Source organism: Streptomyces pseudoechinosporeus (assembly GCF_054783935.1).
In genome coordinates, this window is sequence record NZ_BAAGPS010000005.1 from 239,209 (window position 1) to 295,236 (window position 56,028).

The window sequence follows — 56,028 nt, forward strand, 5'->3', positions numbered from 1 at the left end:
CCCTCGGCGACGGGCCGCAGCAGCGACGCATCGACGGTCAGACAGCCGCCCGCGACACCCATAAGGGTCGTGACGAGCTGCGGCAGCCGGGCGTTCTTGGGTATGACACCCAGGGCACCGGCGGCCACGGCCCGGTCGACGACGGACGACGTGGCCGCTCCGACCATCAGCGCGATTCCGCACTTGGGGTGCGAGCTGCGCACCTCCGTGGCCACGCGCAGGGCCTTGCCGCCCATGGTGGGCTCGCTGAGCAGCAGCACCGTGGGCCGGTGCCGCTCGACAGCCGGCACAACGGCTTCGTACGAGGTGGCAAGGCCGATCACCTCAAGGCCGTCGACGCCGTTGAGCGTCTCGGCGAAGGCTTCCAGGACGAGTTGGTGGTCGCCTGCGACGACCAAGCGTATGGACATCTCACAACCCCCGAACGATCAGGCGAGAAGGGCTCTCAGCCCGTCGGCGAATTACAGTTGGACTGACGGTTTGTCAGCGTGTGTGCGGGGCGGGCGCTCCGATTGACGAGCTCGTTCACGACCGCCTGGGCCGTCCTCTCCTGGTCCTCCGCGTCGTCGGCCGTGTCGACCTCGATGTGCTCGGCACCGGCCGGCAGGGACTCGGCGACGACATCCGACATCGCGCGCATCACCCGGGCCAGTGGCTCGCTGCCGGGGTCCGACGGGATCACCACGACACAGGCGGCGAGTGGGCCGAGATCGCCCGCGATCTGGCCGGGCAGCGCGCGGAAGGTCTCCGGACGTTCGACGTCGGCCTGGTAGGGCAAGGCGACCAGACCGATTCCGGCCAGCTCCTTGCACAGGAACGCCGCGTTGGTCGCGGCGTCGTCACCACGTCCCGGATGTCCCGCGCCGACCACCGCCACCGCCCCGCCCGCCGCACACAACCGGGTGGCTATGCGGCGGCCGACACCGGCGGTGGCGTCGACGACCAGGACGACACAACCGGAAAGTGGCGGACGTACGTAAGCGGTTGAGTGGGACACCGGAACTCCCAAACAGGTAATGTGCCGAATATGTGAACGATGAGCGGGGTGCCTCGCCCGTGGCGGCCGCCCCGTGCCTGACGTTCGCGCCAAGCAATGGTGCGGGTGCGAATGTTGAGACCCGTACGTGTGGTTCAGGGGGAAGACCACGTGGCCGAGGCATCACCGCTTGATCAGGAAGCGCTCAGCGTGTACCGCGCGATCCTGTTTCACAAGGAACACGATCCGGACAAGCTCGCCCAGCACCTTGACCTCGACAAGGACTGCGTGGAGGCGGCCCTGACCCGGCTGTCCGACCTGTCACTGCTGGCCCCGTCCCGGGACTCGCCCGGTGCGCTGCGCGCGGTGAACCCGTCGCTCGGCCTGAAGGTTCTTCTCCAGCGCGAGCAGGACGAGCTGGCCTGGCGACAGCAGCGCATCGAGCAGAACCGGGCAGCCCTCGCGGCGCTCGCGGCCGAATACACGACATCCGGCCGGTCCGGCACGGACGGCACGGAGGAACTCGACAACGTCGACGACATCCGCATCCGCCTCGAAGCGCTCGCGGAATCGTGCCAGCACGAGTCCCTGGCCTTCCATCCCGTGGGTGGGCTGACCGAGGAGTCGATCGAAGCGGGGCGCCCCCTGAACGAACGGGCGCTCGCCCGGGGTGTCCGGTTCCGCTCGATCTACCTCGACAGCGCCACCAACGACCGGGTGACCAAGGCGCACGCCCAGTGGATGGCGGAGCGCAACAGCGAGGTCCGTACCTCCCCGACCCTGCCGATGCGTCTGCTCATCGTCGACACGACGGCCGCGGTCGTGGCCGGACTGCCCGGCCAGACGGGCCCTTCGGCACTGCTGTTCAGCAGCCGACCGGTGGTGCTCGCCATGCGGGCGCTGTTCGAGGCGTACTGGGAGCACGCTACCCCGTTCCATCAGGCACTCTCCCGCGGCGACGACCCGGACAGCGGGCTCACCCCACAGGAGCGCAAGCTGCTCCAGCTCCTGGCCACCGGACTCACCGACGAGGCGGTGGCACGGGCGCTCGGCATCGGGGTGCGCACGGAGCGGCGGATCATGGCCGAGCTGATGGAACGGCTCGGCGCGTCCAGCCGGTTCGAGGCGGGAGTGCAGGCGACCCGCCGGCAGTGGATCTGACGGCGGCCGCCCGGCGTCCTCGGGGCGGGCGTCACGGCTGGACCGGCGGCTGCGGCCGCACGAAGTCGTCGGCCCCGTCCACCACGGCGGAGGGCCAGATGAAGTCGTCGGGGTTGTCGGGCAGGTTGCCGACGATCCGGTCGACCGGAGGGGCCGGCCAGACGAAGTCGTCGGGGTTGTCGGGCAGGTCGCCGACGATCCCGTCGACCGGAGGGGCCGGCCAGACGAAGTCGTCGGGGTTGTCGGGCAGGTCGCCGACGATCCCGTCGACCGGAGGGGTCGGCCAGACGAAGTCCTGCGTGGTGGCCGACGGCTCCCCGTTCCCGTCGGCGGCCTGGGCGGGCACGGCCCAGGCGAGTGAGGCGGCGAGCACGCCGGCGGCGAGAGTGGCGACAGCGGCACAACGGTTGGTGCGGATCACGGCAGATCTCCATCCATGCGTGGGTCAGTCTTCTTCGCGACAGTGCGCACGGAGCCGGCGGTGCTTCAGCTCCCCCTGGCCGGTCCACGTTCCCCGCGCTTTCCGGCCGCTGATGAAAGACAACCATCGGTTCCCCCCGCCTGTCCGCATCCAGCCAGGCCAGGAAGCTGCCTGGCAGGGAACTGCCGGACGAGCGGCACACGGGTGGGTGGCATGGCCAGGGGGACGCCACTCGGGGCCGAAGGGCCGGAGGTCGAGATTCCGCCACATGAGGTCCGAGGATCTGATCCGCAGTGCGGGTCGGGCTTCCGCGGAGTCGGTCTCCGACGGCACGCTGTGTGCAATCGGGTGTCCTCGTCTCGCTCTTCGCCAGCACGGGCAGCACCCTCAGTACGGTCGGGCAGGTGGATGCGCTCTGCCAGGCAGTGCCGTCGTAAGCGACGGCAAGCACAGTGCCTCTGCTGAGGTCGGTCGGTCTTGCGAGCCACACCCGCAGCGTCAGGTACGAAGCCCGCTGACCCAGGCTTACGCCGGAGCGTGTCTGGGAGCCGTTTGGGAGCCGGCCCGCTCCCGAAGCCCCTTCCACACCACGCGAGACCAACCCGGACCATGCCCCTGACGAGCGCAAACGCAATCCACGCTGGCAAGATCGGCAACCGAACCTCATTCGGGACGAAGAGGTCGTGGGTTCAAATCCCGCCACCCCGACAGTGAAATGCCAGATCAGGACCACCGCGGAACATTCCGGGGTGGTCCTGATTCGTTGTGCGTGACTATCTGCGTGACTACCGCTCCGGGCCCCGCTTGAAGATGCCGTCCATGACTACGGCCCCGGTCTGGATCACGGGCCGGATCTGCTTCCGGTACGCCTCCTCGGTCACGGCCGTGCCGGAGTGGCCGACGAGCCGGGAGATCTCTTCCAGTGGGACGCCACGGTCCGAGAGCAGGGACACGAAGCTGTGGCGGAGCTCCCGGGGTGTCCAGCCTGAGAGACGCCGAAGCCGTACCGGATTTCCGCCGTGCCCGCTCCCGCGGCCCGCACAGCGCTAGCGTTGGGTCCCATGATCGTATGGCTCAACGGCACCCACGGCGCAGGCAAGACGACGACCAGTCCACTCGTGCAGCAACTGATCCCGGATTCACGGGTGCTCGACGCCGAGAAGGTCGGCGAGACACTCATGGACATCACGCCGGGGTTGCCCGGGACGGACAACTTCCAGCACTGGCCGCCGTGGCGGCCGCTCGTCGTCGAGACCGCCCGCCGCGTACTCGACTACACCGGCGGCACTCTGGTGATGCCCATGACCGTCCTGGTCGAGCAGTACTGGCGCGAGATCAGCACGGGCCTTGCCCACCATGCCATCCCGGTACGGCACTTCGTCCTCCACGCCGACCAGGACACCCTCCGCGGGCGCATCGCGGGCGACACTGTTCTTGGCCCAAACTCCCCGTTCCGTCTCAAATACCTCGAGCCCTACGCCGAGGCGGCCCGCACGTGGCTGCACGGCGAGGCCGAGGTCATCGACACCACGCACCTCACGCCCGCCCAGGCCGCCCTGCAGATCGCAGAGGCCGTCAAGAGCTGAGGTCCGCCCGCCACGCGAAAACAGCCGCAGGCGGCAACAAAGAACGACCTTCCGGTGTCAAGCAGTGCGAACAGCCCCAACCAGGGGCCCAGCTCAGCCCAGCCCAGCACCGCGGTGTCATCCACCCCAAATACCCCGAAGGAGTGGGTAGCTTCCTTTCCGGCGTCGCGGGCGCGGCATCTGCCGCACACCACGACACCGTTACAGCAGGGTTGGGATGATCCGCTGAGACCGCCCCGCGCAGCGGCTTACCTGGCGAGTTCGGCCGGTTCGTCCAGCCGCGTCAGCTTCCGTGGGTTTCTCATCACGAAGATCCGGGCGACCTGCCCGTTCTCCACCACGAGACTCACCGCGGCCGGCTCGCCGTCGATCTCGATCCGGCCCGCAGGCGCACCGTTGAGCCATACGGTCGTCGTCTCGAACGCGGCCACCACCTGGTTCGCACGCGCGAGCAGCTTCGCCACTACTTCGGCCCCGTGGATCGGAGCTCGAGCGGCGGCCACGACCCCGCCACCATCGGCGATCAGGACCACGTCCGGCGCCATGACCTCCAGCAGCTCCTGCAACTGCCCGGTTCGCAAAGCGGCCAGGAACCGCTCCACCACGGCCTGCTGCTCCGACCGGCTCACCCGCACCCGCGGCCGCCGAGCCGCCACATGCTCGCGGGCCCGCCGCGCGATCTGCCGCACCGTGGCCGCGGACTTCCCGATGGCCTCGGCGATCTCGCCGTACGGCATCTCGAAGACCTCGCGGAGCACGAACACCGCCCGCTCCGCCGGCCCGAGCGTTTCAAGCACGGTCAGCATCGCGATCGAGACGCTCTCCGCGAGTTCGACGTCCTCGGCGACATCAGGGCTGGTCAGCAGCGGTTCCGGCAGCCACTCGCCGACGTATTCCTCGCGGCGGCGCGACACCGTCCGCAGGCGGTTGAGCGCCTGCCGCGTGACGGTTCGGATGAGGTACGCCCGTGGGTCACCCACCTGCGACTGATCGACGCCGGCCCATCGCAGCCAGGACTCCTGCACCACGTCCTCCGCGTCGGCCGCCGACCCGAGCATCTCGTAGGCGACCGTGAACAGCAGGCTGCGATGGGCGACGAACAGGTCCTCGGTCATGCGGTCGACGCCACGCCGGAAGCCTCAGGACGCGCGGCCAGCGGAATCTCGCACGCGGCGGAGAAGCCCTGCGACTCGATCCCGAGCGCCGTGTTGCTCCTGGTCGCGAAGTTGGAAAAGGCGATGTACACGGTGAGCTCGATCATCGCCGCCGGGCCGAGCCGGTCGAGCAGACGCGCGGACAGCTCGTCGGTGACGGTCGGCGGCGTGTTCGTCATGGCCTCGGCGTACTCGAGGACGTCCCGCTCCAGCGGGGTGAACACCTCCGACTCCCGCCAGCGCGGCACCTGGCTCGCCTTGGCCAGGTCCAGGTTCTGGTTCTGCGCCTGGAAGTAGCCCATGTCGAGGCACCAGCTGCAGCCGACCTGTGCCGCGACGGCCATGTGCGCGAACGACTTGAGGCTCTCGTCGGCCACATCCCACTCGCTCGCCCTGCCCCCGATCTCCAGGGAGGCCGCGGCGACCTTGGGGTGGTGCCCCAGCACCTCGGCGGCTTCGGGTACGGCACCGAGGTGCTTGATCATGCCTTCCCTGAGCTCGGTGGTCAGCTCCGCCTTCGGAACGCGTAGCGCCATGGTGTTCTCCCTCTACGTTTGCCTGTTTGACATGAAGACACCGCCGGGCCCGCGAATGTGACAACCACCGCCACCGCACACAGCCAATCCCTGTCCCTCGGCCTGTTCCCGATCATCGCGGTGTCACTGTTCTCGGCTCTGGCCGGATGGGCTCTGCTGGCCGCACTGGAGCGCTTCGCCCGGCGAGCGCGTCTCATCTGGACCATCGCGGCGCTCGGCGCCCTCCTCCTCTCGTTCCTCCCCCTGACCGGCTCGGGAATGACGGGCGGGACCCGCACCTCGCTGGCTCTGATGCACCTGGCCGTGGCGGCCGTACTCGTTCCGGGCCTGGCCCGTGCCGGAACTCGGGCCGGGCCATGAGCCGGTGCGTACGAGGAGTGTCGTGGCTGCCACCAGGGCCGTGACCAGGAATACGGCATTGCTCAACCGCCCGCATTCCATTAACGTCTTCTCCGTGACTGCCGGGTCGGCCATGGGCCAAGAGCGAGTTGGGTTCCCGGCCTCTGCGTGAGGCCGGGGTGGGCCAGGGGCCCGCCATTTTCTGAGTCCGCGTATTGAGTACGGCGGCTGCGTCGCCACGCGTGTTTCCTTCCGTGATCCGCGTGCCCGTACGCCCCTTTGCCGACGCTCACGCGACGTCTTCACCTGGTACCGGATGCATCTCAGATGCGTCCCGGACGCCTGCATTCCGGATCCCTCCGTCGGAAATCCGCGCGCCCTTCCCCCTTTCCTTCACCACGGCCGCGCCCCATTCGCCGCCCCGTGGCAATTCGCCCTGCCCTCATGCAGAAATTCGCAGAACCCCGAGAAGAAAGAAGAGAATGCCCAACGACTTCAACCAGCAAGTCATCGAAGAGTTCCGCAGCAACGCCGGCCAGGTGGGCGGCTATTTCGAAGGAGCCCGGCTGCTCCTGCTGACCACCGCAGGAGCCCGTACCGGCACCCGGCACACCACCCCCGTCGGCTACCTCCCCGACGGCGGCGACAGGGTCCTGGTCATCGCCTCGGCGGGCGGTGCGCCGAAGCACCCGGACTGGTTCCGCAACCTCCTCGTCCACCCTCAAGTCACCGTGGAAACAGGGGTGTTCACGTACGAGGCACGGGCCGTCGTCCTGGCGGGCGAAGAGCGCGACCAGGCCTTCGCGCGGGCGGTCGAGGCCGACCCGGGCTGGGCGGAGTACCAGGCGAAGACCGACCGCGTGATCCCCGTGGTCGCCCTGCACGAGGTCCCGAGCGACGGCCCGCCGAACGTGGCCGCCTCCTCGATGGGTGAGTACCTCAAGGTCATCCACGACGCGTTCCGACGCGAACTCGCCCTGATCCGCAAGGAATTCGCCGACGCAGGGCCGGGCACCACCGCCCTCGGCGCCCAGCTCCGCGTCAACTGCCTGACCTTCTGTCAGGGCCTGCACAACCACCACACCGGCGAGGATGTCGCCATGTTCCCGGCCCTCGCCGACCGCCATCCCGAACTCGCCCCGGTCATCGACCGCCTGAGCCGGGAGCACGAGCAGATCGCCGCGCTCACAACGGAGTTGAAGACGGTCATCGACACCGCGGATCAAGGGAGCGAGGGCGGCATCACCGTCGTACGCAAGGAAGTCGAACGCCTCACGGACGCGCTCGAAGCCCATCTGACGTATGAGGAGGAGCAGTTGATCCCCATACTCGACGCACCAGCGTGACGATTCCGCCGTCCGGCGAACTCGCTGGATGCGAACTCACTGGATCGGGGAGTCGGGCGGGGGCAGTTGGATGGTGATGTCCCGGTCTACGGATTCGACGCCGTCGACCGCCTCCAGGGCCGGGATCCGGTCCTCCGCGACGGTGCCGGAGAGCGTGCCGAGGATCGGCTGCTCTCCGGTGACCGTCAGCCCGGCCTGCCGCAGGGCCTCGACCACCTCCGCGAACCGGTCGGGGTCGACCGCGAGGATGACCCCGACCGGCGCGGACCGGTTCGACTCGCTCACGGCGCCTGGAGCAGGCCGGAGCCGACGTCCCTGACGGGCTGCGTCAGCGGGAACGCGCCCGCCTTCAGACGGGCCACGAGATCGGCCGCGGACCCGTTGGGGTTCGCCTCGGCGAGCAGGGCGAGGACACCCGCGACGTGCGGTGTGGCCATGCTCGTACCGTTCAGGTTCTGGTACCTGCCGCCAGGGGCGGCCGAGCGCACGTCCCTGCCGGGCGCGGCGATGTTGATCTCGCCGCCTTGGCCGTTGATGCCGCCGTTGGAGAAGAACGACGGTGTGAGTGCCCTGTCGAGGGCGGCCACCGCGAGGATGGAGGGGCAGTTGGCGGGCCGGCCGACAGGTTGAATGATCGGGGGCCGCTCGCTCTCGTTGCCCGCGGCGGCGACGATCACCGTCCCGCGCTCGAGCGCGCGCTTGGCCAGGATCTCGTACGTCTGCGGGAAGAGCTCTCCCGGTCGGACCAGCGCGCCGAGCGACATGGAGATCACCCGCGCGCCGCGGGCGACGGCCCAGGCCATGCCCGCCAGGATCTGGCCGTCCATGCCGCTGCCCCTGTTGTTGAGGACCTTTCCGGCGAGGATCCGGGCGTCGCAGGCAACGCCGTACCGGGGTCCCTGCTGGGGTTTGGCCGGGCCGGCAACGGTGCCGATGCAGTGGGTGCCGTGGCCGTTGCCGTCCTCGACCGCCTCGCCGGCCACGAAGGACATGGTGTCCTCGATGCACCCGACCAGGTCCGGGTGGGTGATGTCCACGCCGGTGTCGAGGACGGCGACCTTCACACCGCGTCCGGTCAGATGGGACAGGTTGGCCCGGATTGCCTGCAGGCCCCAGGTGAAGCTCTGTTCGTCCGGGGCCGGGCCCTGGGCGGCGGCGATTTCGGCCCTGGTGTGGCGGTCGACAACCTCCTCGTCACTGCGGTAGGCCGGGAAGAACTCTGTCGGCGCCTGCGTCGGGGCGGTGATCGGCATGGCGTACACCATGCGCTCCGGCTCCGCCGCGATGATCGTCGGTTCGGCCTCGGCCGTGGTCACCAGCGCGTGGCGCTGGTCGGGCCGCACCTCGACGACGGCGGCGGCGAGTTCCTCGAAGTGCACCGAGACGTCGGGGCGCTCCAGCAGTTCGGAGACGTTCCCCACGTCGGCTCCGCGGACACGTTCGACGGACGCGATGTCGGCGGATGAACGCAGTGCGTTCAGTCCGCTTTCCTGGTTGCTCGGGTCGAGCATGACCACGTACCGACCGGTGTACTCCGCATCCTGGCCGGTGGCGGATGCGCTGGGTCGATTGGGCTGCCTGTCGAAGGCGCGCCTGTCCATGGGTCCGTTCGCCATGTGGTTTTCCCGCTTTCTGTGCGCTCCCCCCTGTTTCGTGGACGCGCGCCGACGCACGGGCTGTCAGACGCCACGGATCGCGGGGCACGGCTCAGCCGTGTGTCGACGCGTACTGCCGTGACCTGCAAGGTTGTCCATGGCCAGGTCGCCTGCGTTGCCCCTCGTCCACGGTGGCACCGGGCACGGAGGCCCGCAACTCAGGACCGCCGACGGGGTCTCAGGCCCCGATCGCAGGGGCCGAGCGGCCTCAGCCGAACGGCAGCGCCCGACCGTGCACCACATCGAGCCGGGACACGGCCCGGGTCAGCACGACATACAACCGGCGCAGCCCCCGCGCACTCGCCCCCGCCTCTCCCCCGTCCTCTGTCTCCGCCTCCGCGATCGCCGCCGGCTCCACCGCGACGACATGGTCGTACTCGAGCCCCTTGGCGACCCCGGCCCCCAACACCGCGACCCGCGCGCCCAGTTCGTCGGGCCTCGCCGACTCGATCCCCGCGGCCCCGAGCGCCTCCCGCACCCGTACGACATCGCAGTCGGCCGTGATGACCCCGATGGACCCTTCGCAGGCGAGCGCGTCCCGCACGGCCGCGACGGTCTCCCCGACGACGTCCGCGGCCTGCCGAATCCTCAACTCACCGTCCCTCCGCAGTGACCGAGCCGCAGGCACCCGCACATCCAGCCGCGCCAGCAGCCGGTTCGTCAGCTCGACCACCGCCCCCGGCACCCGGAACCCGGTTGTCAACGGCACCAACGCGGCCTCCGGTTTCCCGAGATGCCCGAGCAGTTCGGCCCAGTCGCGGGCGGCCCACGGCGTGGTCCCCTGCGCAAGATCACCGAGCACCGTCACCGAGCCGAAGGCCGCCCGCCGCCCGATCGCCCGGCACTCCATCGGCGACAGATCCTGCGCCTCGTCGATCACCAAGTGCCCGTAACCCTCCGGGTGTTCGACCAGCCCCGCCACCTCGTCGAGCAGGACGAGATCGGCCGCCGACCACCGCGCCGACTTGTACGAGCGAGGCGGCCGGGCCCACAGAATCGCCTTCTGCTCGTCCGCGTCCAGCACCCCGTCCGCCGCCGCGGCCAGCGCGTCCGGATCGGCGAGCAGCTCCGCGACGACCTCCTCGGGCCGCACCGCGGGCCAGGCGCCGTCGACGTACGCGCTGACGGCCCGCGCCCGCTCGATCCTCCGCACCCATGCGTTCGGCACCGGCCCCGCCCGCCGCTCGGCCTGCCGCTGAATGTGCCGCACGACCCGCGTCCGTACGCGCTCACGCCCGACGGCGTACGGCGGCTCCTCGTCCCGTACGCCCACCACGATCCGCGCCAGCTCCTCACCGGACACCCGCCAGCGGTACGAACCGTCCGGCACCGCAAGGTCGCCCGGACCTCCGGCCGCCACGCGGGCGTACAGCGCCCGGCGCAGCACCTCGGCCATCCGCGCGTCGTGCTTCACGACGGCCGCCGCTTCCGCATCCGTGGCCGTCACGGGATGGCGGGCGATCTCGTCCGCGAGGGTCGACTGCCGCACACCCGTCTCGCCGAGGGCGGGCAGCACCGCCGAGATGTACGAGAGAAAGGTGCGGTTGGGTCCGAGGATCAGCAGGCCGGAGCGCTGGATGCGCTGCGGGTACGTATAGAGGAGGTACGCGGCGCGGTGCAGCCCCACCGCGGTCTTACCGGTGCCAGGGGCGCCCTGCACGCAGACGGAGGTCGCCAGGTCGCCGCGTACGAGATCGTCCTGTTCGGGCTGGATGGTCGCGGCGATGTCGCGCATGGGGCCGACGCGGGGGCGCTCGATCTCGCCCGCGAGGATACGGCTCTGGGTACGGCTCTGCTGCCGGGTTTCCCCCGCCCCGAGGTGCTCGTCCTCCAGACCGGTGAGGTCGGCGGACTCGCCCCGGCTGCCCGGCGCCCAGCCGAACCGCCGGCGCACGCGGACGCCCTGCGGTTCGTGGGCACTCGCCTGGTAGAAGGCGCGTGAGACGGGGGCGCGCCAGTCGACGACGAGGGGCGGGGCGGCGGGATGTTCGCTGATCCTCAGCCGGCCGACGTGGTAGCTCTGCCCGGCGTGTTCGCCCCCGTCGAAGTCCAACCGCCCGAAGAACAAGGGCCCTTCGGGTAGTTCCTTCAACTCCTTTGCCTTGCTGCGGAGTTGATAGCCGAGCACTTCGGCGTCTGCTCCGGAGGCGGAGACGTCCTCGCCGGTGACTACGTGCTCCTGGGCGCCGTCGATCATCGCAGTGAGGGCGGCTCGGCAGGTTTCGTGGTGGGCGCGTTCCTGGGTGAGGGCTTGCGGGAGGGAGGGCTCGGGGGACGTCATTCCAGCAAGGATAACGGCAAAATGTTACTCGGTTAAATTTCTTATCGAGTCTCAGGTGTGGAGTCGGCGATGCTACGACCCCGCTGTGCCTCACGCGAACCGCTTCAACCCCGCCTCCAACTGCCGAAAGGCCAGCCCGGCCGCGGCGACGGCATCCGCCCGGACCTCCTCCGCGCGCTCCCCCGCCGCCATCCGCCGCACGTTCTCCATCGCGAGAATCCGCCGCACGGCGACAATCTGCCCGGCGGCGAGCCGGGCCTCCAGGTCCCCGCCGAGGACGCGGGCCAGCGCCTCCTCGGACCGCTCCAGAAACCCGGACAGCCGGGCCACGAGCGAGGGGGTCCCGTAAAGCAGCCGGTGATAGGCGAGCACGGGCTCCGCGTCATTGAGCCCGGTGACGGGATCACACCGCTCCAGCCCGTCGAGGAAGTGCACCCGCAGCGCATCGAGCGGCGACTGCCCCTCGCTCCGCTCGTCGACGACCCGCGCGGCCTCGTCCTCGTGGTCGGCGAACCGGTGCAGGACCAGGTCCTCCTTGGCCGGAAAGTACCGGAAGAGGGTCGGCTTGGAGATCTCGGCGGCGGCGGCGATCTCGGCGACGGAGACGGCATCGAACCCCCGCTCCAGGAACAGCCCGATCGCGACCTCGGAGACGTCCTGGTACATCCGCTGCTTCTTGCGCTCGCGCAGACCTGTGTCGCCCATACGGACGAGCGTACGCACCACGGACCGCATGCGAGCGGAGCGGCTGGGCCGCCGTGTGACGTCCTTCGGGGACGCCTCACGTCACGGTCCCTGCCTCCACTCGGGGATTGCCGCAAGATGCCACAGATCGTCGAAGTGCTTGTTCCACGTGGAAATGGCTGCGTCTGCGGCAGCCGTGCCCTCTCGGGACCAGACATTGAGGTCCGTGCTGTAGCCCTTGGGGTCGTAGAACTCCGGATCCAGGTGGTTCAGCCGCATACGGGCGGCCACGTTGTAGAGGCCGTGCAGGACTTGTTTCCGGTTGAAGATGCAGATCTTGTCCCGTGGAATGCCGGGATAAAGACGGTACTCGCACTCGACGGCGACTGTGCCGCCGGCCGTGAGCTGCTCCGCGAGGCCCGACAGTATCCCGTCGTACTCCTTGCACTTCCGCTCAATGCGCTTGCGGAATTCGGGGTCGTCCACGGGCGCCCCGTCGTGCCCGACACGGGAGGGCACGGTCATCGGCAGGCGGAAGTCGGGCACCAGGATCCTGACGGAGACTCGCTTGGTCGGACCGGGATCGACAGGCAGGTCCTCCAGCCGGTGGTAGAGCTCGTTGTAAAGCGTCTCCCCGGTGTAACCGAGGAAGCTGATTTCCACCTTCCGGGCCCGGAAGGCCTCACTGACGAAGCTGCCGAGCTGGCGCGAGTTCACCAGAGCGCGACTCGGCGTTCTGACCGACGAGGAGAGCTCCCTCACCGCGTCGTACAGCACATAGCCCACCAGGCTGAGCAGCGCACCCCCGAGAAATGCCTTGTCCTCCAGGGCGTCTCCGACCGGCTTGACGAACTGGGCGGTCAGCCCGCTGACAAAGATCCCGATGAGCAGGACCCGCGTCACCACGGGCTCCAACCGCTCCTGATACCGCCTCAGCCGTAAGCCCCACCCGCCGTCGGCTCCACCACTCCCCGCCCCGGACATCAGCGACCCCCTCGCCTCAGGCCGCCCGGCGACGTGTCATGCGCTCACAGAAAGCCCGGCCCGACCGATGCTGCCATGGTCTCCGTACGGCAACGCGCGGGCAAGATAGGGGTTCGCGGTAGCGCGAACGGGCAGTCCGAGTGACCCCTTGGCCACCGCGAGGGTCACTGCGTACGAGTCCACCGCCCTGCGGACGTTCGGGGCGTCGAGGCTGGCGCCAGTTACCAGGCGGTCGAGATCCACGTAGGCGGAGCGGACGCCCTCGATCCACCGGTAGACGCGCCAGTCCTGCTGCCAGTCCTTCGTGTGCGTGCTGGGAAGCCTGCGCGCCCAGCGGCGGAACATGCGCTCGCGGATCTCGGGCTGGGTCGGGGTGAGATGCATGTGCCGGACCAGGTCGTACAGCGGGTCGCCGACCATCGCCATCTCCCAGTCGATGATGGTGAGGGCAAGTGCGTCGTCGCAGCGCACGAGGTTCCAGGGGTTCAGATCACCGTGCAGCAGCGCTGGCAAGCGCGGTGTCACGCGATGACGGGACAGGATCTGGCTGAGCCGGGTCGCGTCAGGGAGGCCGAGGTGGCGGGCCACCTGCTTCGACTCCTTGGGCAGTTCCCGGACCAGCGCCACCAGTTGCCCGCTCAGCCAGTCGTAGAACTCCCACGCATCCCCGAACTCACTGATCGGATCCAGAGGGCCGTAATCGACCTCGGTCAGCGCCCGGAGCTGGTCAACGAGCCCGTCCGCCTCATGAGGCAGCAGTCCGTGCACCGGATGGCTGGGGGGCTGGTCACTGTCGGGCGGACCGACATAGGTGTGGATGGCGAACGGCTCGTTCTGATAGCTCCTGCCCAGGGCGAGCACCCGCGGCGCTCTCACCGCGACCTGAGATCGTTCGATGGCCCGGAGCACGGCGTGCTCGCTGAGGAAGCTGGGCTCTCGGCGGCTGACCGATGCCACCTTGCGGCGTACGACGACCGGAAAGTCGACACCCGGCACCCGGACCACCGAGTTGAGGTGTGCGGTGCCCTTGAACACCCGGCTCGCGGGTGCGGCCCCCTCCGCGATCAACGCGTCGAATACCGCGGACTTCGGAAAGTCGGGATGCTCCGGCACCCTCGGGTCCGGATCCCAGCTGATGATGTTGACCGACCGGGCCCCCAGGTGCCGTTCACGCCGGGACGCCTGCCACCGGTAGAGAACCCTCTCGATCTCCGTCTCGCTCGCCACACTGGCGAGTCGGAGAGGTTTCGCGGCGGACTCCAGAGCACGGTGCACCGATGCCGTCGCCTCGTCCAGGCTCTTCTGGTCGAACGATTCCTCCAGGGACTTCGCCGCACGCATCACATCGGGATAGACGGACTGGGCCCGCTCGAAGTCGATGTAGTGGCGCAGGTCCTTGGCGAGGCCGTTCACGGCGAGAGGGCGCGTTGCCTGTACCGCCTCGGCCCACGCGTCGATGACCTCGTCCCACTGAAACTCGGGATACCGCATGCGGACGAGATGCGTGGCGAGGTCGTGCAAAGGGTCACCGTAGGACGCGAGTTCCCAGTCGACGCAGATCAGGGGCGGATCACCGCTGTAGGTCACGATCACGTTGTCCCGGTGGAGATCCGCGTGCAGCAGGCTGTACGGGCGGCGCGCCATATCGGGCACCCGGTCGGCCAGACGGGTCAGGGCGTCCTCGGGGATGCCCAAAGCCGCGAACAGCCCGCCGAAAGCAGGCCAATTGGGCTGGCGGATCTGTCGGTCCGCGAGGCGCGCCAGCGTACGCAGGAACCCCTGACTGTCCTTGTCGTTACGCGGCCAGGCATCGGGCAGCGCCGGCAGCGCCTCCCTGCGCACCTGGGACATATGTGCCAGCAGCTCGGCCAACGCCTTGATCAGCAGTCTGTCGACCGGCTTGCCGTTCGGGCACACATTGGAGAGGGGGACACCCTCCACATAGCTGTGGACCGCAGAACCTCCGCGCGCGGCCAGGCACTCCGGCACGTGGCGCAGGACGCCTTTGATGGCGTTCAGAATCTCCGACTCGTGCTGCCACGTCCTGATCACGACCGGCAGTGCCTCGGGCTTGCGGATCCGCACCGTTACGGACGTGCCAGCATCGCGTCGCACGCGACGGGCCATACCCTCGGTCAGAGGCAACACATAGTTGCGGTTGTGATGGCCACCGCTCATCGCCCCGTGCTTTTTCGCCAGGTCCACGAACTCCTCGTAGGCCTGATCGGCGACCATTCGCTCCCAGGGGATGCGGCTGGGATCAGGCAATGTGCGCACTGGCCGCTCCTGGCTGACGTTCGAAGGTGAGCACACCCTAGCGTCGGCGGAGATCCCTCACGACCGGAGTCCGTTAACTGTTGGTCTCAATGAGGTATACGAGCCCCGCGGGATGGGCATGCTTGAGGGATTCGGCCGGATTACGCTCACTCCGCGAGCAGGTTCCAGACGGAGTCGAACCAGGACTGCATGCTGGCGACGAAGACCGACCCCTGTGAATTCGGGTCGTCGTCCTTGACGTAGTGCGTGAGGGTGGCGCCGAGGCCAAGCACGTCGAGCGCCTCGATCTCCTCGCCGGTGTCCAACTCGATACGGCGCTGCTCCACCTCGTACGGACCGTGCAGCGCTTCGGCACCGTTGAACAGGTAGAGCTTGAACGCGGGGGTCAGCGGCGCATGCCGGATCTCGATGTCAACGGTGGGAACCAGGCCCTGGCCCTCGATCCGCAGATCCCGTAGGGCGCGTCGCAGCGACGCCGTATGGACGCGGGTAATGCTGAGTAGGCGTTGTCGCACGGCCTTGTTGTAGGCGGGGTCCTTGGCTCGCGGATAGGGCAGTTCAAGTGTCTCGGACGGCAGCAGCATGCGCAGGGCGATGCGCTCCGGCGCTATGGCTCTCGCGCGGATCCGTTCGGTTTGCACCCTGACGTGGGCATTGAGGGACTCAGACGTCAGCGTGTAGACATCCAGGGTGACCTCGGGCTGCTCGAATGCCTTACTGATGAGGCTGGCCAGCGTCACTGCATGGCCAGGCTGCGCGGCATCCGCCGTCGTGGTCTGTATCCGCTGGGTCTTGATCACCCGGGTTCCACTGCCCTGGCGGGACTCGATCCACCCCTCTCCGGCCAACGCCTTGAGGACGCGCTGCACGGTGTCCCGGGAAACGCTGAAGTTCTCGGCGAGCTCACGCTGCGGCGGCAGACGGTTGCCGACCTCATACGTGCCGTCGGTCAGGCGAGTCCGCAGCGCGTCCAGCACGCGCTCGAACTCTCTGCCGCCCCCATCGCCGACCCAACCCTCAGCCACACACCGACCGTACCTCTTCCAGTCGAGAAACAAACCACTTCCAGTCAACTCAACAGCCCAACAGGCCTGCCGGTTAAGGGATCAGATAAGACGGGAAGACCAATCCTAGTCAACCAGTCCAATTGGCCGACTAGTTGATCGCTTCGCTGGAAGTGTCAGAGACAAAGGGGTGGGGCCATGGTTTTCTTCCAAGTGCTGTCAGTCGTACTGAGCCTCGGCCTAGAGCAGTTGATCCAATGGCGGTACGGGGCTATGGGCATCGTCTGCGTGCTGCTGATCACCTGTGGGGTCCGGGCCCGCAACTCGACGTGTCTCACCGCCGGTGCCGTGCTGTTCGTGCTGCTGATGGCTCAGGCCTGAGAACGGGCCTACTCGGAAAGCAGGTTCCACACCGAGTTGAACCAGTCCTGCATGCTATTCACGAAGAAGGTTCCCGGGGAGTCCGGGTCATCGTCCTTGACGTAGTGCGTGAGGCTGGCGCCGACCCCGATGACGTCGATCGCCTCGATCTCCTTGTCCTGCCCCAGAAAGATGGGGCGCTCGGTCACCTCGTACGGTCCGAACAGCGCCCCGGTGCCATTGAGCAGGTAGAGCTTGAAGGCCGGTGTCAGTGGTGCCTGACGGATCTCCAGGCTGACGTCCGGCACGAGGTTCTCGACGCGTAGAGTCTCGAAAACGTCCCGCATCGAAGCCGTGGACCGGCGCGCAATGGAGCACAGACGCTCCCGCGGGCGCATATCGGCCCGGTCGTCCTTGGCGCGCGGATAGGGCAGCTCCAGTTCCTCGGCAGGCAGGAGCATGCGTACAGCTATGCGCCGCGGGGCGATCTCCTTCGTACGGATTCGCTCCGCCTGCAGCCGGATATGCGTGTCCAAGGACTGGGACGTCAACGTGTAGACGTCCAGGGCGACTTCGGGCTCGTCGAATGCCACGCCGATCATCGGGCCCAGCTTCATAGGTCCCGACTTCGCGCTCCGCGCCGTCGTGCTCTGGATCCGCTGAGTCTTGATCACGCGGGAGCCGCTGCCCTGACGCGATTCGATCCAGCCTTCGGCGGTCAGCGCCCTCAGGACCCGCTGCACGGTGTCCCGGGAGACATCGAAATGTGCGGCAAGTTCTCGCTGCGGCGACAGCCGGTTGCCGACCTGGTACGTGCCGTCGGTCAGGCGAGTCCGCAGCGCGTCCAGCACGCGCTCGAACTCCCTGCCACCCCCATCGCCGCTCCAGCCCTCAGCCACACACCGACCGTACCTCCGCCAATCACCAAGCAAACCAGCCCAATTGGATGCACGATCGTTCGCCTCACCGCCTCCGGTCGCGGCTCGGGCCCGATTCCCGGAGTATCCCCAGTACAGGCTCGAAGGACCCCACGACCACCTCAGCTCCGGCGTTCCGCAGCACCTTCTCCTTACGTTCGTTACGCGCGTAGCCCATGAAGCGGACTCCAGCGCTGTTGGCCGCCTCGAAGTCCGTTGGCTGGTCGCCGATCATGAGCGTTTCGGAGGGCTCGGCGCCCAGGGCGCTCAAGGCGCGGTTCAGACAGTGGGGGTGCGGCTTCAAGAGCGAGAGATCCTGCGTACGGCCGTAGATGTGCGGGGCGAAGCACTCTGCCAGACCTCTCTTGGTCAGATAACGGGCTGCCGCCAGTGGGGAGTTGTTGGTCGCGACGGCCAGTCGTGCCCCTACCGCGTGCCAGGTCCGGATCAGCGGATCCACGTGAGCCGTGGGATACGCCGACTCCACGGCCCTCAGCTCCTGCAGGGTGAGACGTTTCTCCAGCTCGAACACCAGGTCACTGTCGGGATGCCGGCGATCGACCATCCGCAGCACGATGTGGGGATCGGGTTCGGCCTGTTCCTCCTCCGTGAGGAGCCCACGCAGGCCTCTCTCCTCGAGCCACCGCACCTGGTCCTTGGCCACCTGCTCTGCCGTGTGCCCCGCGAACAAGCGGCATATCGGGCCATCGAAGTCGAAGAGCACAAAGCGTGCTCCAGTGACCAGTCCCCTCAGTTTCTCTGTCTCTGCTGTCACCAGCTCAGTCTGCTGCTTCGTATCAGGAGTCACTAGGAGAGTGTCAGGTCAGTGGTGATGGTTTCCCAGAGGGCGTCGAACCACTTCTGGGATTGGTCGACGAAGGCCGCGTCCCGTTCGCCGGCGGTTTTCTCGAAGGAGAAGAGGAGGGACTTGGAGCCCAGGGCGTCGTACATGTCCAGCATTCCGCTGTCCCACTCCTCCTCACGGCGCGCCAGCATGTAGTACGCGATCAGGGCCTCGACGCCGTTGAGCAGGTACAGCTTCACCGGCGGCGTGAACGGCAGCGCGCGGAACGTCACATGGACGTCGATGCCGTGGGAGGCGCGCAGGGCCAGGAGGTTGTAGCGCAGGACTTGGCCCTGGGCGTTGCGCTGCTCCAGCCAGCGGCGGTGGACCGGGTCGTCGTCGCCGCGGCCCTCCACCGGCACGGGGAAGGCCAGGTTGATGTCCCGGGACGGCAGCAGGATGCGTACATCGATGGATTCCGGGCGGAGGTCGCCCGCGTGGATGCGGCGCACCGGTTCCCCCAGGGCCGTCAGCAGGGTCTCGGCGGTGAGGCAGGCCGCGTCGATGCGTACGTGTTTGGCCTTGAAGGCGTCCTCCAGCCGCGGGGCCAGGCCCACCATCGTCGGCTGGGGTTTGTCGGTGGGCGGCGACACCTCGGCGATACGCGGCGGGCTGCCCTTGCTGACGTTGCTGAGCAGGCCGTCTTCCTGGAGGGCGCGGAGGGCCTGGCGGACCGTGCCGCGTTCCACGCCGAACTCCTCGGCGAGTTCGGCCTGCGTGGGCAGGCGGTCGCCGGCCTTCAGTTCGCCGCCGCGGATGCGGTCCCTGAGGATGTCGGCGATCTCCTGAGGCGAGAGCCTTCTGCTGCCGTTCATTGCAACGTTCTCCTGGGTCACGACCAAACGCTACAACTTTGCTCCATCTTAGGCGAGTTGTTCGGTAGTTGTTGATTAGCTCCAACCAACTCAGGGTAAGTTATTCAATGTTGGCAACCAACTAGGCCAAGATGGCGGAACACTCCCCTCCTTTCGCGACCACTTGGCAGATACGCAGTACGCGCCCGGAAGTACCCGCCCTGCCCCTGGAAGCCCGCCACCGCCCGAAGGAGGATCCACCATGCCCGCCATCGCCCTCATCTCCGCAGTCTTCGTCGTCGGCTTCGAAGAGCTCGTCGAGTGGCACTACGGTCCCGTCGGCATCTTCGGACTGCTTCTGCTCAGCATCGGGGTCAAGACGAAGAGCCCCGCCTGCAGCTCGATCGGGGCGGTCCTGCTCGCCGTACTCGTCGCGGGCCCGTCCCTGTGAGCTGGGAAAACCCCGCCCCGACCGACCTGCCGACCGACCCTCCGAAAGACCCACCACCCGAAGATCCTCCGCTCGAAGACCCACCCGTGGGAGACCTCAGTTCGTGAGCTCCAGCTCCGAGCTGATGGTCTCCCACAGTGCGTTGAACCACAGATGCGACTGCTCCACGAAGGTGGTGTCCCGAAGTGCGGGCCCCTGCTCGAAGGGGAACAGCATGGACTGCGTACCTTCGGCGTCGTACATCTCCAGGTACTCGTGGTCGATCTCCTCGCCGCGCCGCGTGAGCGTGTAGTACGCGAACAGCGCCTCCGCCCCGTTGAGCAGGTACAACTTCACCGGCGGCGTGAACGGCAGCGCGCGGAACGTCACATGGACGTCGATGCCGTGTGTGGCCCGTAGGGCCAGCAGGTTGTGGCGGAGCACCTGGCCCTGGGCGTTGCGCTGGGCCAGCCAGCGCTCGTGCACCAGGTCGTCATCACTGCCGCCGTCCACCGGGACGGGGAAGGCGAGGTCGATGTCGCGGCTCGGCAGCAGGACCCGGACGTCGACCTTGGCCGGTTTTATACGGCCCTCGTGGATGAGGCGGAGGGGCTCGCCCATGGCGAGCGTGAGGGAGACCGCCGTCAGGCACAGGGCGTCGATCTCCACATGCGGGGCCGCGAAGGCGTCCGCTATCCGCGGCGCCAGCGCCACCATCGTGGGCTGCGGCGTTTCCGGTCCGGGCAGGGCCTTGCCCACGTCCGGGGCGACGGTCGCCGGGCTGCCCTTGGAAACGTTGGAGAGCAGGTGCTCCGACTGCAGGATGCGCAGCGCCTGGCGTACGGCCCCCCGCTCGACGCCGAACTCGTCGGCCAGCTTGGCCTGTGTGGGCATGCGCTGTCCCGGCTGCAGCTCTCCGGACCTGATCCGGCTGCGCAGCGCGTCAGCGACCTCTCGGTGTGACCGCTGTGGCCGTTGAGACCGATTCCGCCCATTGACGGCGGCGTGTTCCGCGTCCACAACCAAACACTACAACTTCACGCCATCTTTGGGCAGTTACCGGGAAGGTGGTTATGAGCCGCTTCCAAACGGAGATAAGTCCAGTGGAGTTGGTCACCAACTTCAGCAACATGGCCAGACTTTCGGAGAAGTTGGTCACCACCGGTGACTGGATCGACCAGTTGGTCACCGCCGGTTACCGCGTCCCCATCCCGGAGGAGGGACCGAAATGCCGCTCATCGCCACCCTCGTCATCGCCGCCCTCATCATCGGTTTCGAGCAGTTCATCCAGCTGAAGTTCGGGGTGATGGGCCTCATCGCGTTCGTCGCCCTCTCCATCGGCATCAAGGCCAAGAACACGTACATCGGTGGCATCGGAGCATTCATTCTCGTCGTGCTGCTCACCCAGACCGGCTGACCGGGCGCCACCGTCCGTCAGTCCGGCTGGCCGGGCTCCCTTCCGGAGGGGAGCCGGGAGCTCGGTCAGTCCGTTCCCAAGACGCTACGGAGGGAGGAGGTGACAGGGACTTCAGAAGACGTCCGGGCACCAAGGCCGCCTGGACGTACGCAACAGGGCGTCGGCGGCGGTTGCGGCGCCCGTCCGCGACTCGGCCACCCGGCCGAGCGCGGCGAGCCGCACCGCCGACTCGTCCCCGAGCCAGAGCGCCGCCAACTCACCTACGCCCAGCGTGAGTTCGGCGGCGTCCGTGGTTCGTACGCAGCTCGCCCCGTCCGGTGACGCCTCCAGCCGGTACCGCCCGGCCGACAGGCTGTCCGAGTCGGTGACCTCCAGCACGAGCGTCCCCGTACCCGCGTACGTACGCGCCTCAAGAGCCCGTACGACATCCAGGATCCGCACCCACAGCCAGTCGGCCTGTGTGGTGAGCCGCGCGGCCCGCGGGTCCGGCAGCAGGTGCGGCAGCAGGTCGTCCGGAGCGCGATAGCCCGTCTTCACCGCCGTGACCCAGTCCACCGAGCAGACGTGCCGCCACAGCGCGCGCTCGGCGGCCGGCGACACCGCGATCATGCCCCTCACCTTCGCCGTGTTCAGCGGCTGCTTGGCGTCGTCGTCCCACTCGCCGTCCGAGATGTAGGGGAGCAGGCCCTCGGCCTCGCCCTGCGCATTGCGGTACACGGCGTAGAAGGGCTCGGTCCACGCGGACCGGTCCAGCGTCAGCACACCGGTGGCGACCTGCCACCACCGCTCGTCCCGGTCGACCGCCCCCGGCTGCACCCGCCTGAGCCGCTCGTGCAGCTCCGGACCGATCTTGCGTACGTCCTCGCCGTCCACGAGGTCGATCCGCCCGCCGTCGTCCGGGCCCGCCCACCGGGGATCCAGCCCCGCCCGCGGCACCTCGATCGTCCACTCGGTGGCGGTGGTGGCAGGGCCGAAGCCGTACCGGCCGTAGATCGGATACTCGGCCGCGATCAACGTCGCCACCACGTCGCCCCGTTCCTTCGCGGCGGCCAGGTCCCGCGCCATCATCCGCGTGAGCAGCCCACGCCGCCGATGGGTCGACGTGACGGTCACATTCGAAATGGCATCGGCCGGTACGAAGCCCCCGCCCACCACCGTGAGCTCCTGCGCGAACGACCGGAACGTCGCCACGCACCGCCCGCCGTCGAAGGCCCCCAGCGTGCGCTCCGGCACGAGGTACGAACTCCGGTCCGCGATCTCCGCCTCCGAGATGGCGGGCGATCGCAGAAAACCGGTGTTCAGCGCGCGGATCCAGTCCGGGATCTCGGTCCCGGTGATCGGGCGTACGTCTATGTCCTGGCGGCGGCTCATGGCTGTCAGCCTAGGCAGGTGGGCACGGGCTGCCCCAGGGGTTTTTCCCTGGCAGGATCACGGCGGACGTGTGCATCAACCGCTGACCTGCTCAACCCGCGGTAGCGGTCCTGCACGAACTGGGGCCCCCAACTCCCGAGCGGCGAGCCGGAGATACGTCAAGGGGCCGCGGTGGAACCACCCGTGCTGGTGAGGCACTCTGTGCAGTTGTGGGGAGCCTTCCGTATCAGAGCGGGTCCAGGGACGATGCCGCGCACATGGTGGTGTGCGGGGACGATGCCCTGGCGCACCGGCTGGCGGCCGAGTTGCGCGGGGTGTACGGGGAGCAGGTGACGCTGGTCGTACCGTCCGCCGTGCGGACCGTACGGCCACCGGTCGTCGGGCGGGCGTCCACGCTGCTCGACCGGGTGTCGGCGCGGGTGACCCGGGCGGCGGGCAACAGCGGCGGTAGCGGTGGCGGGGCTTCCCCGGGCCGAACCGCCGGTGAAGGGGCGCACCCCGAGCCATTGGAGGCCGGCGAGCTGACCGAGGCCGTGCTCGCCGAAGCGGGCGTCGAGCGGGCGGACGCGCTGGCGCTCGTGTACGACGACGATGAGACGAACATCCGCGCCGCCCTCACCGCCCGCCGCCTCAACCCTCGGCTGCGCCTGGTCATCCGGCTCTACAACCGCCGCCTGGGCCAGCACCTCGAGGCTCTGCTGGACCAGGCCTCGGCCCTGGCCATGGCGGGAGCGGGGACCGGGACCAGGGGCGGAGACGGTGCCGGTGATTCCGGGGAGCCCGGTCTCGTCGACGCCTCCACCACCGTCCTCTCCGACGCCGACACCGCCGCTCCCGCCCTGGCGGCGACCGCGGTGGCCGGGACCTCCAAGGTCGTGCAGACGGAGGGGCTGCTGCTGCGGGCCATGGAACGACCGCCGCCGGGCCCCGGCCAGGTCGCCGACCCCGGTCTGTGCACCCTGGCCCTGCTCTCGGCGACGACCAACGACCCGGCCGGCGCGGACGGTTCCGACAGCAGCGGTGAGCAGGGCCCTCAACTCCTGCCCGACGAACGCTCCGTGGCCGCCGCGACCGGCCGCGGCACCGTCGTCCTGGAAACGGTGTCGTACTCCGGTCCCACTGCCCCCACGGGCCGTGGCGTCGTGCCCGCACTGCCCTTCGCCGCCCTGTTCTCCCGGCGCCTGCGCTGGTCGCTCGCAGGCCTGGTGGGCTGTGTGTTCGCGCTCGTGATCGCGTCGTTGGTGATGACGGACGACCATCCGCTGCACGCCACATATCTGACGCTGCTCGATCTCTTCGCCATCAACGAGCCCGCGCTCAACCAGTCGCAAGGCCGCCAAATCCTCCAACTCCTCACCAGTCTTGTCGGGTTGCTGCTTCTTCCCGTGCTGCTCGCCGCGGTCCTGGAGGCCCTCGGCACCTTCCGCAGCGGATCCGCGCTACGCCGGCCACCCCGCGGGCTCTCCGGCCATGTCGTCCTGCTCGGGCTCGGCAAGATCGGTACGCGCGTGCTCACGCGGCTGCGCGAACTCGACACCCCGGTCGTGTGTGTGGAGGCCGACCCCGAGGCCCGCGGGATCGCGACCGCGCGCCGCCTGCGCGTGCCCGTCGTCCTCGGCGACGTCACCCAGGAAGGCGTCCTGGAAGCAGCCAAGATCCACCGGGCACACACACTGCTCGCCCTGACCAGCGCGGACACCACCAACCTCGAAGCCGCCCTGTACGCCAGAACGGTGCGTCCCGATCTGCGCGTCGTCCTGCGGCTGTACGACGACGACTTCGCCACCGCCGTGTACCGCACCCTGCGCTCGGCCCACCCCTACGCACTCACCCGCAGCCGCAGCGTCACCTACCTCGCCGCACCCGCCTTCGCCGGAGCGATGATGGGCCGCCAGATCCTGGGCGCCATCCCCGTCGAACGCCGCGTGCTGCTCTTCGCGGCCCTGGACGTCGCCGGGCACCCGCAGTTGGAGGGCCGGACAGTCGCCGAGGCGTTCCGCCCCGGGGCGTGGCGGGTCGTCGCCCTGGACACGGCGGCCCCGGACGAGCGCAGCCCCGACCTGGCCAACGCCCCAGCCTCGGACGCCCCCGCACGGCCACCGGGCCTGGTGTGGGACCTGCCGCCCGGCTACGTCATGGGCGCCGGCGACCGCGTGGTCCTGGCCGCCACCCGCCGCGGCCTCGCGGAACTGCTGGGGCGTCGACGCCGGGAACGTACGAACAGGTAGTGGCCAACCGCGCCTAAAAAGCCCGCACCCCCGACGCACCCGCACCTGCCCACCGGCGGGAGGGGCCGTGGGCCGGTGCGTCGTATGCCCGTCGCGTAGGTTCGGTCTCAGGCCACCCGCACCGTGTACCAGCAAAGGGCCGTACGCCCGGCCTGCGACGGGCTGACGCACCGGCCCACGGCCCCGACCCACCCACCGGACCTAAGGGGCGCGGGGAACGGCGCGACCAGCCACACTCAACCCGCAGCCGCCAGGTGCACCCTGACCCCCACCCCCGTAGGCGCCCCGCCCAACCGCCGGAGGCACCCCGCGGAGCGCCCAGTCGCGAGCCTCGGCCGTGGCCCAGAAGGTCTCAACTGTCTTGCGCAGATCGGTCAGTTCGCTCGGATCGGTCGATGAGGTCATATCGCGATAGTGCACGACGCCACTGACAATCGCCCTGACCTGCGAAAGTCCAGAAAGGCCACGAGTTGTCCACAGGCTGAGGGCCTCGGCAGCGGATTGTCGGTGGGAGCGGGCAGTATGGGGCCATGACTGAGAGCAACGGGGCCAACCCGGACGAGGGGACCATCTCGCACCACGCGGCGATGCCGCACGACGAGGCCATGCCGGACTGGGAGAAGCGCTTCCGGGCGCCGCGGGTGTCCTTGCCCGACTGGGCGCAGGACGCACCGCACCGGTCGCTGTTCGTGTCGAACGCGACGGGGACGTACGAGTTGTACGCATGGGATCGCGCGACGGGCGCCCAGCACCAGGTCACGGACCGGCCGAACGGCACGACGGACGGGATGCTGTCGCCCGACGGCGAGTGGATCTGGTGGTTCGACGACAAGGACGGGGACGAGTTCGGGATCTGGCGGCGCCAGCCGTTCGCCAGAGACGCGGGCGCCCCGTCCGGCCCCGACGAGGCGGCGGCTCCCGGCCTCGACCCGTCGTATCCCGCCGGGCTCGCGCTCGCGCGCGACGGACGTACGGCGGTCGTGGGCAGGTCCACCGATGAGGACGGTTCGACGATCTACGTCACACGGACCGGTGAAGACCCGGTGGAGATCTACCGGCACCGGGAGTCGGCGGGCGTCGGCGATCTCTCGTACGACGGCTCGCTGATCGCGATCGAGCACACCGAGCACGGCGACGCGATGCACTCGGCGCTGCGGGTGCTGCGGCTGGACGGTTCGACGGTCGCAGAGCTGGACGACACCAAGGGCGGCACGGTCGAGCTGGGCCTGGAGGTGCTGGGCTTCGCCCCGGTCGACGGGGACACCCGGCTGCTCGTCGGGCATCAGCGGCGCGGGCGCTGGGAGCCGATGCTGTGGGACGTGGCGTCCGGCGAAGAGACCGACCTGGCGCTGACCGAGCGGCTGGACGGTGACCTGAGTGCCGAGTGGTATCCGGACGGTTCCGCGCTGCTGGTCGTGCACAGCTACGAGGCGCGCAGCGAGCTGTGGCGGTACGACCTGGCGTCCCGCCGGCTCGAGCGGATCCGGACTCCGAAGGGCACGGTGTCGGGGGCGACGGCCCGCCCGGACGGCAGCGTGGAGTATCTGTGGTCGTCGGCGGCCGAGCCTCCGGTGGTCCGCTCGACGTCCGGCGAGGTCGTCCTGGACCCTCCCGGGATGAAGTCGCCGGGATCGGTACCCGTTCAGGACGTATGGGTGACCGGTCCGGGCGGCCGCATCCACGCCCTCGTCCAGCGGCCCGCGGGAGTGACGGGCCCGCTGCCCACCGTCTTCGACATCCACGGCGGCCCGACCTGGCACGACAGCGACTCCTTCGCGGCGAGTCCGGCGGCGTGGGTGGACCACGGTTACATGGTGGTCCGGATCAACTACCGCGGCTCGACCGGATACGGGCGGGAGTGGACGGACGCGCTCAAGCACCGGGTCGGCCTGATCGAGCTGGAGGACGTCGCGGCCGTCCGGGAATGGGCGGTGACTTCCGGTCTCGCCGACCCCGAGCGGCTGATCCTCACCGGCGGTTCCTGGGGCGGGTACCTCACACTCCTGGGCCTCGGCACCCAGCCGGACGCCTGGGCCCTCGGGATCGCGGCGGTACCGGTCGCGGACTACGTCACGGCGTACCACGACGAGATGGAGGCCCTGAAGGCGATGGACCGCACCCTTCTCGGCGGCACACCGGAGGAGGTCCCCGAGCGCTTCGAGGCCTCGTCCCCTCTGACGTACGTCGACGCGGTCAAGGCTCCCGTCTACATCTCCGCCGGCGTCAACGACCCCCGCTGCCCCATCCGCCAGGTGGAGAACTACGTCACCCGCCTCACCGCCCGCGACGCCGTCCACGAGGTGTACCGCTATGACGCGGGCCACGGCTCCCTGGTCGTGGACGAACGCATCAAGCAGGTCCGCCTGGAACTGGACTTCGCGGAGCGGCACCTGGGGAGGTGAGAGCAACGGGCGCCATTCCCGGGAGACCCGGCGACAGTCGACCCCTCGCCCGAGCCGCGGGCAAGGGCACCGTAACGTGGAGGGCGTGTACCGGTTCCTGCTGACCACCCCCCGCTGGTGGGCGATCAACGTCTTCGTGCTGCTGGCCATCCCCTTCTGCGTCTTCATGGGGTCATGGCAGTTGGGGCGGTTCGAGGACCGCGTCGAGAGCCACCGCGCGGCCGAGGAGAAGGCGTCCGAGGACCAGCGGGAAGCGGCCCGGCCCCTGGCCGAGCTGCTGCCCGTGGACAAGGAGACATCGGGCGAGCAGGCCACGGCGACGGGCCGGTACGGGAAGCAGTTGCTCGTGCCGGACCGGGAGCTGGACGGCAAGCGCGGCACTTACGTCCTGACGATGTTGCGTACCGACGACGGCAAGGCCCTGCCCGTGGTCCGGGGCTGGCTGCCCGGTGACGCCGACACCGCGAAGGCCCCGGCCGCCCCGACCGGCGAGGTCACCGTGACCGGCGCGCTCCAGGCGTCCGAGAGCCCCGGCTCGGACGGTGTGAGCGCGGCCGGTGGTCTGCCCGCCGGCCAGACGGGCGCGATCAGCGCGGCGTCGCTGGTGAACCTCGTGCCGTACGAGGTGTACGACGCCTGGGTCACGCTCGCCGAGGCCGACGCGGGGATGACGGCGGTGCCCGCGAAGGCGCCGCAGGACACGGGCCTGGACCTCAAGGCGTTCCAGAACCTCGGCTACACCGGCGAGTGGTTCGTCTTCGCGGGCTTCGTGGTCTTCATGTGGTACCGGCTGCTGCGCAGGGAGGTCGAGTTCGCACAGGACGCGGAGCTGGGCCTCACCGAGGAGCCGACGAGCGAGCCCATCGAGCCCGCCGACGCGGCGCACGACGAACAGAAGGCATCAGAACCGAAGGCGTCAGCCTCGCCCACGGCCTGACCTCAGGACCCCGGCCGGCACCCGGGTCCGATGCGCCGTGAGCCGAAGGCATCAGCCTCGCCCACGGCCTGACACCATAAAGCATCAAGCCTCGTCCACAGCCCGGCATCAGGCAGTACACGGCCTCACGTTCAGGACGCGGCCAGCATCCCGGTCCGGTACACCGTTCCCGCGCAGGCGTTGGGCACGGTCGCCGAAGTCGTCGGGGCGCCGTCCACCGCCGTGTTCGACACCACGACGCTGCCGTCCTGGACGCCCTCCTCCGGGGCGAGCTGCGTGGTCGTGCCGTCGCCGGTGCCGCCCTCCAACCCCGTGGTCGTACCGCCGCTGTCGCCGCCGGTGGTGGTGCCGTCCGTGGGCGTCGGCTCATCGGGCGGCGTGGGGTCGTCGTCGGGAACGGTCGGGCAGGTCTCCGAGGGCACCCAGGCGAACTGCACCTCGTACGCCGACCCCGGTTGCAGTACCAGCGTGCTGACCTCGGTCGACGGCTCGGGCAGCCCGGTCGCCGCGTCGCCCGAGGTGTGGGAGACGACCTGGATCTTGGCCCCGTCCGCCGCGCCCTGCGGGAGAGCGGACACGGTGCCGGAGCCGGTGACCGTGCAGGTCGCGGCCGAGACGTTGGCGATCTGGAAGCTGCCGTAGACGGCGCCGCCGGCGTCCGGGGAGCCGACGTTCGAGGTGGCGTTGCCGAGCTGCGTGGACGTACAGACGGGGGCGTTCGCGGCCGAGACCGTCGGCTCCGCACCGCCGGTGGCCCCGGTGCTGCTCTCATCCTTGTCCTCGCCCGGCGTCTCCTTCTTGTCTTCCTTGTCCTTCTCCTTGTCCTTGCCCGGAGAGCTGCCGGGGCCGCTGTCCTCGCTGTCCTGGGCCGAGCCGCCCTGGCTGGCTCCGCCCTGGGTCTGCGAGGTCTGATGGCCGGCGATGGAGGGGTCGGCGTCGGAACCGGTGGAGTTCGAGACATGCAGGAGGGCCGGGACCGCCGTGCCGATGAAGAGTGCGGCGGCGGCCATACCGACGACGGCCTGGCGCTTGCGCGCCCGCCGGGCCGGTACCGCGCGCCGCAGATGCTCCAGCGTGCCGTCGGTGGGCTCGATCTCCTGCACGGCCTGGTGCAGCATCCTGCGCAGGGCCAGTTCGTCGGACGCGAGGCCCTCCGAGCCGGAGCCCTCCGCTCCGCCCGAGCCGGAGACGCCCGAGGCTCTCGAGGCCTCGGGGACCCCTGACCAACTCGGCGCACTCGCCCCGCCGGGCGAACCCGGCGCACCAGACGCCCCCGGCCCGCTCGACTCCTGCGGGCCCGGATTCTCCGAGGGGCCGTGGTTCACAGTTCCGTTCCCAGCGTGCCGATCATGATCGTGCTCGTACCCATGCTCGTACTCGTTGTCGTCGCGATCGTGGTCGCTCATGCCGAGGCCTCCATGGCGACGCGCAGGGCCGCGATGCCGCGCGAGCCGTACGCCTTCACCGAGCCCAGCGAGATGCCCAGCGTCTCGGCGACCTGTGCCTCGGTCATGTCCGAGAAGTAGCGCAGGACCAGGACCTCGCGCTGGCGGCGCTGGAGTCCCTTCATGGCCTTGATCAGGGCGTCGCGCTCCAGCTGGTCGTACGCGCCCTCCTCCGCGCTCGCCATGTCGGGCATCGGCTTGGTCAGCAGCTTCAGGCCGAGGATGCGGCGGCGCAGCGCCGAGCGCGACAGGTTCACGACGGTCTGGCGCAGATACGCAAGGGTCTTCTCCGGGTCGCGCACGCGCTTGCGCGCCGAGTGCACCCGGATGAAGGCCTCCTGGACGACGTCCTCGCAGGAGGCGGTGTCGTCGAGGAGGAGCGCCGCGAGGCCCAGGAGTGAGCGGTAGTGGGCGCGGTAGGTCTCGGTGAGATGGTCGACGGTGGTGCCCGCGGCCGTGGCGTCGTCAACGCCTTCGCGCTGATCCGGGATGCGGGCAGGCTGAGCCGCGGGCATGGGCGCGATCACCGGCATGCCGCCGGGCCCGCCGGACAAGCGGGGCCGACGGGGTGGGCGCAGGGCTGTGCCGCGCGCAGCTGTGAAATCGAGTACCTCTGCCACGCCAGTTGGACACGTTTACCCCTGTCAGGGTTGTACGCGACAGGCATCACATTTGCGTCAGGCCGCGCGCCCCCCGACGCGAACGTCAGTGCGCCTGACAGCGCGTCGAATGCCCTCATGCGTACCAGCTCTTCCTTTATGCCCATGTGAACGCGGCGTCCGGACACCCCTGAAGGGCGACCGCAAAGACGCTCCCCGCCCTCCGCGCGGTTGCGGAGAACGGGGAGGAAAATCTTCGGGCACCGAAGGCTCCGATTCAAGTGGTCCGGACCAACGGCCGAACCGCCAAACTCACACAGATCCTACAAACGTTTCAACCCAGAACCACACGATTACCGACTCCGGGCCAACCACTGACCGACTACCTGGCCGACGTCCCACGCGAGACCCCGCGCAACTCCCCCGCCACCAGCTCCGCGATCTGCGCCGTGTTCAGGGCGGAGCCCTTCCTCAAGTTGTCGCCGCAGACGAAGAGTTCGAGGGCCGTCGGGTCGTCGAGAGCCCGCCGTACGCGCCCCACCCAGGTGGGATCCGTGCCGACCACGTCGACCGGTGTCGGGAACTCCCCCGCGGCCGGATCGTCGAAAAGCACCACCCCGGGCGCTGTGGCAAGAATCTCACGGGCCTGGTCCACGGTGACCTCGCGCTCGAAGCATGCGTGGACGGTCATCGAGTGCGTGGTGACGACGGGCACGCGTACGCAGGTGACGGCGACGCGCAGATCCGGCAGCCCGAGGATCTTGCGGGACTCCTCCCGCACCTTCATCTCCTCCGAGGACCACCCGTCCTCCCGCGCGGTCCCGGCCCACGGCACCACATTGAGCGCCACAGGCTCCGGGAACGGCCCGGTGTTGTCCCCCACGACCCGGCGTACGTCACCGGGGGTCGTCCCCAGCTCCGTACCCGCGACGAGCGAGAGCTGCTGCCGCAACGTGTCGACGCCCCGGCGCCCGGCGCCGCTCACCGCCTGATACGAGGACGCCACCAGTTCCCGCAGCCCGAACTCGGCGTGCAGTGCGCCGAGGGCCACGATCATGGACAGCGTCGTGCAGTTGGGGTTGGAGATGATGCCGCGCGGCCTCAGGCGGGCGGCGTGCGGATTGACCTCCGGGACCACCAGCGGTACGTCCGGGTCCATCCGGAAGGCGCCGGAGTTGTCGACCACGACCGCGCCCTTGGCGGCGGCGATGGGTGCCCAGCGCTCGGCCACCTCGTCCGGTACGTCGAACATGGCGACATCGACGTCGGCGAACGCATCTTCGCCGAGCGCCACGACCTCGACCTCCTCGCCGCGCAGGGCCAGCTTGCGGCCGGCCGAGCGCGGCGAGGCGATCAGACGGATCTCGCCCCAGATGTCCGCGCGCTGGGACAGGATCTGGAGCATGACCGTGCCGACGGCCCCGGTAGCTCCCACAACCGCGAGCGTCGGCTTGCCGGCCCGCCCCGCATCCGCGGTCATCAGCGGCCGATGCCTCCGCGCGAGAGGCCTCCGTATGCGAGGACGGTCATCGCCCGGTGCCTCCGTAAACGACGGCTTCGTCGCTGTCGGAATCGAGACCGAAGGCGGTGTGCACGGCGCGGACGGCTTCGTTGACGTCGTCGGCGCGCGTGACCACCGAGATACGGATCTCGGAGGTCGAGATCAGCTCGATGTTCACGCCCGCGTCGGACAGCGCCTCGAAGAAGCCCGCCGTGACACCCGGGTTGGTCTTCATGCCGGCCCCGACCAGGGAGATCTTGCCGATCTGGTCGTCGTAGCGCAGCGACTCGAAGCCGATCGCCGTCTTCGCCCGCTCCAGCGCGTCGATGGCCTTGCGGCCCTCGGTCTTGGGGAGCGTGAAGGAGATGTCCGTCAGGCCGGTGGAGGCGGCGGACACGTTCTGCACGACCATGTCGATGTTGATCTCGGCATCGGCGATGGCGCGGAAGATCACGGCGGCCTCGCCCGGCTTGTCCGGGACGCCGACGACCGTGACCTTGGCTTCGGAGACGTCGTGGGCGACTCCGGAGATGATGGCGTGCTCCACCTGAGTGTCCCCTTGCGGATTCTCGTTGCTGACCCAGGTGCCCGGCAGTCCCGAGAAGGACGAACGGACGTGGATCGGGATGTTGTAACGGCGTGCGTACTCGACACAGCGGTGCAGCAGCACCTTGGAACCGGAGGCGGCGAGCTCCAGCATGTCCTCGGAGGAGATCCACTCGATCTTCCGGGCCTTCTTCACCACCCGCGGGTCGGCGGTGAACACACCGTCGACGTCGGTGTAGATCTCGCAGACGTCGGCGTCGAGGGCCGCGGCCAGCGCGACCGCCGTGGTGTCGCTGCCGCCACGGCCGAGGGTCGTGATGTCCTTCTTGTCCTGGCTGACGCCCTGGAACCCGGCGACGATGGCGATGTTGCCCTCGTCTATCGACGTCCGGATCCGGCCCGGCGTGACATCGATGATCCGCGCTTTGTTGTGGACCGAGTCGGTGATCACGCCTGCCTGGCTGCCGGTGAAGCTCTGGGCCTCATGGCCCAGGTTTTTGATCGCCATCGCCAGCAGGGCCATGGAGATCCGCTCTCCGGCGGTCAGCAGCATGTCGAACTCCCGCCCGGCAGGGATCGGGGATACCTGCTCGGCGAGATCGATCAACTCATCCGTCGTGTCACCCATCGCCGACACCACGACGACCACCTGGTGGCCGTTCTTCTTGGCGTCGACGATCCGCTTGGCGACTCGCTTGATGCCTTCGGCATCCGCTACGGAGGAGCCTCCGTACTTCTGCACGACAAGGCCCACGTGCGCTCCTCGCTCATTCCGTCTCGTACCGCACACTGCGGTCGGCTCAGTCTAACGAGCGGCCGAATTCCACCCGGGCGTTATCGCATCGTGAGATGTCCCGCTCACTAAGTGATCACCCGACGCTCCGGCCGCTCCAGCACGGCATCTGCCCCGTGAGCCGCCGCCCACTCGGAAAAGTGCGCCGCGTCACACCTGTCGTCGAGCCCTGAATTTCACACACTAAGGTTCCGCCTGTGCGCGTACTCCTGGTGGAAGACGACGAGCCGATCGCCCAGTCGCTACGGCGCGGCATGACGCGATACGGCTTCGAAGTGGAATGGGTCTCCACAGGTGGAGCGGCCCTGGCCTACGAGGGCGCGTACGACGTCGTCCTCCTCGACCTCGGCCTGCCCGACACCGACGGCCTCGACGTCTGCAAGGCCCTGCGGCAGCGCGGTGACGTCCCGATCATCGTGATCAGCGCGCGAAGCGACGAGACGGACCGGGTGGTCGGCCTCGAGCTCGGCGCCGACGACTACGTCTCCAAGCCCTTCGGCGTACGAGAGGTCATAGCGCGCGTGAGGGCGGTGATGCGGCGGACGCAGCCGCGCGCCACCGAGGCGACGACGGAGGTCGGCCCCGACCGGTACGGGCCCCGCCTGACCATCGACCGCAAGGCCGCCCGCGTACGACTGGACGACGAGGAAGTCTCCCTCGCACCCAAGGAGTACGACCTGCTCGCGTTCCTCACCCAGGAGCCGGGTGCGCTGATGTCGCGCGAGCAGATAATGGAGGCGGTCTGGGACGCGAACTGGTTCGGGCCGACCAAGACGCTGGACGTGCATGTGGCGGCGCTGCGGCGGAAACTGGCGGGCGCGATCACGATCGAGGCGGTACGGGGTGTCGGGTTCCGGCTCATCGTGAACGAGAGCGGGGCCGACTCCCGCGACCAGGGTGCCGGCAGCGCCTCATGATCAGCCAGCTCATCCGCAGTTACGTCCTGCTCGTCGCGGTCGCCATCGCCCTGTTCACGGTGCCGGTGGCCTTCACGCTCACCGACCAGTTGCGGGGTGACACCGAACTGTCCGTCGAGCGCGAGGCCAGGACCATGGCGCTCCTCCTGGGCGACGGCAGCCAAGCCTCGTGCCAGGCCCTGGAGGAGATGGGCACGGCGTACAGCCGTGAGACGCCCGACGATGTCCAGGTCGTCTCCGAGGAGGGAACCTGCGGGGGGAAGCTGCCCCAGCCGGACCAGGACGCGGCCCTCACCAAGGCTCTGAACGACGGCAAACCCACCAGCGACTGGGGCTCCTCCTTCATCTGGGGTCCGCACCTTGTGGTCACCGTTCCGGCCCACGCGGACCCTGTGGATCCGGACGCGGACAACGCCGAGGGCCCGGTCGTCGGTGCCGTACGCATCGAGTACTCGACCAGCACGCTCACCTCCCGGCTGTGGGACATCTGGGGCTTCCGGGCGATCCTCGCCGTGCTCGTGCTGGCCGTGGCCGCCGTGATCGGCGCCGTGGTGGCCCGCCGCCTGACCCGCCCGCTGCGCGAACTCAACGACATGGCGAGCAAGTTCAGCGACGGTGACCTGACGGCCCGTTCCCCCGTGACGGGCCCCCAGGAGACACAGACCCTGGCTCGTACGCTCAACCAGGGCGCCGAACGACTCGACACGCTGATGTCCGCGCAGCGGATCTTCGTGGCGGACGCCTCCCACCAGCTCCGTACGCCTCTGACGGCGCTGCGCCTGTCGCTGGACAACATCGCGGACGGGGTGGACGACGAGTTCGTCAAGGAGGACGTGGAGCAGGCGACGGCGGAGGTGGTCCGGATGAGCCGCCTGGTCAACGACCTGCTGGTGCTGGCGCGGGCCGAGGCCAAAGTGACGGCCGCGGAACCGCTGCCGCTGGGTGACGTACTGGAGGAGCGGCTGGCAGTGTGGCGGCCGGCCGCCGACGAGCGCGGAGTGTCGATCGCGCTCAGGGGGAGCGCCGACGGCCGGCTTCTTGTGTTGGCCAGTCCCGGTCATCTGGACCAGGTCCTGGACAACGTGCTCTCCAACGCCCTGGAGGTCTCACCGGACGGCGCGACCATCACCGTCCACGCGGAGTCCAAGGGCGATCAGGTGGTGCTGAAGGTGATGGACCAGGGCCCCGGTATGTCGGAGGCCGAGAAGTCCCGTGCCTTCGACCGCTTCTGGCGCGGTCAGGGCCTCACCGGGCGCTCCGGCTCAGGCCTCGGCCTCGCCGTCGTCAAACAGTTGGTGACGGACGACGGCGGAACCGTTGCGCTGGAGGACGCGCCCGGGGGCGGGTTGTGCGTGGCGATCAGCCTTCGGGCATCGCAGAGGAGTGGTGGTTGACGATCTTCCACTCGCCGTCCCGCTTCTCGTACTCGTACGTGTAGCGGGCCTCGACGACACGCTTCTCGCCGGTCTCGTGGTCGGTGAGCGCGAACTCGTACACGCCGGTGTCGATGGCGGAGTTCGAGTCGAGGACCTTGACGATCGTCTGGACCTTCGTGCCGACCGGCTTGTTCGCCAAGAAGTGCTCGAAGTAGTCGACGATTCCGGCGCGGTCGGTACGGACCTTGTTGGAGACGGTGGGCAGGAGGACCGCGTCCTTCGCGTACTTGTCCGCCACCTTCTCCGGGTCGCCGGTCTGCAGAGCGGCGTTCCAGCCGTCGAAGAGGGCGGCGACCTCCTTCTTCGAAGGCTTGGCAGCCTTCTCGGGCGTGGCCGCGCTGATCCCCACGGTCACCGTGGCAACGGTGACGAGGGCGGTGGCGGTGACGAGGGCGGCGCGTATGCGGGTCTTGCGGGTCATCGCAACTCCAGTGCGGTCGTGGTGAGTTCCTCCCTTCGCTTCCTCTGCGGCGGGAGTGACTCCAGACTCGCGTTGCACTGGTTAGGGCCCATGCAGCGGACGTACAGGGGTGGGACAAGGTCCGTCCAAAGACGGAGGGTGACGCTTTGATTACGCCTCCCGGGGGCTCATCCCGAGGGCTCATGAGGGAGGATTCTGCGCTGTGACGGGTGGATGGGCGGGGAACCTGCTGCTGGGCGGCATCATTCTGCTCGGTTCCTCCGTGCAGTGGCTGACCGGCATGGGCTTCGCACTGGTCGCCGTACCCGCGCTCGTCCTCCTGCTGGGGCCGAGCGAAGGGGTCGTCCTCGCCAACTGCGCCGCCGGGACCATCTGCCTCGTCGGGCTCGCGGGCGGGTGGCGGCACGTGCGGCTGCGGGCGATGGTGCCGCTGTGCGTCGCGGCCGCGTGCACCGTACCGGCCGGGACATGGGTGGCCCGGCGACTGCCCGAGCCCGTCCTGCTCGCCTTCATGGGGACGCTGGTGACGGTGGCCGTTCTGCTGGTCATGCGCGGCGCCCGGGTGACCGCCCTGCGCGGGGCCGGCGGCGCGGTGACCGCGGGAGCACTGGGCGGCTTCATGAACTCGGCGGCGGGCGTCGGGGGACCGCCGGTCTCCCTGTACGCGGTCAACGCGGGCTGGCCGGTACGGGAGTTCGTCCCGAACGCGTTCTTCTACGGAGTGATGGTGAACGCGTTCTCCGTCGCCGCGAACGGGTTGCCCCAACTCAGCACGCCCGTCTGGCTGTTGGCCGCGACCGGCATGGCCGCCGGAGCCGCCATCGGGAGGGCGCTCGCCCCTCGGGTCCCGGAGGAGCGGGCCCGGGTGTTGGTGCTGCTGCTGGCGCTGGGCGGAGGGCTCACGACTTTGGGGAAAGGACTCTGGGGACTGTAGAGGCTTTGCATCCCAGCTCCCTCAGTCCACGAACTCCTTGAGCGGATCGGTGTCCAGGGTGATGTTCACAGGCGCCGGGAGGTCGACGGCCGCGCCGAAGGGCAACTTCTCCTCTCGCCGGTAGCGGCCGTCCTCGGGCTGCGAGAACACGACGACCGAGCAGTCGTCGCGGTCGATGAGGAGGTAGACGGGGATGCCTGCGGCGGCGTAGCCGTCGGGCTTCTCGACGCGGTCGCGCCGGTTGGTGTCGGAGTCGTACGACGTGACCTCCACAGCCATCAGCACCGTGTCCGCGCTCGACCACTCGCCATGCCCCTTGAGGCCGCCCTTGGGGACCAAGATCCCGTCCGCGCGGGCACGCCCCTTACGGTAGGCCTCGGTCTTGAGGCCACGCTCAGGGTAGAGCCGGAGGTCGGGGCGCAGCTGCATGCACCGTTCCAGGAGCCACATGTAGATCTCACTGTGGTTGCCGTCGGGCACCGGCTTGACCTGGACCTTTCCATTGATGAACTCCAGCCGCACAGTCTCGGGGGCATGGCGTTCCAACTGCTCGAACTCCTCGACAGACATCTGCGGCCGGTCCTGGTCGGTCCTGGGGGTCATGGCGTCGCCTCCTCGACTCCATGGTGCCCTGACCGGCACGTCCTGCACGCTCATACGTCCCTCCCATCCGGCGGACCTCCCTCGAGCGGTTCGCCGCCTTGTTCGTCGTCGCCCACGGGCCTCATGAGCCGATCGATCTGGGCATCTGCGGCCGCGAGCTCCTCTTCGATGAAGGGCCCGTACTCCGCCTCGTACTCCCGCATGGCCGCGAGCCCGGCGGCGCGGCGTTGCTCGTGGTTCGGATGGGCACCGAGGTACTCCTCGACTGCATCCGCCACCACGGCGTCGACGGGTCGCCGATCCGCCTGTGCGTAGTCCCGCAGACGGGCGATCAGGCCCGCGTCGAGCCGCAGAGCCAGGCATCCGTTCTCGACCGTCACGGCTTCCACCGCCTCGGCGGGAGGCCGTTCGCGATGCGGTCGCGGTTGTCGCGGTAGTGGTAGTGGACGCGGTCCTCGATGGGCACGGGGCGGAAGGTATCGGGTACGGGTCCGCCGGTACGACTCTCGAGCTTCCCCCTGAGGATCTGAGCGGACCTGGTCCCCATGTAGGCGATCTCCTCGAAGCCCTTCTTGACGTCCTCCGGCGTCATCCCCAGCTCCGCCTCCTCCGCGCGACAGTCCTCGCACACGCCCCGGACGATCTTCGCCGTACGCTCGTCCGCGTCGCAGGTGGCGCACGCCATGATCACGCGGGTCACGCGGGCGCGGAGGGGGCGGCCAGGACTGGTCTCGGCGGTGCTGTTCTTCTGCGGGGGCATCTTCGACTCCAATCGGTTGCGGGCGAGTCCGTCCGGGTTCGTGACGGTGGGCGGCAGCCCGTCGGTCAGCGCACGGGTCATGTCGGCCGGGGTGGCGCCTCGCGACAGCCACTCGGCGGCTCGGGGCTCGAGCGCTCGGCACTCGGCTTCGGAGAGCGCCATACGGGGGTCTGCGGTGCGGAGTTGGGCGAGTGCGAGGTATGCGGCGCTGGGCTCGGCGGTCGGTTCTGCCTCCGGAGTCGGCTCGGCATCCGGTGCCGGGGCCGGGGCCGCGTCCGGAGCGGGGGCTGGAGCCGGCGCGGGGGACTCTGTTCGGGCAAGTCCCGGCTGGTAGTTCTGGGTTACGTCCCTGCCGTGGCGCTCTCGGGTGAACTCGGCCCACCACTCCAGTGACCTGGGCGTACGCGACCAGTACGTCCGCGTGACCCATCGCATCGAGTTGTCCTCGACCGTGATGTGTTCCTTGATCCAGCGCAGGTGGCCGAACTCGGTGAGGTTCCTGAGGGACGTACGGGACGCCTGCTGGCCGTAGCGGGGGTGCTCGGCCGCGATCGCCTTGTGGCCCATGGCGTGGCCGTCGTCGAGGTGGTCGATGAAGATGGCGAACTCGGCGTCCCGGGGGCACAGATGCGCGAAGTCCGCGTCCGCGTGCGGGGATTCGTCACCCACGGCGCGCTTTCCGTAGCCCGTTTTGGCCATGGGGTGGGTGGGGCGCGGCAGCACAGGACTAGGGTGGGCGTAAGCCACGATCGAGCCTCGACTTCGATCCGTAGGGCTAGGCCCCGTGTCCGGTGTTGGTAGCACCGGCCGGGGCCGATCTTTTGCCGCGAACCTAGAGCGACTTTACGTTCAGATTCAAGCCGATCACGGAACGTCACTCTTACGAGTTACGCGCCCTCAACTCACGTACAGACTTGGTTGGTTGGGTTAATCCCCACCAGACCCAGAACCCAGGGGAAGAGCTCGGGTCTCGGGGCTCAAGCTCCGGGCTGAACTGCGGAAACGAAGGCAGACCAGACGGGGGTGGGGACGACGAGTTCCGGGCTGTTGGTCAGCTTGGAGTCGCGTATGTGGACGATGGTGGGACTGGTGGCCACCTCGACGCAGGCCCCACCTTCGGAGTTGCTGTAGCTCGACTTGAACCACTTCAGTTGCTCGCTCATAGCTCTTCTGCCATCCGCTCGATGGATCTGACTGACTCAGCCGGGCTGAGGGCCACTGCGCGGATCATGCTAAGCCGCTCGGCTTGCGAGCTGACCACGGCTGGATCAAAGGACAGGTTGCTCGCGAACTGCCCTTCGTCGAAGGCGAACCGTTCATGGTCGCGGGTCTCCAGCAGCACCATGGGTCCGAGCAGTGCCGCAGGTACGGCGCGATCGAAGGGCAGCACCTGGATCGAGATGTTGGACATCTGCCCCACGTCAAGCAGGTCGAGCAACTGCTCCTTGTCCACGTGCGGGCCACGCAGGGCCGCCTCGTACAGGACGAAGTTGCACACCACCAACGGCTTGCGGCTGAGAAGCTCCCGGCGCTCCATCCGCGCCTCCACCCGCTCGTTCACGGTCTCTTCGTCAAGCGGCGGGTAGTGATCCCCGATCAGCCGTCGTGCATACGCGTTCGTCTGCAACAGGCCTGGGATGAGCACGAGTTCGTACCACCCGAGGATGGCCGCCTCTCGCTCCAGCGCCATGTAGTCCTGGGAACGCGCCGGGAACTTCTCCTTCTGCAAGTACTCCTTCGCCGCACTCAGTAACCCCTCCGCATTGCACAACCCATCCGCCGCATCGAGCGCACGCGGCGTCGGCATGCGTACGCCCTGCTCCATGGCCTTGATCGTGTCCGGTGAGTAATTGGCGGCAGCGCCCAACTCCTCACGGCTGACGTTCGCCTTGATACGCCATCGCTTCATCTGGTTACCGCTGTAGCGCCAGTTGATCGGCGACGGCGTAGCGGAGTTGTACTGGACTGACACTGCGGCCACCTCCGACTGATACACCTCGGCGTGTATCCCCTCAGTCACTACCGAGCGTATCCGGGTGTTCGCCATCGTGTGACCATGACGAACGCAATCCCGCACTACCGCCCCGAGTGGGTTCCCCTCGCCGGCCACCAACTCCGCGTATCCGGCGTCCACTTCGATGCGATCCGCATCCAGGGCGTACGAGGAGAACAGGTCGCCGCCGAACTCATCGAGGCGGCCGACGGCGACGCGGGGCCCGTTGTCTGCGAGGCGGTCGGGTTCCGGTGGATGTACTTTCTGCTGGCACCGGGGGCCGCGCGGACGTGTGAGTGGCCGCTGGGCGTGCAGCGGTTCGGCAGGGCCGGGAGCCGTACGGTCACATACATCGGGATCCCGGCGCTGGACGGGAACACCTGGCCGTTGCAGTGGTACAGCGAGCCGACGGTCACGGCGCCTTACGTGGAGGCCGGGCAGCTGCGGGCGGTGCTCGGCCCTCTCGGAACATGACGGCGGAGCGCCTGCGGCAACGGCTCATTGCTATGTGAGGGCAGCCTCGAAGACCTCGCGATTGGCTGTGGTGTACGCGTGCTCGCGCCGAGACCAGGCGATGCGGTCGGCGATCTGTCGGCAAGTGGCCTCAACGGCCCCCGGATTGACCTGTACCTCTGCCCAGAAGCGAACATTGCGGGCCTGACGTTCCAGCATCGCATCGACGAGTACACCCCGCTCCGGGCCGACCAGAGCATAGGCGTCAGCCAGCACACGCACCTGCGCGGCCTGAACAGCGACCGGTGGCGCCTGCGCTTTGGACGAAACGCACCACAGCCAGGCCATATAGCCGAGATCCTCCAGCGGGCTGCCTGGCGCGGCCGTGTCGAAGTCGATGAAGGCGACCGGTGTCTCGTTCTGGAAGACGGTGTTGTTGGGCCCCAGATCGTGGTGGCACACGACCTGGTGCGGCCCTGCGAGACCGCTGCGACGGGTTGCGTCGTGCATGGCACGCACCAGTGCGCCGACTGCGGCGACCTGCCCGTCGGTCCACTGCTGGAGCTTGGGCGGAACCCAGCCCGGAAGATAGCTGAACGTGTCCCGCCCCGCTTCGTCCCGGCCCAGATAGCGCGGCGCTCCCGCGAACCCTCGGTTCTCCAACAAGCCGAGCAACGCGGCAACGAACGGCGAAGCCGCCGAAGCCGGTCTGCGGACAGTGTCGGCGACGCGGACGACACCCTTGGTGAGACGGCCTCCGGCCAGCGGAACGACGTCATCAGAGGTGTCGGCCATACCGCGAGTTCCTCCTGGGCAGGGTCAGCCCTGCTCCTCGTGGATCTCCCGCAGGTGGTGATCCACGACGTACGCCTCGGTCGCCGTGCGCGCCACCTGCTTGCGAGACTCCCATTCGGCGTCGGACACGTCGGGCTGGTTCTCCCGCATCCGGCGCTTGACCTCTGCCCAGCTGCTGTACCGGCTCATCGTGTTACTTGACCTCGCGCAACCCCAGCGGCCCCGCCAGCTCCTCCGCCATGACCTTGCCGGCCTCCTCCTCCAGGGCGTCCTCGTTGAGGTCCTGGTCGGTGTCGAGGCCGTTGAGTTCTTCCAGGGGCTGGTTCAGGCGTACGTGGGCCACCAGGGACTGGAGGGCTCGGAGGGTGGCGGAGGCCGTGGAGCCCCAGTTGGAGAAGTACGAGAACTGCCACCACCACAGGGCCTCCGTGGTGCGGCCCGCGCGGTAGTGGGCCATGCCGTGGCGGAGGTCGGTGATGACGTCGGCCAGATCGTCGGAGATACGGGCGGGGACCCGGCCCTTGCGGTGCTCGTAGGGGTCGAAGACCTCGGAGTAGACATCGATCGGGTCGAGCAGGGCGGCCAGGCGCTCGCGGAGTTCGTCCACGTCCGGCTCGGGGCCGAGGTCGGGCTCGTAACGCTCCTCGGGAAGGATGTCCTCGTGGGCGCCCAGACGGCCGCCCGCCAGCATCAGCTGGGAGACCTCGAGCAGCAGGAAGGGCACGGCCGAGTCCGGCTCGTCGCCCTTGGCAACCTCGGTGACCGCGACAAGGAAGCTCTCGATCTGGTCCGCGATCTGGACCGCGAAGTCACCAGGGTCGTGAGTGGTCGCGTGCAGCGTGGCGTCAGACATCTAGAAGTCGACCTTCCTCATGAGCAAAACACGTTCAGACATCCAGGAGCCGCCCTCTCGCGAAGGCGCGGCCTTCTCGGTGGCGTTCATCTCAGACATCGAGCAACCGCCTCCCCTCGAAAGCCCGGCCCAGGGTGACCTCATCGGCGTACTCGAGGTCACCGCCGACCGGCAGACCGCTGGCCAGGCGGGTGACCTTGAGGCCCATGGGCTTGATCATGCGGGCGAGATACGTGGCCGTCGCCTCGCCCTCCAGGTTCGGGTCCGTGGCCAGGATCAGCTCGGTCACCGTGCCGTCCGCGAGGCGGGCCAGGAGTTCCCTTATCCGCAGGTCGTCGGGGCCGACGCCCTCGATCGGGCTGATCGCGCCGCCGAGCACGTGGTACTTGCCCCGGAACTCCCGCGTCCGCTCGATCGCCACGACATCCTTCGGCTCCTCCACCACGCAGATGACCGAGAGGTCGCGGCGCGTGTCGCGGCAGATGTTGCACAGCTCCTCCTGCGCGACGTTCCCGCAGGTGGCGCAGAAGCGGACCTTCGCCTTCACTTCGAGGAGCGCCTGCGCGAGACGCCGTACGTCCGTCGGCTCCGCCTGCAGGATGTGGAAGGCGATCCGCTGCGCGCTCTTGGGACCGACGCCGGGGAGCCGCCCCAGTTCGTCGATGAGGTCCTGGACCACGCCTTCGTACAACGGATTGCCTTCCTGTTCACGCTCTCTCGGTACGTACCGTAGTCGCGCTTGCCTTCTTGGTACGTACGGTAGTTGGCGCCCGGCCTTCTTAGAAGAGACGGCCGGGTTGACTTAGAACGGCAGGCCGGGGATGCCGCTGCCGCCCAGGCCCTGTGCCAGCGGGCCGAGTTTCTCCTGCTGGAGCGCCTGCGCGTTCTCGTTGGCCGCCTGGACCGCCGCGACGATCAGGTCGGCGAGGGTCTCGGTGTCCTCAGGGTCCACGGCCTTCGGGTCGATCTTGAGGGCGCGCAGCTCGCCGGAGCCCGTCACGGTCGCCTTCACCAGGCCGCCGCCCGCCTGACCGTCGACCTCGGTACGCGCCAGCTCCTCCTGCGCGTTCGCGAGGTCCTGCTGCATCTTCTGGGCCTGCTGGAGCAGCTGCTGCATATTGGGCTGGCCACCACCGGGAATCACGATCAGCTCCTGGTTTCGTACGGCTGTCCGGGCAGGGGTTTTCCGCCCGCGCGGGCGTCTCCCCGCCTGGGCATGAGCCTACGTGGTCTACAGCGGCATCGCTCCAGCACTCTTTCGAGTGAGGCAGGGCGATTGCCTATACCTGATCAAGGATCACGTCCGAGCGTAAAACCCCCGATACCGGGGCCATCGCCACCCATTGGGAGGTAGTAAGGGTGGGGCGCTTCAGCAGCTTGCGGCACCCATGCGCCACGGTACCGTCACGCAACGTAACGATGAGGGAGCGTCGGTGAGCCAGCCGGAGATGCAGCCCGAAGGGTCGGCCCAGGACGGTCGGGGTAACGGGCGGGGGGACGGTCGAGCTGACGGATATGGGAGCGGATATGAGGGCGGCGGATATGGGGGCAGCGTGCGGGCCGGTGATCTGGTGCGGGCCGGGGAGGCGGCGCCCCGTGATCTGATGGGGCGGCCGTTTCCGCTCAGTGACTGGGCGGAGCCGGCTGAATCGCTCCATGAGCTGTACCGGTGGGTGGAGGCGGGGGCGCACGCCACGGTCTCCTGGTATCTCGCCGGGCGGGGATGGAAGCGGCGGGGGGCGCGGGTGCTTCGGGCCGGTACGGCTGTGGGGGTGGCCGTCGGGGCCGCGTTGCCGATGCTCGATCTCACGGGGGCGGTGGGCGGTGTGGCCCCCTGGGGTTATCTGGCGCTCCTGGGTGGAGTCGCTTGTGTGGCGGTGGACCGTTTCTTCGGGGTCACGTCCGGGTGGATAAGGGATGTGGCCACGGCTCAGGCCGTGCAGCGGCGCCTGCAGGCGCTGCAGTTCGACTGGACGTCGGAATGTGTGCGGGAGGTTCTCGGGCCTACGGAGGGGACGGCCGCGGATGCTGCCGAGCGGTGCCTTGGGGTGTTGCGGCGGTTCTCCGATGACGTTACGGAGCTGGTGCGGGCGGAGACCGCGGACTGGATGGTGGAGTTCCGCACCGGGTCCGCTCCGCTGGGTTTGCAGTCGTCCGTGGCCGGGGCTTCGCGGCCGGACCCGTTGGCGCCGGGACGGCCGCCTTTGGCGCCGGGGGCGCGGCCGAACATGCCTCGGCAGCGGCCGCCGGAGGCTCGGTGAGGGTGGAGTTTCGCCCCCGCCGCCCCTACCCTCCCCCCCTCTCGGCTTCGCTCGAGCGGGGGACCCCCATCATCCCTGAGGGCTGCGCCCCCAGACCCCCGCATCGGCCTGGCGGCCTCGTCCTCAAACTCCCCCAGCTACCGCTGGGAGGTGCCCCCGGACGGGCTGAAATCAGCCCGTCCGGCGTTTGAGGACCGGGGGTCCAGGGGGCAGAGCCCCCCTCACGCCTGCGGCTGCGGGAACGCCACCGGGCTTCGATAACCCGCCCGGCTCACCGCCCTCACCCCGAAGAACACGTTGTCCTTCGACAGGTCCACCTTGTGTTTCGTCACGTCGCCGACCGGGATCACGTGCGTCCAGTCGGGCTCCGTGGTCTCGCGCCACACCACCTCGTAGCCCGCGAGGTCGGGCTCGGAGCCGCGCGTCCAGGTCAGCTCGGTGGAGTTCGTCAGCGCGGCGGTGAGGATCTTGGCACCCCGCGGTGTGCCGGGGGCCTGGGCCAGGCTCCAGAGGGCGGCTGCGTTGACCTTCGCGACGCGGGCGATGAAGGCGAAGTCGCAGAACTCCGGCAGGTCCCCGTACTGCTTGCCGTCCTCGACCCGTACGTCCTGGTGCTGGTGCGCGTAGTCCTCCGCCGGTTCGGTGAAGCGGGCGGCGGGATAGGCGCGTTCGAGGAAGGGGATGTGGTCACCGCCGCGGCGGTAGCGGTCGCGGCGGTAGATGACGCGTACGTGCATGCCGGTCGCGGAGTTGTCCGCCGTGTCCCGGACGAAGCGGGCCAGCTGGCGGGTGGCGGAGTCGTTCTCGCCGCCCACGGAGCGGCGGGTGGCGGCCTGTTCGGAGGTTTCCGAGCTGGGGACGCCCTCCGCGAAGAGGCGGATCGTGTACCGGTCCTTGGTGCCGTCGTCCGCCGTCGGGCTGCCCACGATGTCGTTGGTGAACATGCCCTGGACGTCCGCGTCGGCCGACCGGAACCGCTGCGCCATGTGCGCCGCCCCGTACAGCCCCTGCTCCTCCCCCGCCACCGCCGCGAACACGATCGTCGCGGCAGGGCGGCGTTTCGCCATCACTCGGGCCAGTTCCATGGCGACCGCCACCCCAGAGGCGTCGTCGTCCGCACCCGGAGAGTCCGAGGTGGCGTCCATGGGGTCGCTGCATCGGGAGTCGTAATGGCCGGAGACCACATAGATGCGGTCCGGGGTGACCGAGCCGCGCAGGGTCGCCACGACGTTCGTGATGCGGGTGGCCACCGGGATGCGGTTCGCCGGCTGCTGGACGTACGACTGGAGTTCGGCCGTCATCCGGCCGCCGGAGGCCTTCGCGTACGACTTCATCTCCGCGAGGATCCAGTCGCGGGCCGCGCCGATGCCGCGTTCGGGGTTGTCCTGGCTGGAGAGGGTGTGCCGGGTGCCGAAGGAGGCGAGTTTGCGGACGGTCGCCTCGATGCGGTCGGGGTCGATCTCCTGTAACAGGGCGCGGAGTTCGCGGGACGGGGGCTGAGCGGTGGCGGGGGGAGGCGTACCGGTGGGCTCCATCGCCTTGGCCTGTGCGGTGACCGCGTCGGCCGAGGCCGCTACGGCGGCCGATGCCGCGGCCAGGACGTTTCTTCTGCTGGGGCGCATGGGTCCTCCCGGAACACGGATGTACGGGTGCACGGGTGAGGGAACACCGTGACCTGCCATCGTTCTGCACGCGCCCAGCAGGGGCAAGGGTGCCGGAGTTCAGTCGGCCTCGTCGCTCCTGGCCTTCTCGTCGCACAGCTTGGCCCCGGTCACCGTCTCGCACGGCACGTGCCCATGGCCGCGGATCACGCTCTGGGCGGTGCCCCGGCGCATATAGGCGAGGAAGCTGTCGGTGAGGGAGCTCGCGGAGGGGCGGCGGTAGGTGTAGGCGTACTCGAGGCCGTAGTACGGATAGGCGTTCTCGCCCCTCTCCAGGTCCTCGACGGAGGACTGGTGACCGTCGATGGCGAGCCGGCGCAGATCGCGTCGCTCGGTGGCCTGGCTGAGTTCGCTGTAGCCGATGGCGCCGGGGATCTCGGCGACCTTGTCCAGCACCTGCTGCGTGGAGTCGAGCTCGCAGCGCGTGACGGGGTAGGACGAGTCGTCCTTGCTGCGGCAGTCCAGCGAGGTGCTGGGCACCCGCTCCCAGCTGTCCAGCACCTCCCGCTGGAACATCTGCCGGGTACCGGAGTCGGCGTCGCGGCTGACGAGGACGACAGGAAGGTCGGGGAGCCGCTCGTCGAGCTGCCGCCAGCGCGTGACCTCGCCGCGGTAGATACGGCGTACGTCGTTCAGGGTCAGGCCCCCGCTCGGCCGGATGCCGTCGTTGACGACCAGGGTGAACAGGGACAACGCGACCCGGTTCCCGTCCAGTTGGGGATCGTCGATGGTCTTGGGGCCGTCGGAGAAGGCGATGACGGCGGGCGAATCCTTCGACTGGGCGCCCAGGGCGGCGAGTTCGCTGACCCCGGCCGTACTGCCGCGCGCGTCCACGGTGATGTCGGCGCCCTCGCAGTCCTTCTCGTACTCGTCCTCCAGGTCCTCCAGCACGGGCTTGAACGCCGTCGACCCGGTGAGTGTCAGCTCGCCCGTCTCGCATTCGATCGGCGGCGGGGTGTCGTCCCGGGCGACGATGATCGTGGCCAGGGTGATCACGCAGAGCGTGAGCAGCACGGTGATCAGCCGGGCCGCGCGGCTGAACAGCGGCGGTTTGTCGTCCGGAAGAATGGCGCTGTTGGGATGCACCTCGCCGTCGCGGATGCCGCCGATGAGCCGTATGCCGCAGCCGACGTCCCCGCCCGACAGCAGCACGAGCAGCTTGAAGTGCTCGCCGCGGTTGAGCGGGACTCGGGGGATGCGCAGGACGCCGTCCTGGTAGCCGAAACCCGCGGCCGGGGTGAAGTGGTCCATGAGGTGGTCGGTGCCGGCCGGCTGGGTGACCGACACACCTCGGATCACGCGGTCGCTGAACACCGCGGTGAGACCGTGCCGTTCACGCCCGGTGTAGTCGTTGTCGGCGATGCTCTGCGAGCCGTCGTTCTCGACGCGCAGCAGTACAAGCGTCGCGTCGGACATGTCCGACGCCTCGTCGAACAGCCCGAGCCGTACGTTCGCGCGGCCCGAACGCACATCGTGGCCGATGGGGTTGTCCATCTGCACGCGGTAGCCGATCCGCTTCCGGCGCGGCACCCGGCGCTCGTACCAGACCATCACAGCGGACGCCACGACACCGACGACCGCCGTCGTCAGCGCGATGACGTTCTCCGCGCTCAGCCAATCCTGCACGTGAGCCACTCCCCCGAGCATGACGCTGCGGGATCAAGGTACGGCCCTCGGTGGGGACATTACGGACACGACAGCGGAAGTTCAGCGGCCGTTCAGCGACTTCACAGGTTTGTGTACGTCAAGTCGCCTTGCCGTACGTCATTGCGCCCTGTTGTACGTCAGCTCGCCGCCGTTTGCCGCGCGGCGCAGGCGGCCGTCCGGGAGGATGGTCAGTTCCGTGGCCTCACCGGGGCTGCAGGCGGTGGCCGGTTCGCCGACGGTGACCGTGGAGGGGCCGATACGCAGCGGGCCGCCGGTGGTCGGGGCCTCGGCCAGTTTCGCCTGGAACACGCAGTGGTACGTACCGCCGTCGGCCGGTCCGTCCGCCGTGAGCGAGAGCACGATGTCGCCCACCTCGCCCTGCTGGATGGTGAGCCGGCGGGTGTTGCTGCCGGTGCCGGTGTCGAAGACCGCTGTCCAACTGCCGAGGTATGCGGTGGGGATCGTGCCGCCTGCGGGGTTCTCCTCCGCGGTCGTCGGTGGCTGTGCGGTCGGCTCCTGGGCCGGGCCCTGGCTGGTCGGGGCCGTCGCCGTGGGGGCGCTCGTCGTCGGTGACGTCGAGGGGTCGCCGCCCGCGCCGTTGCTGTCCCCGCCGCCGCTCATCAGGGCGTAGACCGAGCCTCCCGCGGCGAGCGCGACGACCAGGGCCACCACGATCAGGAAGGCGGTGGAGCGGCCGTTTCGGTGGGGTGGTTGCTGCGGCGCGCCGACTCCCGGCCCGTACGGGGGAGTCGAGCCCGGCCCAGGCCCGTACGCCGGAGTCGCACCCCAGGTGCCGGGCTGCTGCGGGTAGCCGTACCCGGCGGGCTGCGGGTGCTGTTGCGGATAGCCGTAGGCCGGGCCCGGCGGATGGGTGGGCGGAGCCGTCCGGCCCGGACCGTTGACCATCGTGGGCAGGTGGTCCATCGGGGCGCTGCCCGGGGGGCCCGGCGGGGGCGGGGCCAAGTCGTCGGAGGCGGGGGCGTGTTCCGGGGCGGCTTCGGGGGTGGGGGCGTGGGGCTTGACGACGTCCACGGCGACCGGACCCGCCACACCGCCCGCGGCGGCCACCTCCGCGGAGCCCGCCGAATCCGTCGCCTTCTCGGCGCTCGCGGCGGCCTCGGCCCCCTCCTCCGGACTCTCCGGATTCTCGGTGTCCAGCAACTGCACGGCATGGCGCCCCAGTTGGGCCACCAGCATGCTCGGCAGCCATGGGTCGCGGCTGCGGCCGTCGGCGACGGTGTCCTCCGCGCCGGTACGTTCCAGGATGTCGTCGAGGCTCGGGCGGGCGGCCGGGTCCTTGCGCAGACAGAGCCGTACGAGATCGGCGAGGCCTTCCGGCAGCCGCTCCAGGTCCGGTTCCTCCTGCGCGATGCGGAACATCAGGGCGTGCACCCCGCTGTTGGCCGTGCCGAAGGGAAGGTCGCCGGTAGCCGCGTACGCGAGGACGGCACCCAGGCAGAAGACGTCGCACGCGGGTGTGATGCGGTCGCCGCGGACCTGCTCGGGGGCCATGAACCCGGGCGAGCCGACGAGCGCGCCGGTACGCGTCAGTCCTCCGTCGGTCACGGTCTCCAGGGCGCGCGCGATGCCGAAGTCGATGACGCGGGGGCCGTCGATCGTGACAAGCACGTTCGAGGGCTTGAGGTCGCGGTGGACGATCCCGGTGGCGTGAATGTCCTTGAGGGCGTGGGCGAGTCCGGCCGCGAGGATGCGTACGGAACGCTCGGGCAGCGCGCCATGGTCGTGCCCGACGACCGTCTGAAGGGACGGCCCGGCGACATAACCGGTCGCCACCCACGGAATCGCGGCCTCCGTGTCCGCGTCGAGCACGGGAGCGGTCCAGTACCCCCCGACCCGCCGCGCGGCCTGCACCTCCTGCCGGAACCGCGCCCGGAACTCCTCCTGCTCGGCAAGCTCCTGCCGGACCAGCTTCACGGCGACGGTACGGCCCCGGTCGGAGCGCGCCAGATACACGTTCCCCATGCCGCCGGCGCCCAGCCGCGCCAGCAGCCGGTACGCGCCGATCCTCTGCGGATCCCCCGGCCCCAGCTTCTCCATGGCCAGCGCCACCTTCCCCCTTGCGTGTGCAACAGGGTGAGGATAGTGCGGCCGTACGGGGCGGCGGGTCGGGCGGTCTTTACAGGTCCGTAACGGGTGACGCCGACGACGAGACCTCGTCGAGTGCCTGCGACAGGCGTTCCAATACGCGTACGGTCTCGGCGAACGCGTCTTCGCCGAGAGCGTCCGCGAGGCGGTCGGCGAGGGCCGCGTGGCCGGGGTCGATCTTCGCGATGGCGGCGCGGCCCTCCTCGGTCGGAGTGAGCAGCTTGGCGCGGCGGTGGGCGGGGTTGGGCGCGTACTCGGCGAGGCCCTTCTCGACGAGCAGGTCGGCGATCCGTTGCACGCTCTGCCGGGTGATGCCCATCGCGCGGGCGATCCCGGAGACGGGGAGGGGCTCGGGGAGTATGGCTCCGAGTACCTGCCACCAGGCGGCGGTCAGTCCGGCGGGCCGGGCCAACTCGTCTGCCACGGACAGGAATTGGCCGTTGAGCCGGAAGACGCCGAGGGCGCTGCGGCTGAGCAGGTCCTGATGCTCTCGGCTCACTGGCCGGCTGCCTCGAGGACGGCGTACGCCTCCGGGTCCGAGTCATGGAACAGCCGGTACCAGGCGTCCAGCACCTCGCCCTCGTACACGCCGAGCAGCCGGAACACCTCGCGGGCGAAGGCGACGGGTTCGGTGGGCCCGGCGGTGATCAGCTTCCCGTCGGTCACGGCGTCGGCGTCGACGTACCGCTCGCCACCCTTGTAGCCGGTGGCGGCCAGATAGAAGGAGATGGCGCTGGTGTGCCGGCGGTCGTCGAGCAGCCCTTCGCGGGCCAGCCCGGCGGTGCCTCCGCAGATGGCGGCGACGGGGACGCCCGCGTCGAGAAACTCCCGCGCCTTGCGAGCGAACGGCGCGAGGTCGTCACTCGTGTCCCAGAGGTCGGCACCGGTGAGGATCAGCAGCGAGCTGTCCTCGGGGCGTACGCCGTCGAGGGCGAGGTCGGGCTGAATCCGCAGACCGCCGATGGTCGTCACCGATTCGAGGGTGGATCCCACGGTCCGGATCTCGTACCCGGCACGGGCGAGATACGCGGTCGTGTGTCCGGTCTCCCAGTCGGCGAAGGTGTCGTAGACGGCGAGGTGGACGGGCTTGCGGGGAGTCGTGGCGGTCATGGCTTCTCCTTGGGCCGACTGGAACATGTGTAAGCATGCTGTCATTTCGACAGTATGCTGTCAATGGGGGATGCCTTCGAGGACCCGCCCCGCCACGCCCGACACACTGTCGCGTTCCCGCCCCCACCCCACACAGAACGCCGATATCGCGCCCACCCCCCGGATACCTACGCTCACCCGCATGACCCCTCAGCCCAACCTCCAGACCGGTGCCGCAGTGAAGGCCACGGACCGTGCCCACGTCTTCCACTCCTGGTCCGCGCAGGAGCTCATAGACCCGCTCGCCATCGCCGGCGCCGAGGGTTCGTACTTCTGGGACTACGACGGCAAGCGGTACCTGGACTTCACCAGCGGGCTCGTCTTCGCCAACATCGGCTATCAGCACCCGAAGATCGTCGCCGCGATCCAGGAGCAGGCCGCCACCCTCACCACCTTCGCGCCCGCCTTCGCCATCGAGGCCCGTTCGGAAGCCGCCCGGCTCATCGCCCGCAGAACCCCCGGCGACCTCGACAAGATCTTCTTCACCAACGGCGGCGCCGAAGCCGTGGAGAACGCCACCCGTATGGCCCGGCTGCACACCGGCCGCCCGAAGGTGCTGTCCGCCTACCGCTCGTACCACGGCGCCACCGCCACCGCGATCAACCTCACCGGCGACCCCCGCCGCTGGCCCAACGACACCGCGTCCGCCGGAGTCGTCCACTTCTGGGCGCCCTACCTCTACCGCTCCCCCTTCCACGCCGAGACCGAGGCGCAGGAATGCGAGCGCGCCCTGACGCACCTCGCCGACACCATCGCCTTCGAGGGCCCGGCCACCATCGCCGCGATCATCCTCGAGACCATCCCCGGTACGGCCGGCATCATGATCCCCCCGCCCGGCTACCTGGAAGGCGTCCGCGCGCTCTGCGACGAGTACGGCATCGTCTTCGTCCTCGACGAGGTCATGGCCGGCTTCGGCCGCACCGGCGAGTGGTTCGCCGCCGACCACTTCGGCGTCGTACCGGACCTGATGACCTTCGCGAAGGGCGTGAACTCCGGGTACGTGCCCCTCGGCGGCGTCGCGATCTCCGAAGCCGTCGCGGAGACCTTCGCCCGCAGGCCCTACCCCGGCGGACTCACCTACTCCGGGCACCCGCTGGCCTGCGCCGCCGCCGTCGCCACGATCAACGTCATGGAGGAGGAAGGCATCGTCGAGCAGGCCGCCCGCACCGGCGAGAGGGTCCTCGGCCCCGCCCTGCGCGAGCTCGCCGCCCGTCACCCCAGCGTCGGCGAGGTGCGCGGCACCGGCGTCTTCTGGGCCTTGGAACTCGTACGGAACAAGGACACCCGCGAACCCCTCGTCCCCTACAACGCCTCGGGCGAGGCCAACGCCCCCATGACCGCCTTCGGTGCCGCCGCCAGGAAGCACGGTCTGTGGCCCTTCATCAATATGAACCGCACCCACGTCGTCCCCCCGTGCACCATCACGGAAGCCGAGGCGAAGGAGGGCCTGGCCGCGCTGGACGAGGCGCTGTCGGTCGCGGACGAGCACACCGTGTAGCACGGTGGGGGCATACGGCCATGGGAGGCGCCGTATGCCCCGATGCGCCCCCATCGCACCCGAACCTGAACGCGTATGGTGACGTGCTCGTAGACATGAGCGCGTACTGACCCGATCGGGGGAGGACCAAGAACCATGCCCGGCACCGGCGGCGGCAATGGCGCCGTGACGCGCAGCACACTGCGGCAGCAGATCGCGGACGCGCTGCGCGACGAGGTGCTGGCCGGGCGCCTCCAGCCGGGCCAGGAGTTCACGGTGAAGGAGATCGCCGAGCAGTACGGCGTCTCCGCGACCCCCGTCCGCGAGGCCCTGGTCGATCTGTCGGCGCAGGGTCTGCTGGACGCGGACCAGCACCGCGGTTTCCGCGTGCACGAGTACTCGCCGGCCGACTACCGGGACATGATCGAGGCCCGCGGCCTGGTCACGGACGGCCTCTTCCACAGGTACCTGGACGAGAGGTCCGACATCAGCCGGGCCGCCCGCGCCGCCCTGGACGCGCGCGCCGACGACCCGCGCACCGCCGCCGTCCTCGCCGGAGTGCGCCGCCGCGGCGAGGAGGCCGAGCGTGCCGCCGTCGCCGGTGACCTGAACATACTGATCGGCTACGACCTGCGCTTCTGGCGCGAGCTCAGCAATCTCTTCGGCAACCCCTACCTCTCCGACTTCCTGCACCGCCTGCGCGTCCAGTCCTGGGTGTGCGCGGTCCAGTACCTGCGTACGGCGGATCTGCGCGGCCGCCTCTGGGCCGAGCACACCGCACTCGTGGACGCCCTCGTGCGCCGCGACGCCGAGGCCGCGCACACGATCGTCGACGAGTACAACGCGCACTCCCTCGCCCTCATCGAACGGCTCGCGGCGGGATAAGTGGGACCCGCTCGTGAGGTGCCCGGGGACGTGGGTCGGCGGAGTGTGGGTAGGGGATCTGTACGACGGGGCCGACGGGATCCGTACGACGGGCGGGCTGGATCCGTACAACGGACGGCCTGGATCCGTACAACGGGCGGGCGGGTTCCGCACGACAGGGGCAGACCGCGCTTGTCACCCATTACGCTGCCTTGACCACTGTGCTATCCGAGGAGTTCTCTGTTGGCCTGTGACCTGTGGCTGGTCCCACTCGTCGACGTGCTGTGCCATACCCCCGACAACCCCTTCGCCGAGGAACTGGCGCTCTACGACAAGGTCCTGAGCGAGGCCGGACTCCCGCCGGTGCCGGTGTACCAGTACATGCCGGGGCTGTCCGGCGACGTGGCCCCGGTCGCGGGCTTCGACTACGACGCGCTGCACTTCCTGCGGCGTGCGTACCTGCTGCAGGTGCGCGGTCTCGCGGTGACCCCGGTCGACGAACTGGGCGGCGACTACGAGCAGTTGCTGGAGATCTTCGAGGCGACGGCCCAGCAGTCGCACCTGGTCTGGCACTACGACCACGCGGGCGCGTACGTCCCGGTCGACTTCCCGCACCCGCTCTCGAACGACGAACTCCTCGCGGGCGGCGGCCCCTTGGGCTCCTCCCAGACCCTGCTGCGCGAGCTGGAGTTCGTGGCCCCGACGATCGGCATCGACCCCGCGAACCCGCCCCTGCCTCCGGAACCCCCCCTGGCCCCCACGTCATTGGAGGAACCGGCCGCTGCCGCCCCCTTCGACGCGAGCCCCTTCGCCCGCGAGCGGCATGTGTGGCTGGGCCTGCACGCGGCGGCGACGCGGAGCCTGGCCCAGGGCTCGATGATCATCTTCAGTTGAGGGTCATCCCAGCTGCGACAGTCCCTTCTGCAGGTCATCGAGGTTCATGACCGGGAAGACCTCGACCTTGGCGTTCGAGATGGTGGACTCCTTGCCGCCACGGTGTCTCGCGGTGCGTTTCGTGGTACGTGCGGCATGCCTGAGCGGCCTTGGTTAAGTTCGGTGCGGTACCGCGCCCCGTAAGGGGCGCGGGGCGTGACACGATGCGGCTCCGCCGCGATGGGGGTCCCCCCGCTCATGGGGGTCCCCCCGCTCGAGCGAAGCCGAGAGTGGGGGAGAAGCCGAGAGTGGGGGAGCGACCAGCCCCCACCGGCCCGCGCACGCGGCGGAGCCGCATATCGACACAGCATCACCGTTCTTCCAGCGGAGCGCTTGGTGCGGGAACACCCGGTCGTGAGGACCATGGCCCGTACCGATCCGGACCTGGTGCACGCCGCTGAACCGTCAACGTGATGGCAGTTTGGCTGCCGCCGACGCCGCCACGTCCTCGGCCATCCCGCAGAGCTGAGACGCGGGCTGCGTTCCGTAGCCGTGGACGGTGACGAGCAGCATTTCCAACGCCGGATTTCGGTCCGTGCCGATGTACCCCTCATGAGTCACGGTCACGTGGCAGGTTCCCTCACCGTTGCCGTTCGCCTCGATGAGGGCGTCGTGACGGCCGATCTTGGTGAAGCTGCCCTTGGTGCCGGCGCGCGGTTTGCCCTGGTCGAAGCGGATGAACACTGACTGCCTGCCGGCAGTGTCATTCCAGCGGCATTCCCAATTCCCGAAGCCGGATTGCGGGTGAGCGGCGTCGGTATGGGGCAGCCGGGAAAGCGCGTCGTCGTCGAGAAGCTCGCAAGCGTCCACGTTGGCCAGCGAACTGGTTTTGAACGGCGCGGGTCGCCGGGGAATCCCGCCGTCGCGGATCTTGTCTCTCGCAGATGCCGCGGCGACGTTGGCGATGGCGCACAGGTCGGTCGTGGTCTTGATGTCCGTCTTCGCTCTGATCCGGGCGGTGACCGGACCGCCGAGCCACACCTCCCGGGTGCACTCGGTGTCGCTCGGTGTTTTCCGTTCGATGCTGAGCGGCCCCGCCGAGGCATTTTCTCCCGCCGACTCCTGGTCGACCCTGAATTCCACCACGACATCTACTTGGGGCCGGCCGGGCGCCTTGACGAGGACGTCACAACGGTTGAAGTTGCCGACATCGGGGTCCTCGTGGGCCGCACCGAACCGGCGGAGAGAGGCGGCGTCGGTCAGCCCGCAGGGATCCGCCGTGCGGGCTTCCCCGACCCCCGGCAGGTGTGTCGAGGCCGACGGTGCCGAGTTCTTCGATGCCGAGTTCTTCAGTGTCGAGTTCTTCGGTAGCGGCTCAGGGAATTTGGTCGCTCCCCAGACGGAGAGCAACACAGCAACCACTACGGACACCGCGGCAAAGGCAGCGACACGGTGCCGCTGACCCGTGGGTGGACGGATCAGGCGGGTAACCGTTCCCACCAGCGGCACGGTCAACGACTCAGTCTTGGCCGTACGACTGATGCCCTGCCCGATTGGTTCGATGTGGCCCGCGCCAGTGACGTTCTCAAGCATCCGCTTGGCTTCTGCCGCTGTCGGCCGCCCCGCGGGGTCGACTCGTAGCAGCTCGCACAGAATTGGGGCGAGCGCCCCGGCACGGCTGGGCTCGAGAATTTCCCCCTCTGCCGCTCGCCGTACGAGTGCCATGGGGTTGTCGGCCGAGCCGACCGGCGGCACTCCCTCGATCGCGCGGAACAACGTGGCACCGAGCGAGAAGACGTCGGAGGCCGGCGTGGGTGGTGCTCCATTGGCCACCTCG

At 69.1% G+C, this 56,028-nt stretch carries 56 protein-coding genes and 1 pseudogene (2 of these 57 cut by a window edge); 18 read left to right on the forward strand and 39 right to left on the reverse strand.

Annotated elements, in window-relative coordinates; genetic code table 11:
• Positions 1–410, reverse strand: the 5' portion of a protein-coding gene (locus ACYVO6_RS07695) for a response regulator transcription factor (RefSeq protein ID WP_461058611.1). It extends 196 nt beyond the left edge of the window; 410 of the gene's 606 nt are visible here — the first part of the coding sequence; its start codon is at positions 408–410; its stop codon lies beyond the left edge, outside the window.
• A 35-nt stretch (positions 411–445) separates the two neighbouring features.
• Positions 446–997, reverse strand: coding sequence for a hypothetical protein (locus ACYVO6_RS07700; protein WP_461058613.1), 552 nt, complete (start codon positions 995–997; stop codon positions 446–448).
• Between the two features lie 150 nt (positions 998–1,147).
• On the opposite strand from ACYVO6_RS07700, the gene ACYVO6_RS07705 reads away from it, so the two are divergent.
• On the forward strand, positions 1,148–2,137 hold the full coding sequence (locus tag ACYVO6_RS07705) for a LuxR C-terminal-related transcriptional regulator (protein WP_461058615.1): 990 nt from the start codon (positions 1,148–1,150) through the stop codon (positions 2,135–2,137).
• Positions 2,138–2,168: 31 nt separating this feature from the next.
• Here ACYVO6_RS07705 and ACYVO6_RS07710 read toward each other — a convergent pair whose 3' ends face one another.
• Both ACYVO6_RS07710 and ACYVO6_RS07715 read right to left on the reverse strand, forming a co-directional pair.
• Entirely contained in the window at positions 2,169–2,558 is a 390-nt protein-coding gene (locus tag ACYVO6_RS07710; protein ID WP_461058617.1) for a hypothetical protein, read from the reverse strand.
• Positions 2,559–3,343: 785 nt separating this feature from the next.
• Positions 3,344–3,541, reverse strand: a pseudogene (locus ACYVO6_RS07715) (site-specific integrase); the annotation flags it as partial.
• Between the two features lie 78 nt (positions 3,542–3,619).
• On the opposite strand from ACYVO6_RS07715, the gene ACYVO6_RS07720 reads away from it, so the two are divergent.
• Positions 3,620–4,144 carry an ATP-binding protein gene (locus ACYVO6_RS07720; protein ID WP_461058619.1) on the forward strand — a complete coding sequence of 175 codons (525 nt, stop codon included), beginning with the start codon at positions 3,620–3,622 and terminating at the stop codon, positions 4,142–4,144.
• Positions 4,145–4,392: 248 nt separating this feature from the next.
• Here ACYVO6_RS07720 and ACYVO6_RS07725 read toward each other — a convergent pair whose 3' ends face one another.
• Positions 4,393–5,259, reverse strand: coding sequence for an RNA polymerase sigma-70 factor (locus ACYVO6_RS07725; protein ID WP_461058621.1), 867 nt, complete (start codon positions 5,257–5,259; stop codon positions 4,393–4,395).
• Complete coding sequence (locus ACYVO6_RS07730; RefSeq protein ID WP_461058623.1) at positions 5,256–5,834, reverse strand: carboxymuconolactone decarboxylase family protein; 579 nt, start codon at positions 5,832–5,834, stop codon at positions 5,256–5,258. The genes ACYVO6_RS07725 and ACYVO6_RS07730 overlap by 4 nt, the downstream gene beginning before the upstream one ends.
• A gap of 57 nt (positions 5,835–5,891) precedes the next feature.
• On the opposite strand from ACYVO6_RS07730, the gene ACYVO6_RS07735 reads away from it, so the two are divergent.
• The gene (locus ACYVO6_RS07735; protein ID WP_461058625.1) at positions 5,892–6,194 is read left to right on the forward strand and encodes a DUF6069 family protein; all 303 of its coding nucleotides are present in this window, start codon (positions 5,892–5,894) and stop codon (positions 6,192–6,194) included.
• 461 nt (positions 6,195–6,655) lie between these two features.
• A complete protein-coding gene (locus ACYVO6_RS07740; RefSeq protein ID WP_461058627.1) occupies positions 6,656–7,519 on the forward strand; it encodes a nitroreductase/quinone reductase family protein in 864 nt (287 codons plus the stop codon).
• Positions 7,520–7,555: 36 nt separating this feature from the next.
• Here the strand turns inward: ACYVO6_RS07740 and ACYVO6_RS07745 are convergent, their stop codons facing one another.
• The 7 genes from ACYVO6_RS07745 to ACYVO6_RS07775 form a co-directional block, all read right to left on the reverse strand.
• Positions 7,556–7,804, reverse strand: coding sequence for a hypothetical protein (locus ACYVO6_RS07745; protein ID WP_461058629.1), 249 nt, complete (start codon positions 7,802–7,804; stop codon positions 7,556–7,558).
• The gene (locus tag ACYVO6_RS07750) at positions 7,801–9,135 is read right to left on the reverse strand and encodes a S8 family peptidase (protein ID WP_461058631.1); all 1,335 of its coding nucleotides are present in this window, start codon (positions 9,133–9,135) and stop codon (positions 7,801–7,803) included. Before ACYVO6_RS07750 ends, ACYVO6_RS07745 begins: the two co-directional genes overlap by 4 nt.
• 247 nt (positions 9,136–9,382) lie before the next feature.
• On the reverse strand, positions 9,383–11,455 hold the full coding sequence (locus ACYVO6_RS07755; protein WP_461058633.1) for a HelD family protein: 2,073 nt from the start codon (positions 11,453–11,455) through the stop codon (positions 9,383–9,385).
• A gap of 90 nt (positions 11,456–11,545) precedes the next feature.
• Complete coding sequence (locus ACYVO6_RS07760; protein WP_461058635.1) at positions 11,546–12,160, reverse strand: TetR family transcriptional regulator; 615 nt, start codon at positions 12,158–12,160, stop codon at positions 11,546–11,548.
• Between the two features lie 81 nt (positions 12,161–12,241).
• A complete protein-coding gene (locus ACYVO6_RS07765) occupies positions 12,242–13,045 on the reverse strand; it encodes a hypothetical protein (protein ID WP_461058637.1) in 804 nt (267 codons plus the stop codon).
• 114 nt (positions 13,046–13,159) lie between these two features.
• A complete protein-coding gene (locus tag ACYVO6_RS07770; protein ID WP_461059327.1) occupies positions 13,160–15,358 on the reverse strand; it encodes a phosphotransferase family protein in 2,199 nt (732 codons plus the stop codon).
• Positions 15,359–15,546: 188 nt separating this feature from the next.
• Positions 15,547–16,377, reverse strand: a complete 831-nt coding sequence (locus ACYVO6_RS07775) for a winged helix-turn-helix domain-containing protein (RefSeq protein ID WP_461058639.1) — start codon at positions 16,375–16,377, stop codon at positions 15,547–15,549.
• 225 nt (positions 16,378–16,602) lie between these two features.
• Between ACYVO6_RS07775 and ACYVO6_RS07780 the strand changes: the two genes are divergently transcribed.
• Positions 16,603–16,785, forward strand: coding sequence for a hypothetical protein (locus ACYVO6_RS07780; RefSeq protein ID WP_461058641.1), 183 nt, complete (start codon positions 16,603–16,605; stop codon positions 16,783–16,785).
• Between the two features lie 8 nt (positions 16,786–16,793).
• Here ACYVO6_RS07780 and ACYVO6_RS07785 read toward each other — a convergent pair whose 3' ends face one another.
• From ACYVO6_RS07785 to ACYVO6_RS07795, 3 genes are all read right to left on the reverse strand, one after another.
• Positions 16,794–17,663: a winged helix-turn-helix domain-containing protein gene (locus ACYVO6_RS07785; RefSeq protein ID WP_461058643.1), complete on the reverse strand. Its 870-nt coding sequence runs from the start codon at positions 17,661–17,663 to the stop codon at positions 16,794–16,796.
• 64 nt (positions 17,664–17,727) lie between these two features.
• Complete coding sequence (locus tag ACYVO6_RS07790; RefSeq protein WP_461058645.1) at positions 17,728–18,456, reverse strand: HAD family hydrolase; 729 nt, start codon at positions 18,454–18,456, stop codon at positions 17,728–17,730.
• A 32-nt stretch (positions 18,457–18,488) separates the two neighbouring features.
• Positions 18,489–19,340: a GntR family transcriptional regulator gene (locus ACYVO6_RS07795; RefSeq protein ID WP_461058647.1), complete on the reverse strand. Its 852-nt coding sequence runs from the start codon at positions 19,338–19,340 to the stop codon at positions 18,489–18,491.
• A 241-nt stretch (positions 19,341–19,581) separates the two neighbouring features.
• On the opposite strand from ACYVO6_RS07795, the gene ACYVO6_RS07800 reads away from it, so the two are divergent.
• Positions 19,582–19,770 carry a hypothetical protein gene (locus ACYVO6_RS07800; RefSeq protein ID WP_461058649.1) on the forward strand — a complete coding sequence of 63 codons (189 nt, stop codon included), beginning with the start codon at positions 19,582–19,584 and terminating at the stop codon, positions 19,768–19,770.
• Between the two features lie 96 nt (positions 19,771–19,866).
• Here the strand turns inward: ACYVO6_RS07800 and ACYVO6_RS07805 are convergent, their stop codons facing one another.
• On the reverse strand, positions 19,867–20,775 hold the full coding sequence (locus ACYVO6_RS07805) for a winged helix-turn-helix domain-containing protein (protein WP_461058651.1): 909 nt from the start codon (positions 20,773–20,775) through the stop codon (positions 19,867–19,869).
• 202 nt (positions 20,776–20,977) lie between these two features.
• On the opposite strand from ACYVO6_RS07805, the gene ACYVO6_RS07810 reads away from it, so the two are divergent.
• Entirely contained in the window at positions 20,978–21,166 is a 189-nt protein-coding gene (locus ACYVO6_RS07810; protein WP_461058653.1) for a hypothetical protein, read from the forward strand.
• Positions 21,167–21,277: 111 nt separating this feature from the next.
• Here the strand turns inward: ACYVO6_RS07810 and ACYVO6_RS07815 are convergent, their stop codons facing one another.
• On the reverse strand, positions 21,278–22,537 hold the full coding sequence (locus ACYVO6_RS07815; protein ID WP_461058655.1) for a GNAT family N-acetyltransferase: 1,260 nt from the start codon (positions 22,535–22,537) through the stop codon (positions 21,278–21,280).
• 257 nt (positions 22,538–22,794) lie between these two features.
• Between ACYVO6_RS07815 and ACYVO6_RS07820 the strand changes: the two genes are divergently transcribed.
• From ACYVO6_RS07820 to ACYVO6_RS07830, 3 genes are all read left to right on the forward strand, one after another.
• Positions 22,795–24,765: an NAD-binding protein gene (locus ACYVO6_RS07820; protein ID WP_461058656.1), complete on the forward strand. Its 1,971-nt coding sequence runs from the start codon at positions 22,795–22,797 to the stop codon at positions 24,763–24,765.
• A 530-nt stretch (positions 24,766–25,295) separates the two neighbouring features.
• Positions 25,296–27,167 (forward strand): S9 family peptidase, encoded by a 1,872-nt coding sequence (locus ACYVO6_RS07825; protein WP_461058657.1) that lies wholly within the window; start codon positions 25,296–25,298, stop codon positions 27,165–27,167.
• Between the two features lie 85 nt (positions 27,168–27,252).
• Positions 27,253–28,104, forward strand: coding sequence for an SURF1 family protein (locus ACYVO6_RS07830; RefSeq protein ID WP_461058658.1), 852 nt, complete (start codon positions 27,253–27,255; stop codon positions 28,102–28,104).
• A gap of 131 nt (positions 28,105–28,235) precedes the next feature.
• Here ACYVO6_RS07830 and ACYVO6_RS07835 read toward each other — a convergent pair whose 3' ends face one another.
• The 4 genes from ACYVO6_RS07835 to ACYVO6_RS07850 form a co-directional block, all read right to left on the reverse strand.
• A complete protein-coding gene (locus ACYVO6_RS07835; protein ID WP_461058659.1) occupies positions 28,236–29,510 on the reverse strand; it encodes a hypothetical protein in 1,275 nt (424 codons plus the stop codon).
• On the reverse strand, positions 29,507–30,169 hold the full coding sequence (locus tag ACYVO6_RS07840; protein ID WP_461058661.1) for a SigE family RNA polymerase sigma factor: 663 nt from the start codon (positions 30,167–30,169) through the stop codon (positions 29,507–29,509). Before ACYVO6_RS07840 ends, ACYVO6_RS07835 begins: the two co-directional genes overlap by 4 nt.
• 361 nt (positions 30,170–30,530) lie before the next feature.
• A complete protein-coding gene (locus ACYVO6_RS07845) occupies positions 30,531–31,628 on the reverse strand; it encodes an aspartate-semialdehyde dehydrogenase (protein ID WP_461058663.1) in 1,098 nt (365 codons plus the stop codon).
• Between the two features lie 46 nt (positions 31,629–31,674).
• Positions 31,675–32,949: an aspartate kinase gene (locus tag ACYVO6_RS07850; protein WP_461058666.1), complete on the reverse strand. Its 1,275-nt coding sequence runs from the start codon at positions 32,947–32,949 to the stop codon at positions 31,675–31,677.
• Positions 32,950–33,185: 236 nt separating this feature from the next.
• Here ACYVO6_RS07850 and ACYVO6_RS07855 point away from each other — a divergent pair, with 236 nt between their 5' ends.
• Both ACYVO6_RS07855 and ACYVO6_RS07860 read left to right on the forward strand, forming a co-directional pair.
• Complete coding sequence (locus ACYVO6_RS07855) at positions 33,186–33,905, forward strand: response regulator transcription factor (RefSeq protein WP_461058668.1); 720 nt, start codon at positions 33,186–33,188, stop codon at positions 33,903–33,905.
• Positions 33,902–35,299: a HAMP domain-containing sensor histidine kinase gene (locus ACYVO6_RS07860; RefSeq protein WP_461058670.1), complete on the forward strand. Its 1,398-nt coding sequence runs from the start codon at positions 33,902–33,904 to the stop codon at positions 35,297–35,299. The genes ACYVO6_RS07855 and ACYVO6_RS07860 overlap by 4 nt, the downstream gene beginning before the upstream one ends.
• Here ACYVO6_RS07860 and ACYVO6_RS07865 read toward each other — a convergent pair.
• Entirely contained in the window at positions 35,265–35,762 is a 498-nt protein-coding gene (locus tag ACYVO6_RS07865) for an SgcJ/EcaC family oxidoreductase (RefSeq protein WP_461058672.1), read from the reverse strand. The genes ACYVO6_RS07860 and ACYVO6_RS07865 overlap by 35 nt on opposite strands.
• A 202-nt stretch (positions 35,763–35,964) precedes the next feature.
• Here ACYVO6_RS07865 and ACYVO6_RS07870 point away from each other — a divergent pair, with 202 nt between their 5' ends.
• Positions 35,965–36,696 carry a TSUP family transporter gene (locus ACYVO6_RS07870; protein WP_461058674.1) on the forward strand — a complete coding sequence of 244 codons (732 nt, stop codon included), beginning with the start codon at positions 35,965–35,967 and terminating at the stop codon, positions 36,694–36,696.
• Between the two features lie 21 nt (positions 36,697–36,717).
• On the opposite strand, the gene ACYVO6_RS07875 is transcribed toward ACYVO6_RS07870, so the two are convergent.
• The 5 genes from ACYVO6_RS07875 to ACYVO6_RS07895 all read right to left on the reverse strand — a co-directional run bounded on the left by ACYVO6_RS07875 (position 36,718) and on the right by ACYVO6_RS07895 (position 40,106).
• Positions 36,718–37,299: a Uma2 family endonuclease gene (locus ACYVO6_RS07875; RefSeq protein WP_461058676.1), complete on the reverse strand. Its 582-nt coding sequence runs from the start codon at positions 37,297–37,299 to the stop codon at positions 36,718–36,720.
• Positions 37,300–37,349: 50 nt separating this feature from the next.
• Complete coding sequence (locus ACYVO6_RS07880; RefSeq protein WP_461058678.1) at positions 37,350–37,679, reverse strand: hypothetical protein; 330 nt, start codon at positions 37,677–37,679, stop codon at positions 37,350–37,352.
• Positions 37,676–38,758: a hypothetical protein gene (locus tag ACYVO6_RS07885; RefSeq protein ID WP_461059329.1), complete on the reverse strand. Its 1,083-nt coding sequence runs from the start codon at positions 38,756–38,758 to the stop codon at positions 37,676–37,678. Before ACYVO6_RS07885 ends, ACYVO6_RS07880 begins: the two co-directional genes overlap by 4 nt.
• Before the next feature lie 278 nt (positions 38,759–39,036).
• Positions 39,037–39,222, reverse strand: a complete 186-nt coding sequence (locus ACYVO6_RS07890) for a DUF397 domain-containing protein (protein WP_461058680.1) — start codon at positions 39,220–39,222, stop codon at positions 39,037–39,039.
• The gene (locus ACYVO6_RS07895; protein WP_461058682.1) at positions 39,219–40,106 is read right to left on the reverse strand and encodes a helix-turn-helix domain-containing protein; all 888 of its coding nucleotides are present in this window, start codon (positions 40,104–40,106) and stop codon (positions 39,219–39,221) included. The genes ACYVO6_RS07890 and ACYVO6_RS07895 overlap by 4 nt, the downstream gene beginning before the upstream one ends.
• 3 nt (positions 40,107–40,109) lie before the next feature.
• Here ACYVO6_RS07895 and ACYVO6_RS07900 point away from each other — a divergent pair, with 3 nt between their 5' ends.
• Positions 40,110–40,526: a hypothetical protein gene (locus tag ACYVO6_RS07900; protein ID WP_461058684.1), complete on the forward strand. Its 417-nt coding sequence runs from the start codon at positions 40,110–40,112 to the stop codon at positions 40,524–40,526.
• A gap of 30 nt (positions 40,527–40,556) precedes the next feature.
• Here ACYVO6_RS07900 and ACYVO6_RS07905 read toward each other — a convergent pair whose 3' ends face one another.
• The 5 genes from ACYVO6_RS07905 to ACYVO6_RS07925 all read right to left on the reverse strand — a co-directional run bounded on the left by ACYVO6_RS07905 (position 40,557) and on the right by ACYVO6_RS07925 (position 43,297).
• A complete protein-coding gene (locus ACYVO6_RS07905; protein WP_461058686.1) occupies positions 40,557–41,300 on the reverse strand; it encodes a phosphotransferase family protein in 744 nt (247 codons plus the stop codon).
• Positions 41,301–41,324: 24 nt separating this feature from the next.
• The gene (locus ACYVO6_RS07910; RefSeq protein WP_461058688.1) at positions 41,325–41,489 is read right to left on the reverse strand and encodes a hypothetical protein; all 165 of its coding nucleotides are present in this window, start codon (positions 41,487–41,489) and stop codon (positions 41,325–41,327) included.
• A 4-nt stretch (positions 41,490–41,493) separates the two neighbouring features.
• On the reverse strand, positions 41,494–42,153 hold the full coding sequence (locus tag ACYVO6_RS07915; RefSeq protein WP_461058690.1) for a DUF5063 domain-containing protein: 660 nt from the start codon (positions 42,151–42,153) through the stop codon (positions 41,494–41,496).
• A gap of 91 nt (positions 42,154–42,244) precedes the next feature.
• Complete coding sequence (recR, locus tag ACYVO6_RS07920) at positions 42,245–42,844, reverse strand: recombination mediator RecR (RefSeq protein WP_461058692.1); 600 nt, start codon at positions 42,842–42,844, stop codon at positions 42,245–42,247.
• A 111-nt stretch (positions 42,845–42,955) separates the two neighbouring features.
• Positions 42,956–43,297, reverse strand: a complete 342-nt coding sequence (locus ACYVO6_RS07925) for a YbaB/EbfC family nucleoid-associated protein (protein WP_033322471.1) — start codon at positions 43,295–43,297, stop codon at positions 42,956–42,958.
• Positions 43,298–43,586: 289 nt separating this feature from the next.
• Between ACYVO6_RS07925 and ACYVO6_RS07930 the strand changes: the two genes are divergently transcribed.
• Entirely contained in the window at positions 43,587–44,414 is an 828-nt protein-coding gene (locus ACYVO6_RS07930; RefSeq protein WP_461058695.1) for an SLATT domain-containing protein, read from the forward strand.
• 221 nt (positions 44,415–44,635) lie between these two features.
• On the opposite strand, the gene ACYVO6_RS07935 is transcribed toward ACYVO6_RS07930, so the two are convergent.
• The 5 genes from ACYVO6_RS07935 to ACYVO6_RS07955 form a co-directional block, all read right to left on the reverse strand.
• Positions 44,636–46,036 carry a M20/M25/M40 family metallo-hydrolase gene (locus ACYVO6_RS07935; protein ID WP_461058697.1) on the reverse strand — a complete coding sequence of 467 codons (1,401 nt, stop codon included), beginning with the start codon at positions 46,034–46,036 and terminating at the stop codon, positions 44,636–44,638.
• Between the two features lie 99 nt (positions 46,037–46,135).
• Complete coding sequence (locus ACYVO6_RS07940) at positions 46,136–47,701, reverse strand: PstS family phosphate ABC transporter substrate-binding protein (RefSeq protein WP_461058699.1); 1,566 nt, start codon at positions 47,699–47,701, stop codon at positions 46,136–46,138.
• Positions 47,702–47,839: 138 nt separating this feature from the next.
• Positions 47,840–49,780 carry a serine/threonine-protein kinase gene (locus ACYVO6_RS07945; protein WP_461058701.1) on the reverse strand — a complete coding sequence of 647 codons (1,941 nt, stop codon included), beginning with the start codon at positions 49,778–49,780 and terminating at the stop codon, positions 47,840–47,842.
• Positions 49,781–49,859: 79 nt separating this feature from the next.
• The gene (locus tag ACYVO6_RS07950; protein WP_461058703.1) at positions 49,860–50,327 is read right to left on the reverse strand and encodes a MarR family winged helix-turn-helix transcriptional regulator; all 468 of its coding nucleotides are present in this window, start codon (positions 50,325–50,327) and stop codon (positions 49,860–49,862) included.
• Positions 50,324–50,938: a type 1 glutamine amidotransferase family protein gene (locus tag ACYVO6_RS07955; RefSeq protein WP_461058705.1), complete on the reverse strand. Its 615-nt coding sequence runs from the start codon at positions 50,936–50,938 to the stop codon at positions 50,324–50,326. Before ACYVO6_RS07955 ends, ACYVO6_RS07950 begins: the two co-directional genes overlap by 4 nt.
• Before the next feature lie 181 nt (positions 50,939–51,119).
• Between ACYVO6_RS07955 and ACYVO6_RS07960 the strand changes: the two genes are divergently transcribed.
• The 3 genes from ACYVO6_RS07960 to ACYVO6_RS07970 all read left to right on the forward strand — a co-directional run bounded on the left by ACYVO6_RS07960 (position 51,120) and on the right by ACYVO6_RS07970 (position 54,212).
• A complete protein-coding gene (locus ACYVO6_RS07960; RefSeq protein WP_461058707.1) occupies positions 51,120–52,475 on the forward strand; it encodes an aminotransferase class III-fold pyridoxal phosphate-dependent enzyme in 1,356 nt (451 codons plus the stop codon).
• Positions 52,476–52,610: 135 nt separating this feature from the next.
• On the forward strand, positions 52,611–53,339 hold the full coding sequence (locus ACYVO6_RS07965; RefSeq protein WP_461058709.1) for a GntR family transcriptional regulator: 729 nt from the start codon (positions 52,611–52,613) through the stop codon (positions 53,337–53,339).
• Between the two features lie 222 nt (positions 53,340–53,561).
• On the forward strand, positions 53,562–54,212 hold the full coding sequence (locus ACYVO6_RS07970) for a hypothetical protein (RefSeq protein ID WP_461058711.1): 651 nt from the start codon (positions 53,562–53,564) through the stop codon (positions 54,210–54,212).
• Between the two features lie 444 nt (positions 54,213–54,656).
• On the opposite strand, the gene ACYVO6_RS07975 is transcribed toward ACYVO6_RS07970, so the two are convergent.
• A protein-coding gene (locus ACYVO6_RS07975; RefSeq protein WP_461058713.1) for a serine/threonine-protein kinase crosses the window boundary here: on the reverse strand, positions 54,657–56,028 show its 3' portion. Its footprint extends 503 nt past the window's final position; the window shows 1,372 of its 1,875 coding nt (coding positions 504–1,875); its start codon lies off the right edge, out of view; the stop codon is at positions 54,657–54,659.

Coding starts and splice junctions, on each gene's coding strand:
- ACYVO6_RS07720 (WP_461058619.1), top strand. CDS start 3,620: ATGATCGTATGGCTCAACGGCACCCACGGCGCAGGCAAGACGACGACC.
- ACYVO6_RS07725 (WP_461058621.1), bottom strand. CDS start 5,259: ATGACCGAGGACCTGTTCGTCGCCCATCGCAGCCTGCTGTTCACGGTC.
- ACYVO6_RS07730 (WP_461058623.1), bottom strand. CDS start 5,834: ATGGCGCTACGCGTTCCGAAGGCGGAGCTGACCACCGAGCTCAGGGAA.
- ACYVO6_RS07740 (WP_461058627.1), top strand. CDS start 6,656: ATGCCCAACGACTTCAACCAGCAAGTCATCGAAGAGTTCCGCAGCAAC.
- ACYVO6_RS07750 (WP_461058631.1), bottom strand. CDS start 9,135: ATGGCGAACGGACCCATGGACAGGCGCGCCTTCGACAGGCAGCCCAAT.
- ACYVO6_RS07755 (WP_461058633.1), bottom strand. CDS start 11,455: ATGACGTCCCCCGAGCCCTCCCTCCCGCAAGCCCTCACCCAGGAACGC.
- ACYVO6_RS07760 (WP_461058635.1), bottom strand. CDS start 12,160: ATGGGCGACACAGGTCTGCGCGAGCGCAAGAAGCAGCGGATGTACCAG.
- ACYVO6_RS07770 (WP_461059327.1), bottom strand. CDS start 15,358: ATGGTCGCCGATCAGGCCTACGAGGAGTTCGTGGACCTGGCGAAAAAG.
- ACYVO6_RS07780 (WP_461058641.1), top strand. CDS start 16,603: ATGGTTTTCTTCCAAGTGCTGTCAGTCGTACTGAGCCTCGGCCTAGAG.
- ACYVO6_RS07795 (WP_461058647.1), bottom strand. CDS start 19,340: ATGAACGGCAGCAGAAGGCTCTCGCCTCAGGAGATCGCCGACATCCTC.
- ACYVO6_RS07800 (WP_461058649.1), top strand. CDS start 19,582: ATGCCCGCCATCGCCCTCATCTCCGCAGTCTTCGTCGTCGGCTTCGAA.
- ACYVO6_RS07810 (WP_461058653.1), top strand. CDS start 20,978: ATGCCGCTCATCGCCACCCTCGTCATCGCCGCCCTCATCATCGGTTTC.
- ACYVO6_RS07815 (WP_461058655.1), bottom strand. CDS start 22,537: ATGAGCCGCCGCCAGGACATAGACGTACGCCCGATCACCGGGACCGAG.
- ACYVO6_RS07820 (WP_461058656.1), top strand. CDS start 22,795: ATGGTGGTGTGCGGGGACGATGCCCTGGCGCACCGGCTGGCGGCCGAG.
- ACYVO6_RS07825 (WP_461058657.1), top strand. CDS start 25,296: ATGACTGAGAGCAACGGGGCCAACCCGGACGAGGGGACCATCTCGCAC.
- ACYVO6_RS07835 (WP_461058659.1), bottom strand. CDS start 29,510: ATGAGCGACCACGATCGCGACGACAACGAGTACGAGCATGGGTACGAG.
- ACYVO6_RS07845 (WP_461058663.1), bottom strand. CDS start 31,628: ATGACCGCGGATGCGGGGCGGGCCGGCAAGCCGACGCTCGCGGTTGTG.
- ACYVO6_RS07860 (WP_461058670.1), top strand. CDS start 33,902: ATGATCAGCCAGCTCATCCGCAGTTACGTCCTGCTCGTCGCGGTCGCC.
- ACYVO6_RS07865 (WP_461058672.1), bottom strand. CDS start 35,762: ATGACCCGCAAGACCCGCATACGCGCCGCCCTCGTCACCGCCACCGCC.
- ACYVO6_RS07875 (WP_461058676.1), bottom strand. CDS start 37,299: ATGACCCCCAGGACCGACCAGGACCGGCCGCAGATGTCTGTCGAGGAG.
- ACYVO6_RS07885 (WP_461059329.1), bottom strand. CDS start 38,758: ATGGCCAAAACGGGCTACGGAAAGCGCGCCGTGGGTGACGAATCCCCG.
- ACYVO6_RS07890 (WP_461058680.1), bottom strand. CDS start 39,222: ATGAGCGAGCAACTGAAGTGGTTCAAGTCGAGCTACAGCAACTCCGAA.
- ACYVO6_RS07895 (WP_461058682.1), bottom strand. CDS start 40,106: ATGGCGAACACCCGGATACGCTCGGTAGTGACTGAGGGGATACACGCC.
- ACYVO6_RS07905 (WP_461058686.1), bottom strand. CDS start 41,300: ATGGCCGACACCTCTGATGACGTCGTTCCGCTGGCCGGAGGCCGTCTC.
- ACYVO6_RS07910 (WP_461058688.1), bottom strand. CDS start 41,489: ATGAGCCGGTACAGCAGCTGGGCAGAGGTCAAGCGCCGGATGCGGGAG.
- ACYVO6_RS07915 (WP_461058690.1), bottom strand. CDS start 42,153: ATGTCTGACGCCACGCTGCACGCGACCACTCACGACCCTGGTGACTTC.
- ACYVO6_RS07935 (WP_461058697.1), bottom strand. CDS start 46,036: ATGCGCCCCAGCAGAAGAAACGTCCTGGCCGCGGCATCGGCCGCCGTA.
- ACYVO6_RS07945 (WP_461058701.1), bottom strand. CDS start 49,780: ATGGAGAAGCTGGGGCCGGGGGATCCGCAGAGGATCGGCGCGTACCGG.
- ACYVO6_RS07955 (WP_461058705.1), bottom strand. CDS start 50,938: ATGACCGCCACGACTCCCCGCAAGCCCGTCCACCTCGCCGTCTACGAC.
- ACYVO6_RS07960 (WP_461058707.1), top strand. CDS start 51,120: ATGACCCCTCAGCCCAACCTCCAGACCGGTGCCGCAGTGAAGGCCACG.
- ACYVO6_RS07965 (WP_461058709.1), top strand. CDS start 52,611: ATGCCCGGCACCGGCGGCGGCAATGGCGCCGTGACGCGCAGCACACTG.